The organism is Alistipes montrealensis, assembly GCF_018362775.1.
GTDB classification, from domain to species: domain Bacteria; phylum Bacteroidota; class Bacteroidia; order Bacteroidales; family Rikenellaceae; genus Alistipes; species Alistipes montrealensis.
The window spans coordinates 403,699-446,966 of the sequence record NZ_JAGYXY010000004.1 but is presented as its reverse complement, the minus strand read 5'-3'; the positions used below and the strand labels follow the sequence as shown (position 1 = coordinate 446,966).

At 58.1% G+C, this 43,268-nt stretch carries 32 protein-coding genes and 1 tRNA gene (1 of these 33 running past the window's edge); 14 read left to right on the top strand and 19 right to left on the bottom strand.

The annotated features are described in order from the left end of the window. The first annotated feature begins 35 nt into the window (after nt 1-35). From KG007_RS10770 to KG007_RS10740, 7 genes are all read left to right on the top strand, one after another. Nucleotides 36-3,305 (top strand): SusC/RagA family TonB-linked outer membrane protein, encoded by a 3,270-nt coding sequence (locus KG007_RS10770; RefSeq protein ID WP_213348762.1) that lies wholly within the window; start codon nt 36-38, stop codon nt 3,303-3,305. 21 nt (nt 3,306-3,326) lie between these two features. Then, nucleotides 3,327-4,979, top strand: coding sequence for a RagB/SusD family nutrient uptake outer membrane protein (locus KG007_RS10765; protein WP_249413312.1), 1,653 nt, complete (start codon nt 3,327-3,329; stop codon nt 4,977-4,979). Between the two features lie 15 nt (nt 4,980-4,994). Next, entirely contained in the window at nt 4,995-7,367 is a 2,373-nt protein-coding gene (locus KG007_RS10760) for a hypothetical protein (protein ID WP_213348761.1), read from the top strand. 109 nt (nt 7,368-7,476) lie between these two features. Beyond that, nucleotides 7,477-9,486, top strand: coding sequence for a S8 family peptidase (locus KG007_RS10755; RefSeq protein WP_213348759.1), 2,010 nt, complete (start codon nt 7,477-7,479; stop codon nt 9,484-9,486). 14 nt (nt 9,487-9,500) lie between these two features. Continuing rightward, nucleotides 9,501-9,983 carry an LptM family lipoprotein gene (locus KG007_RS10750; RefSeq protein ID WP_195461310.1) on the top strand — a complete coding sequence of 161 codons (483 nt, stop codon included), beginning with the start codon at nt 9,501-9,503 and terminating at the stop codon, nt 9,981-9,983. A gap of 183 nt (nt 9,984-10,166) precedes the next feature. Next, nucleotides 10,167-11,357 (top strand): FprA family A-type flavoprotein, encoded by a 1,191-nt coding sequence (locus KG007_RS10745; RefSeq protein ID WP_213348757.1) that lies wholly within the window; start codon nt 10,167-10,169, stop codon nt 11,355-11,357. 102 nt (nt 11,358-11,459) lie between these two features. Continuing rightward, a complete protein-coding gene (locus KG007_RS10740) occupies nt 11,460-12,773 on the top strand; it encodes a UDP-glucose dehydrogenase family protein (protein WP_213348793.1) in 1,314 nt (437 codons plus the stop codon). 51 nt (nt 12,774-12,824) lie between these two features. On the opposite strand, the gene KG007_RS10735 is transcribed toward KG007_RS10740, so the two are convergent. From KG007_RS10735 to KG007_RS10725, 3 genes are all read right to left on the bottom strand, one after another. Continuing rightward, nucleotides 12,825-14,042 (bottom strand): sodium ion-translocating decarboxylase subunit beta, encoded by a 1,218-nt coding sequence (locus KG007_RS10735; RefSeq protein WP_195461308.1) that lies wholly within the window; start codon nt 14,040-14,042, stop codon nt 12,825-12,827. Next, nucleotides 14,029-14,400 (bottom strand): hypothetical protein, encoded by a 372-nt coding sequence (locus KG007_RS10730; protein WP_213348755.1) that lies wholly within the window; start codon nt 14,398-14,400, stop codon nt 14,029-14,031. The genes KG007_RS10735 and KG007_RS10730 overlap by 14 nt, the downstream gene beginning before the upstream one ends. Nucleotides 14,401-14,586: 186 nt before the next feature. Beyond that, nucleotides 14,587-14,970: a hypothetical protein gene (locus tag KG007_RS10725; protein ID WP_213348753.1), complete on the bottom strand. Its 384-nt coding sequence runs from the start codon at nt 14,968-14,970 to the stop codon at nt 14,587-14,589. Between the two features lie 240 nt (nt 14,971-15,210). On the opposite strand from KG007_RS10725, the gene KG007_RS10720 reads away from it, so the two are divergent. After that, complete coding sequence (locus KG007_RS10720) at nt 15,211-16,389, top strand: multidrug effflux MFS transporter (RefSeq protein ID WP_213348752.1); 1,179 nt, start codon at nt 15,211-15,213, stop codon at nt 16,387-16,389. A 42-nt stretch (nt 16,390-16,431) separates the two neighbouring features. Here KG007_RS10720 and KG007_RS10715 read toward each other — a convergent pair whose 3' ends face one another. From KG007_RS10715 to KG007_RS10655, 13 genes are all read right to left on the bottom strand, one after another. Next, nucleotides 16,432-16,986 carry a hypothetical protein gene (locus tag KG007_RS10715; protein WP_213348750.1) on the bottom strand — a complete coding sequence of 185 codons (555 nt, stop codon included), beginning with the start codon at nt 16,984-16,986 and terminating at the stop codon, nt 16,432-16,434. A gap of 112 nt (nt 16,987-17,098) precedes the next feature. Then, a complete protein-coding gene (locus tag KG007_RS10710; protein ID WP_195461305.1) occupies nt 17,099-17,548 on the bottom strand; it encodes a YhcH/YjgK/YiaL family protein in 450 nt (149 codons plus the stop codon). Nucleotides 17,549-17,698: 150 nt separating this feature from the next. Continuing rightward, nucleotides 17,699-18,844: an endonuclease/exonuclease/phosphatase family protein gene (locus KG007_RS10705; RefSeq protein WP_195461304.1), complete on the bottom strand. Its 1,146-nt coding sequence runs from the start codon at nt 18,842-18,844 to the stop codon at nt 17,699-17,701. A 3-nt stretch (nt 18,845-18,847) separates the two neighbouring features. Continuing rightward, the gene (locus tag KG007_RS10700; protein WP_195461303.1) at nt 18,848-19,450 is read right to left on the bottom strand and encodes a rhomboid family intramembrane serine protease; all 603 of its coding nucleotides are present in this window, start codon (nt 19,448-19,450) and stop codon (nt 18,848-18,850) included. Nucleotides 19,451-19,489: 39 nt separating this feature from the next. Continuing rightward, nucleotides 19,490-21,484 (bottom strand): DNA mismatch repair endonuclease MutL, encoded by a 1,995-nt coding sequence (gene mutL / locus KG007_RS10695; RefSeq protein WP_213348748.1) that lies wholly within the window; start codon nt 21,482-21,484, stop codon nt 19,490-19,492. Further along, nucleotides 21,485-21,895, bottom strand: a complete 411-nt coding sequence (locus tag KG007_RS10690; protein WP_195461301.1) for a hypothetical protein — start codon at nt 21,893-21,895, stop codon at nt 21,485-21,487. Nucleotides 21,896-22,077: 182 nt separating this feature from the next. Beyond that, nucleotides 22,078-23,247 (bottom strand): molecular chaperone DnaJ, encoded by a 1,170-nt coding sequence (gene dnaJ / locus KG007_RS10685; RefSeq protein WP_195461300.1) that lies wholly within the window; start codon nt 23,245-23,247, stop codon nt 22,078-22,080. A gap of 4 nt (nt 23,248-23,251) precedes the next feature. Further along, nucleotides 23,252-23,860, bottom strand: a complete 609-nt coding sequence (locus KG007_RS10680) for a nucleotide exchange factor GrpE (RefSeq protein WP_195461299.1) — start codon at nt 23,858-23,860, stop codon at nt 23,252-23,254. A gap of 66 nt (nt 23,861-23,926) precedes the next feature. Continuing rightward, nucleotides 23,927-24,640 (bottom strand): SAM-dependent methyltransferase, encoded by a 714-nt coding sequence (locus KG007_RS10675; protein ID WP_195461298.1) that lies wholly within the window; start codon nt 24,638-24,640, stop codon nt 23,927-23,929. Beyond that, nucleotides 24,640-27,009 (bottom strand): alanine racemase, encoded by a 2,370-nt coding sequence (alr, locus tag KG007_RS10670; RefSeq protein ID WP_213348746.1) that lies wholly within the window; start codon nt 27,007-27,009, stop codon nt 24,640-24,642. Before alr ends, KG007_RS10675 begins: the two co-directional genes overlap by 1 nt. 313 nt (nt 27,010-27,322) lie before the next feature. Then, a complete protein-coding gene (locus KG007_RS10665; RefSeq protein WP_213348744.1) occupies nt 27,323-29,812 on the bottom strand; it encodes an endonuclease MutS2 in 2,490 nt (829 codons plus the stop codon). A 138-nt stretch (nt 29,813-29,950) separates the two neighbouring features. After that, nucleotides 29,951-30,958: an MlaD family protein gene (locus tag KG007_RS10660; protein ID WP_213348742.1), complete on the bottom strand. Its 1,008-nt coding sequence runs from the start codon at nt 30,956-30,958 to the stop codon at nt 29,951-29,953. A gap of 127 nt (nt 30,959-31,085) precedes the next feature. Further along, complete coding sequence (locus tag KG007_RS10655) at nt 31,086-32,360, bottom strand: N-acetylmuramoyl-L-alanine amidase (protein ID WP_213348740.1); 1,275 nt, start codon at nt 32,358-32,360, stop codon at nt 31,086-31,088. A gap of 200 nt (nt 32,361-32,560) precedes the next feature. Between KG007_RS10655 and KG007_RS10650 the strand changes: the two genes are divergently transcribed. The 4 genes from KG007_RS10650 to KG007_RS10635 all read left to right on the top strand — a co-directional run bounded on the left by KG007_RS10650 (nt 32,561) and on the right by KG007_RS10635 (nt 38,920). Continuing rightward, a complete protein-coding gene (locus tag KG007_RS10650; RefSeq protein ID WP_394369670.1) occupies nt 32,561-35,344 on the top strand; it encodes a putative LPS assembly protein LptD in 2,784 nt (927 codons plus the stop codon). 247 nt (nt 35,345-35,591) lie between these two features. Further along, nucleotides 35,592-35,765 carry a hypothetical protein gene (locus KG007_RS10645; protein ID WP_213348736.1) on the top strand — a complete coding sequence of 58 codons (174 nt, stop codon included), beginning with the start codon at nt 35,592-35,594 and terminating at the stop codon, nt 35,763-35,765. A gap of 11 nt (nt 35,766-35,776) precedes the next feature. Then, nucleotides 35,777-38,062, top strand: a complete 2,286-nt coding sequence (locus KG007_RS10640) for a BACON domain-containing protein (protein WP_213348734.1) — start codon at nt 35,777-35,779, stop codon at nt 38,060-38,062. Between the two features lie 60 nt (nt 38,063-38,122). Continuing rightward, nucleotides 38,123-38,920 carry a DNA/RNA non-specific endonuclease gene (locus KG007_RS10635; protein ID WP_195461338.1) on the top strand — a complete coding sequence of 266 codons (798 nt, stop codon included), beginning with the start codon at nt 38,123-38,125 and terminating at the stop codon, nt 38,918-38,920. A gap of 61 nt (nt 38,921-38,981) precedes the next feature. On the opposite strand, the gene KG007_RS10630 is transcribed toward KG007_RS10635, so the two are convergent. Next, nucleotides 38,982-39,845, bottom strand: a complete 864-nt coding sequence (locus tag KG007_RS10630) for a nitroreductase family protein (protein ID WP_213348732.1) — start codon at nt 39,843-39,845, stop codon at nt 38,982-38,984. Nucleotides 39,846-39,974: 129 nt separating this feature from the next. Between KG007_RS10630 and KG007_RS10625 the strand changes: the two genes are divergently transcribed. Continuing rightward, complete coding sequence (locus KG007_RS10625; RefSeq protein ID WP_195461290.1) at nt 39,975-40,421, top strand: GNAT family N-acetyltransferase; 447 nt, start codon at nt 39,975-39,977, stop codon at nt 40,419-40,421. Between the two features lie 42 nt (nt 40,422-40,463). Here KG007_RS10625 and KG007_RS10620 read toward each other — a convergent pair whose 3' ends face one another. Beyond that, complete coding sequence (locus tag KG007_RS10620) at nt 40,464-41,708, bottom strand: nucleoside permease (protein ID WP_213348730.1); 1,245 nt, start codon at nt 41,706-41,708, stop codon at nt 40,464-40,466. A gap of 138 nt (nt 41,709-41,846) precedes the next feature. Here KG007_RS10620 and KG007_RS10615 point away from each other — a divergent pair. Continuing rightward, nucleotides 41,847-41,917: transfer RNA gene (locus KG007_RS10615), tRNA-Gln, on the top strand. Between the two features lie 106 nt (nt 41,918-42,023). Here the strand turns inward: KG007_RS10615 and KG007_RS10610 are convergent. Then, a protein-coding gene (locus KG007_RS10610) for a DUF5689 domain-containing protein (protein ID WP_213348728.1) crosses the window boundary here: on the bottom strand, nt 42,024-43,268 show its 3' portion. The gene runs 975 nt beyond the window's last position; only the last 1,245 of its 2,220 coding nucleotides appear in the window; the start codon falls outside the window, past its right edge; its stop codon occupies nt 42,024-42,026.

The window sequence follows — 43,268 nt, the reverse complement described above, 5'->3', positions numbered from 1 at the left end:
TTTTTATTTTAAAAAACAAATTTAGATTAACGCTTATGGTAAGAAAAATTCTACTATCGTTAATTGCTTTATTGGGGGGGGGAATCTTACTCTCACTGGCCCAAAATAAGCAAGTTTCCGGTACAGTTTCCAGCGCGGACGGAAAGCCCGTGGCTGGTGCAACTGTCATGGTCGATGGCACCCAAGTCGGCACTACCTCGAATGCGGACGGTAGTTTCACCATTTCGGCTCCCGGAAACGGATCGTTGGTCGTGTCTTTCATCGGCTATGAGACCCAAAAGATCGCCATTGCCAATAAGACGCGTATCAACATCACGTTGAAAGAAGACACGCAGGCAATCGACGATGTGATCGTCGTCGCATTCGGTACGGCCAAAAAAGAGGCCTTCACCGGATCGGCGAAAGTGATCAAATCCGACGATCTGATCAAAACGCAGTCCTCGAACGTACAGGATGCGCTGGTCGGTAAAATCGCCGGCGTACAGTTTACGTCCGTATCGGGCCGTCCGGGTTCCGGACAGAAGATTTACGTGCGCGGCTACGGCTCGATGAACGCCAAGAACGACCCGCTCTGGGTTGTCGACGGAGTTCCCTACGAAGGCGACGTAAACAACATCAATGCCGCTGATATCGAATCGATCAGCGTCCTCAAAGACGCCGCATCGAATGCACTCTACGGCGCCCGCGGCGCCAACGGCGTAATCATGGTAACGACTAAGCGGGCAAAAGTCGGCGAAGCAGTCGTAACGTTCGACGGAAAATGGGGTATCAACACCCGCGCGCTGCAAACTTACGACATCGTAGAGGATGCCGGCGAGTACTACGAGATGCACTACAAATCGTTGTACAATTATTACACGCTCGAACAGAAATACGATGCACTCTCGGCAAACATGGCAGCCAACAAGCTGCTGACATCGAACGATGCCGGAGGTTTGGGCTACAACGTCTTCACCGTACCCGAAGGGCAGAATCTCATCGGTGAGAACGGTCGTCTCAATCCGCGGGCAACCCAGGGCCGCCTCGTAACCGACTCCAAAGGTAACCAGTTCTACCTGCAACCCGACAACTGGCTCGACGAAATCTACAAATCGGCGTCGTTCCGCCAGGAGTACAACGTAAACGTATCCGGGGCATCGGACCGCGCCAATTTCTACGCATCGCTCGGCTACCTGGACAACACGGGTATCGTCGACGGTTCGAGCAACGAGCGCTACACTGCCCGCCTGCGTGCGGATTACCAGGCGAAGAAGTGGCTGAAAGTGGGCGGCAACATGTCCTACACCCATTTCGTCTGGAACAACGGCAACAAGACCAACGTCGATGGAGAGGGCCAGGGCGAAGGTAATGCCGACGGCGGAAACGCATTCGCGACGGCCATCCGCATGGCTCCGATCTACCCTGTCTACATGCGCGACGCCAACGGCCGGATCATGATCGACGAGTACGGCTTCAAGATGTACGACACGGGCGACGGCCGCAACGGCGGCGCGCTGCGTACGAACGGCGGCAAGAGCAACGACCTGCAGGATATCCAGTTGAACAAATACATCAACGAAGGCAATGCCTTCACGGCCAACGGATTTGCTGATTTCTCGCTCTACAAGGGCCTAAAACTGACCCTCAACGGCAGCGTATCGCTCGATGAGACCCGTGAAACGCAGGTGTCGAACCCCTATTACGGACAGTTCGCCGAATCGGGCGGAGCCGTTTTCAAAGGACACGGCCGCGATATCACTTACAACCTGCAGCAGCTCCTGACCTACAACCACACATTCGCCGAGCGCCACAACCTGGATCTGCTTGTCGGACACGAGATGTACAACCGTAAATCGTACAGCCTGTACGCTTCGAAGACCATGATGTATTCGCCGGACAACAACGAACTCAGCGGTGCGGTCGTAGACTCTTCGAAATCGGGTTCGTCGGTATTGGAATACAACAACGAAGGTTATTTCTTCCGCGGACAGTACGATTACGACAACCGTATCTACGTTTCGGGATCGTATCGCCGCGACGCCTCGTCGCGCTTCCACCCCGACCACCGCTGGGGTAACTTCTGGTCGGCAGGCGCAGCCTGGATCATCAGCCACGAAAACTGGTTCGACGTTTCGTGGGTCGACATGCTGAAAGTCAAGGCTTCGTACGGCTCGCAGGGTAACGACAACCTCGGCTCGAAAGCGGAGACCTTTTACCGCTACGTCGACTACCGCGAGATCCTGAGCAGCGGCAGCGGCGTAACGAGCACCCTGTTCCGCAAAGGCAATCCCGACATCACCTGGGAGACCAATGCCAACCTCAACATCGGCGTCGAGTTCGGACTCTGGGACAACCGTCTGTCGGGCGGCATCGACTTCTTCAACCGCAAGACCTCCGACATGCTGTTCGAACTCGCTACCCCGCTGGAAGCCGGCTATACGTCCATCTTCACCAACATCGGCGACATGGTCAACCGCGGTATCGAAATCGAGCTGAACGCCGACCTGATCCGGACCAAAAACCTCGTATGGGACTTCTCGCTCAACATGACCCATTACAAGAATAAGCTGGTCAAACTGCCCGTACAGTATAAGAATAACACGACGGCCGACGGAAAACACGTAGGCCGCCAGCAGAGCACCAAATTCCTCACCGAAGGCGAATCGGTCTTCTCGTTCTACCTGCCGACCTATGCCGGCGTAGACCAAGAAACCGGTAAATCAATGTGGTACACCTATCAAACCGACGAGGCGACCGGCGAGAAGAAGCGTATAACGACCACCGACTATTCGGTAGCATCGCAGGAGGGACGCGAAATGCAGGGCGACGCACTTCCCGACCTCTACGGCGGTTTCAACACATCGCTGCGTTTCTACGGCGTCGATTTCTCGGTCGGATTCACTTACCAGATCGGCGGACAGGTGCTCGACGAAGGTTACAGGTTCTACATGGACTCGCCGCTGGGAACCTCGACCGGAAGCAACTACCACCACGACCTGCTCAATTCATGGACTCCCGAGAATTCCAGTTCGAATATTCCGCGTTTCGCCTACAACGATCAGGATCAGGCAGCCATCTCGAGCCGTTTCCTCACCGACGCATCGTATCTGAACATCCAGAACATCACGCTCGGCTATACGCTGCCCAAACGCATCACGCGTAAGTTCCTTGTCGAGAGCCTGCGGATTTATGTAGCCTGCGACAACGTGTGGTACTGGTCCAAGCGCCAGGGTCTCGACCCGCGCCAGGCCATCACCGGAATCACGAATCCCTACTACTACGCCCCGATCCGCACCTTCTCGGGCGGTGTAACCGTTACGTTCTAATTTCTCCAAACGATGATTATTATGAAAATGAATAAAATACTGAAATTCACGGCGGTACTTCTCGGTTCATCGGTACTTCTCCCGGGCTGTATCAAGGAGACCTTCCCCGAGAGCGGATATGCCACCAGCGACCAGACGGCCGAATCGCCGTTTGCCATGGAGGGCCTGGTTACGGCAATGCCTACTGTCCTCATCACCAGCTACCTGGACCTCGGCGACCATTTCGACTTCGGTTATCCGGGCATCTTCGGCGCTACCGACCGTCTCGTCGGCGAAGTATTCCCCGTCAGCGGCAACCTGCCGGGCGGCAACCAGTATTACGACCGCTGGCAGCCCTGGCTCTATGTAACCGGACTGGCCGCAAACAATTGGCCCACCGAGTTCTTCTATACCAACTATTACAAATTTATCTTCACGGCCAACGAGGCTATCGAGATCGCGAAGACCAACGATGCATACGGGGAGATGCTGGGCATAGGCAAAACGTTCCGCGCCCTGGGCTACCTCGATATGGCCCGTCAGTACGACCCGCTTCCGGCCAAAGCCCCTGAGCGTCCCGCTTACGAGACCGAACTGGAAGCCGTCAAGGGGCTGACCGTCCCCATCGTCCGGGAGGGCATGACGCTGGAAGAGCTGGAGAACAACCCGCGCGCATCGCGTGAAGAGATGTTCAAATTCATCTTCGAGGACCTCAACGACGCCGAGAGATTGCTGGCCAACTACACTCCGCCGACGAAGAACCTGCCCTCGCTGGCCGTAGTCTACGGTCTCAAGGCGCGCGCCTACCTCTGGCTGGGCGGATTCACCGAATCGTATGCCGACGTTCCGACCGGCGACGCAGCCTACCGGCTCGCGGCCGAATATGCCCGCAAGGCCATCGACGCTTCGGGTTGTTCGATCATGAACGAAAGCCAGTGGCTCGACCCGAAGACCGGGTTCAACACGGTCAATTCGGCGTGGATGTGGGCGATGATCCAGACTTCCGACACCGTACTCAACAACCTGCTCTCGTGGTCGGCGCACATGTGCCCCGAAGCGATCTGGGGATACGGCTACGGTGCACAGCCGGGTATCTCGGTATTCAACTACAACCGCATTTCGACGGGCGACTTCCGCAAAAAGGTCTTCGTCGGCCCGGATCGCTCCTACGAGGCGATGAAGCCTTACACGAGCCTTACCGAGGAGGAGTTCGAAACGATCGCTCCCTATACGTCGTTCAAGTTCCACACGGCAAACGGCGAAAAGACCAACTATACGACGGGTAACGTTACGAGCATCCCGATGATGCGCGTCGAAGAGATGTACCTCACCGAAGCCGAAGCTACGGCGCACTACGACGCGGCTACCGGCAAAACGCTGCTGCAATCGTTCATGGTCAACCGCAACCCGTCCTATACGGTCCCCGCGGCAAACGACCTGGTCGACGAAATCATTTTCCAGAAGCAGATCGAGTTTTGGGGCGAAGGCATCATCTTCTACGACCTGAAGCGTCTGAACAAGAGCATGCACAACGGCGACAACGGCACGAACGCACCGTCGAGCGCCCAGTTCACCACGGATGGCCGCGCTCCCTGGTGGAACTGCGTGATTCCGCTGACCGCCGTACAGCAGAATACGGGGCTCAGCGGCAAGAACAACCCCAATCCGAACCAAACGGTCAAGTCTGTCAAATAAAAAACGCAGCCATTTATGAAAAGCTTAAAAATATTCTTTTTGGCGACCGTCGCCATCGCCGCAGGACTTTTCACGGCCTGCAACGACGATGACTTCACAGCAGGTCCCGATGTCGACGGTGCACAGGTTTACTTTCCCGAGAACGTAACCACGCAGCACAGTATCAGCGACGATGTCACCTCGATCGCCATTCCCGTAAAACGCATCGTCAAGGACGAGGCCCTGACCGTAGCGATCCTCGCAAGCGACGAATCGGAGTTGTTCACCATTCCTTCGTCGGTAACGTTCGCCGCCGGCAAGGAAACGTCCGAACTGCTGATCACGTTCGACCGCACCAAACTCGAAGACGGCAAGGAGTACCCCCTGTCGTTTCTGATCAACGACGAGGACAACTCGACGCCCTACGGCAACCGCATGCTCAGCATCACGGTCGCACCCTGGCCCTGGGAAGAACTGGGGACCGGAAAGTTCCGCGACGACTGGCTCTGTGCCATGTTTAAAGGCGGAAACCCCGAAATCGAGGTTACCGTCCACAAACACAAATCGAAAGCGGGTATCTATATGATCGAAGAGATGTACGGCTGGCCTTTCCTGACCGAATTCTTCGGAGCCGATCAGGAGACAGTAGAAGCACAGGCCGTTACATATACTCCGGCCAATATCACGATCGACTGCAGCGACCCGAACAAGGTATTCTTCCCCCGCCAGTTCACCGGAGTAACCGATATTGATTCGAGTTACGGAGATTATGAGATAGCAACGCTTTCAGGCGGCGAAGGCACGCTGGTAAACGGCGTGATCACGTTCCCGAAAGAGGCTCTCGGACTCCTTTGCAAAGCCGGCAACAGCAAAGCCAACAAGAACGGGTTGTTCCGCATCATCCTGCCCGGCTACGAAGCTGTCGACTACTCGCTGGCCGCTGTTTACGGCGGCATGAAGGTAGGTTCGGACAATGAAACCGCAACCGCCGTGGTCGATTTCACCTACGGAGCCGACGTTACGGGTATCAGCTATGTGTTCGTATCGGACGACGCAACCGACAAGGCCGACGAAATTGCAGCGGAAATCGTTGCAGGCACGGCCGAAAACATCTACGAAGTCAAGAATTTCGAAGTCGGCGCAGAGAAGGTTTCCATCGAAGCGGAACTCACCGCTCCGGCCGCCTACACCGTAGTCGCCCTGCCGAAAGACAAGAGCGGCAAACTGCTTGCCGGCGAGGTTTCCGCCTCAACGTTCTACTTCCCGGGCATGGCCGGGGCTGTTCCCGACAACGACATCGCCGCAACGCTCATTAAAGTCAGCGCATATCCCGATGCTGCCGACTATGTATCCCAGTGCCCCGACTATTCGTCGTTCGTCTATGAGGTTTCCGGCACGGACATGAAGTCGGTCAAGATCTATATCAACACGACCTACGTGATCGAAAACATCGAGATCCAGAGCGGCGGCCTGACTTTGCAGGAAGCGGTAAGACAATACGGCAAGGAGTTCGGCGCTTCCGAGATGACAGAACTTGCAGAGACCGGAAAGTATTGGAACCTCTCCACCGACCTGGCTTCCGGCACGTCCTACACGCTGGTCGTCGAAGCTACGAACAACTACGGAAAAACGAAGCTGATCCAATCCGAGCCGTTCAGAGTAGGCGTACCGCCCTATACCGGCGAACTGGCCATCGGCAAATACGACATGTCCTACGTGGCCGATGCGGAAAACACCTTTGAGAACGTATTCGAGGTTGTGCCTACGGTCGGCAGCGGGACCGAATTCTTCGTGAAGGATTTCGCAATGGAAGACGATACGCAGTGGTATGCAACCTACGATTCGGGTAAGTCGACGCTGACGCTGAGCGGTGTACAGCTCGGCCGTGAGAAGGACGGCAACCTGCTCGGCGCATTTACGGAGGCGCTCACGGCAGACCAGTCCCTCGGTTACGGTATCTATTCGTTTGCAGGCGAAGAGAGCAAAGGCAGCGATCCGGTCGTACTGACGGTGGATCCGGCATCGAAACAGGTCTCGAAACTGGTGACCGACATCGAGGTTCCCGTTGCGGACTTCACGGCCGGTAAGATCGTCGGAGCCATGGCGGCATACTATGCCGACGGCACGGTCATCACGAAAAACAGCGGAACGTCGTCTGCATCAGCGATTAAGACCCAGAGTGTCCGCACGAAGATTCCGTTCAGCAGCGTCCGGGTTCCGGCATCTGTCAAAAAGTCGCTCGACAGCCGCGCTCTGCTGACCAATACCGGATTTGTCAAGAAAAGCTACGACACGAACAACGGCGTACGCACGCTTTCCGTGAAAACGGCGCAGTGCGAACCCCTGCCGAAGCAAATCGGCCGGCGCGCCGATTTCAAAATCCGTGAGAATCGTCCGATTTTGAAATAATTTCCGTACCTTGTTCCACACGACCCGACACAGTCCGAGCGACCGTGTCGGGTCTGTGGTCAATGGAACGCAACACCGGACACTACATAATAACACGATTACCTGAATTATGAAAAGGACAAAAACTTTATGGAGCCTGCTGCTGCTGTCTCTGGCGCTCGCACTGGGTTCGTGCGCCAAGGATGCGACCGAGCAGGCAACGGGAGCGGGGCCGGAAGCGGAAATCGCCTCCAAGCTCATATTCTCTCCGAAAAACGCAATCAAGGGCGAACTGCTGGTCTATTTCGGCGAAGAGGCTGTTCCGAGTGTCGAAAAATCGGTCATGCAGGTTACACGGGCGGGCGGCGTCGCCACCCGTTCGGGCATCGTCGACTTCGATGCCGTGCTCGGCAATATCGGCGTAAAAGCATTGCAACGCCTGTTCCCCGTAGACGAACGGAACGAAGAACGGACGCGCGCCGCAGGCCTGCACCGCTGGTATATCGTCGATTTCGATGACAATGTCGACCTCGACCAGGCGGCCCGCAGCATGGCCCGGATCGCCGAAGTGAGCAAAGTGCAGTTCAACAAGCAGCTCATGCATGTCCGCGACGGCAAGGTTACGCCGCTTATCGAAACCGCAGCCACACCGCAGACCCGCGCGGCCGTCGGGTTCAACGACCCGCAACTGGGCAAACAGTGGCACTACATCAACACCGGGGACAAGTCGATCTATTCGAAGATCAAAGCCGGCGCCGATGTCAACTGCGACGAAGCGTGGCAATATTGCACGGGCGACCCGCGCGTCGTCGTCGCCGTAGTGGACGGCGCCGTGCAGTGGGACCATCCCGACCTCGAAGCCAACATGTGGATCAATACGCGCGAACAGAACGGCACGGAAGGCCGCGACGACGATTCGAACGGCTATGCCGACGACATCCACGGATACAATTTCGTCGACAACGAAAAACTCACCAAAGCAGACGACCACGGCACACACGTAGCCGGAACGGTTGCGGCCGTGAACAACAACGCAACCGGCGTCTGCGGCGTCGCAGGCGGTTCGGGCAAGAACGACGGCGTGAAGATCATGTCGTGCCAGATTTTCCGCGGCGAGGAAGGCGGTTCGGCCGCCATCACGGCAAAGGCCATCAAATACGCAGCCGACAACGGAGCGGCGATTATCCAGTGCAGTTTCGGCTACGAAGCGGGCGACGTAACCTCCGACTCGGCATACGCAAGCGGCGCCAGCGCCGAGAAACAGGCCATCGACTATTTCACTTCCACGCAGAACTGCGCGGCCGTAAACGGCGGAATCGCCATATTCGCCGCAGGCAACGACCTGGCCGGCATATCGGGTTATCCCGGGGCTTACCGCGACTACATCTCCGTAACCTCCATGTCGTGCGACTACACCCCGGCCTACTATACCAACTACGGACCCGGCTGTAACGTTGCGGCTCCCGGAGGCGACGCCTACCAGTCGTATCTGGAAAACAGAACGGAGGCAGCGCAGGTCCTCTCGACCATTCCCGGCGGCCGGTATGGGTACATGCAGGGAACATCGATGGCCTGTCCCCATGTTTCGGGCGTTGCGGCGCTGGGGCTCTCCTATGCGCTGCAACTCGGCAAGACCTTTTCGCAAAGCGAGTTCAGGACACTGCTGCTGACATCGGTAAACGACATCAACCAATACTGCACCGGAACCAAACAATATATTACCGATCAGGGTTCCATGGCCACACTCGACCTATCGAAACACAAGAAGGGAATGGGTACGGGCTACATCGACGCATACCAGGTGCTGATGAACGTACGTGGTATCACCTGCATACCGATTCCTGCCGGCAGCCAGTATACGCTGAACATGCAGCCCTATCTCGGTGACGGTAACCTGAACATGACGATCAGGGGGATCGACATCTCCACCGGGGATATGGAGCGGCTCGGCATGACTTCGAAACCGACGCTGTTCGCCAACCAGATCATCCTCAAATGCACCAAGCCCGGTTCGGCGATCGTCCGGATCAGCTTGATGGCAGGCAACGGCAACGACAGCGGAATGAACGGTATGCAGATCACGAAGGAGTTCGCCTTAATCGTACGCGAGATTCATTCCCAGAACGGAGGTTGGTTATAAAACAAGGACAGACTATGAAAAACATCAGATTGATATTGATCGGACTCGCCGCGGTATTCGCCCTGACCGGGTGCGGCGATTCATCCAAGGATACCCCCGAACCCGGACCCGGACCCGAAAACGGCAATGGTTCCGTTATCGGCGAGTGGCACATGATTTCGTGGAGCACGCTCAAGGCGGCAGACATTTACCTCTCTTTCGACGAGGCGGGTTCGTTCCATATCTACCAGCGGTTGTATAAGCCCGAGTACGTCCACCTGGACGGGCACTATACCTACGACAAACCCACGCTCAGCGGCAAATACAGCGACAACACCCCATGGGGAAGCCCCTCGTACCGGGTTTCGTTCAACGCGGACGGAACACAAATGACGCTGACCAGCACGACAAGCGACGATGTCTCCGTCTTCGTAAAGGCGAAAATTCCATCGGAGATTATTTCCGGAGCAATGGAAGCAAGCCCCCAGAGCCGGGCATCGGAACCTCGGTTCCTGTAACTGTCTTTTTCTTGGCATGCGCCGCAATCCGATAAGGGATTGCGGCGTTTTGCTTTCAAGGCGATAGATACGACACCCCTTTTTCACACCCCGGCATGCGACTTGCCGAAGTAATAAAAAAACGGTAACAGTACGGAACGGATTTTTTCGTAAATTTGTGCCGGAACAAAATAAAAAACGTTTATGGCAATTACAGAAATACTACCCGGCATCCACTACGTCGGGGTCAACGACCGCACCACCACGCGCTTCGAAGCCCTCTGGTCGCTTCCGATGGGCGTATCGTACAACGCCTACTTGGTCGTCGGCGAGAAGATCGCACTGATCGATACCGTCGAGGAGGCTTTCGGCAGCCGTCTCGAAGCCAACATCCGCGAGGCCATCGGCGACCGCAAGGTCGACTACCTGGTCGTCAACCACATGGAACCCGACCACTCGTCGTCGATCACGGCCCTGCGCCGCATCTACCCCGGGTTGCAGATCGTGGGCAACGTCAAGACCCTCCAGATGATCGGCGGGTTCTACGGCATCGACGCGGGCACGATCGAGGTCAAGGAGGGCGACACGCTCGACCTGGGCGGCAAAACGCTGTCGTTCCACATGATCCCGATGGTGCACTGGCCCGAGACGATGGTTACGTGGTGCGCCGACGATAAGACCCTCTTCACCGGCGACGCCTTCGGCACGTTCGGCGCGCTCGACGGCGGCATTACCGATTCGCAGGTCGAGGTCGACCGCTACTGGGACGAGATGCGCCGGTACTACGCCTGCATCGTAGGCAAATACGGCGGCCCCGTGCAGAAAGCGCTCCAGAAGGTCCGCACGCTGCCCGTCGAAACCATCTGCTCGACGCACGGTCCCGTATGGCAGCAGCAGATCGCGAAGGTCATGGACATTTACGACCGCCTGAGCCGCTACGAAGGAGAACCGGGCGTCGTCGTGGCTTACGCCTCGATGTACGGCAACACGGAACAGATGGCCGAGCGCATCGCACGCGAACTGGCCGCCAAAGGCGTCGGCACGATCCGGGTCTATAACCTCACCTACGCCGATCCTTCCATCGTCCTGCGCGACGTGTTCCGCTTCGACACGCTGATCGTCGGCGGCCCGACCTACAACGGCAACCTGTTCCCGCCCGTGGCCGAACTGCTCGACCGCATTGCAGCCCGGGGCATCCCCCACCGCAAATTCGGTTGGTTCGGCTCGTTCTGCTGGGCCGGAGCTTCGGTCCGCCTGCTTTCGGAGTTCGCCCAGAAGATGAAGTGGGAACCCCTGTGCGAGCCCGTGGAGATGAAGCAGGGCTTCTCCCCCGACATGCACAGCCACTGCCGGACGCTGGCAGAGGGCATCGCCAAATGCAGATGCGACAAATAACAGACAGGGGCGGTCTTCGGGCCGCCTTTTTTGCGCCCCTGCAATGATATTCCGAAAAAAGCGTTATATTTACATTTCAAAAAAATAAACGCTTAGTTTATGATGAAAATAGCAATCGTGGGGACAGGTTACGTCGGACTCGTGTCGGGCGCCTGTTTCGCTGAAATGGGTCTCGACATCACATGCGTGGACATCGACACCAAAAAGATCGACGGCCTGAATGCGGGCATCATCCCGATTTACGAACCGGGACTCGAAGAACTCGTCCGGCGCAATGTGGAGGCGGGACGCCTGCACTTCACCACCGACCTCACGAAATGCCTGCCCCATGTCGAAGTGGTCTTCTCGGCCGTCGGAACCCCGCCCGACGAGGACGGTTCGGCCGACCTGAAATATGTCCTGGACGTGGCCCGTACATTCGGCCGCAACATCAAAAAATACACCGTGCTCGTCACCAAGAGTACCGTACCCGTAGGCACAGCGCAGAAAGTGCGCGCCGTGATCGAGGAGGAACTCGAAAAGCGCGGCTGTAAAATCCCGTTCGACGTAGCTTCGAACCCCGAATTCCTGAAGGAAGGCGCGGCGATCAAGGATTTCATGTCACCCGACCGCGTGGTAGTGGGCGTCGACAGCGAACGGGCCCGCAAGCTGATGGCCAAACTCTACCGCCCGTTCCTGATCAGCAATTTCCGCGTGCTGTTCATGGATATCCCTTCGGCCGAAATGACCAAATACGCCGCCAATGCCATGCTCGCGACGCGCATTTCGTTCATGAACGAAATCGCCAACCTCTGCGACCGCGTGGGCGCTGACGTGGAGATGGTCCGCAAAGGCATCGGCTCCGACGCCCGCATCGGCAACAAGTTCCTCTACCCCGGCTGCGGCTACGGCGGTTCGTGCTTCCCGAAGGACGTGAAGGCACTGGCCCATACGGCCCGCGAACACGGCTACACGATGCAGGTCATCGAGGCTGTCGAACGCGTCAACGAAGCGCAGAAAGAGGTTGTTTTCGAGAAATTGCAGGCAGCACTGGGCGACCTGCGGGGCAAGATCGTCACGATCTGGGGACTGGCCTTCAAACCCGAGACCGACGACATGCGCGAAGCCCCGGCAACGGTGGTGATCAGCCGCCTGCTCGACGCCGGAGCCGAGGTGCGCGCCTACGACCCCGTAGCGATGCCCGAGTGCCGCCGCCGGATGGAAGGCTGGCCCGTCTACTATGCCCAGACGATGTACGAAGCCGCGGAAGGCGCCGACGCAATCGCCCTGCTGACCGAATGGAAGGAACTGCGTATGCCCGACTGGCCGCAGTTGCGCACGATGATGCGCGGCGACGTGATTGTCGACGGCCGCAATATCTTCGACAAACAGGAGGTCGCAGCAGCCGGATTCCGCTACTCCGGCATCGGAAAATAACGAAAACAAAACGGCCCGCAAATATGCGGGCCGTTTTGTTTTCAGCATCGTTTACAACATCGGAATAACCGTCACGTAGATTGCGGCGATAATGGCCGACGTGATGACGCCCATGATATTGGCGCCCAGTGCGTCGGGCAGGATCATCGACGACGGATTGTCGTGCGAAACAATCTTCTGGGCCACCTTGGCTGTCGTGGGCACGCAGCTTACAGCGGCGATCCCGATCACGGGATTGAAGTTGCCCCGCTTGAAGAAATACATGATATATCCGCCCAGGATGCCCCCGATGCCCGAGATCAGCAGGGCAAGGATTCCCAGTACGAGCAGTTTGAGCACCGTGGGATCGAGCAGCGTATGCGCATCGCACAGCACGCCCAGCAGGATTCCCAAAAAGAACGTCGAGCCGTAGAGCATCGGCCCGCTGATGAAATCATTCACGTGCTTCAACCCGGATTCCTTGATAACCACGCCGATGAAGAGCGAGAAGAACAGCGGGGCAGCCACCGGGAAGAGCAGGCACAGGATGACGCACATCACCACGGCGAACGAAATCTTGGTCGCAGGACTGTATTGCCTGGACGGCTTCTTCGCCGGCTTCATCTTGATGGCCCGCAGGCGCTTGGGAACCATCGCCCGCACCAGGTAGGGATAGCCGCCGTAGGTCAGGCCAAGGTAGAGGTAGGCAACGACCGTGATCGGCACGAAAATCTCCTTCGAAAGGTTCAACGAGGTGAAAAGCACCATCGGGCCGTCGGCCCCGCCCACCATCGCGATCGAAGCGCTGTCGCTGGGGCTGAGTCCCATCGAATAGGCGATCGGCAGCACGGCGAACGTTCCCAACTCGGCGCACAAAGCGAGGAACATGCTTTGCAGGGGTTTCGCCAGCACGAAGTTGATGTCGAGCATCGTCCCGATGCCCATAAAGATCAGGCAGGCGATCAGGCCGTTGCTGAACGTGAAGGTATAGATCGGCTGGAGAAAGTCGATCTGGAGGATATTCATCAACTGGTCGGTATCCGTAACCATCGGGTCCAGAAACAGGTTGCCGTGGATTCCGCCGGGGAAAATCAACACACCGGCATTCACGGCGGCCATGCCCAGTCCCATCGGAATCATGACCAGCGGTTCGAGGACGCCTTTGCGGCCCAGGTAAACCAGCAGGATACCCAGCAATATCAACCCGATGCGTGAATACATGATCGCAGGGTCGGATTGCAGCATTGTCGAAATACCCTGGAAAATATTACTCAGATCAAATTTTTCCATGGTGGAGTTCGTATAAACAAGTCATTTCCTTATCCTGTTTCGCTGCTTCTTCGAGGTTTCCGAGGTGATATTCGGCCAGGCCGTCCATCGCATGATCCGCTTCGGATTTGGCATCCCCGGCCGCCGATCCCCCGTCGAGGCGGGTAACCGTACGGATGTAACGATAAGTACGGGCAATATCCATCCGGTAGGCGCGGCCCCATATCCGGCTTTTTTTCAGCACCTCGGACAGGCCCTTTTCACTGAGGCCGGAAAATAAAAACGTCATTGCCTTGAGCACATACGCAAAGGCTATTCCTACAAGGAACGTGAAGCCCATCATCAGCGATGTCTCCTTAATTATATAGATCAGATCCATTTTTTTGTATTCGTCAAAGTTTTGCCATTGGGTGTGCGGGAAAATACGTCGACATGCGGCAAAGCATGCCGGAGGCAGTTCGCTGCGCCGCATCAGGCAGATGCAGTCGCCGGAACCGGTTCGCACACGGAAATCCGAAGTACGATACACGAGGCATCGTACGATAAGAACAAAAGGATTTGACGGCTAAATGACCAGGATACCGAATTTGAGGTAGTCGGCGTGATGGAACGGAACGGCGATAAGACCGCCCGACAACAGGGAAACGAGGTATTTCGCACAGCAGTCCTGTACCAGCGAGAAATGCCGCCCGGAGCAAACGTCACGGCCTCCGCCGTAGACCCGCTGCTGGCCCTCCAACTGCTTGCGCAGGGCACGCATGGGAGCGGGAATAGCTGTCCGGACACTCTCCGCAGCCAGGAAATCGGCATACCTGGAACCGGCGGAAAAGCCGGCCGTCGTCTGGAAAGTTCCGGGATAAGCCCGCGAGCCGGACCTCACCCCCGAATCCATCGCGGACGACAGGGAGGAGACCAGTAAAAAAAGAAATATGAATGCCGATGTTTTCATACTATCCGGGAATACCCGTACGACAAATTTAGTACAAAATACGGAACTTAGCAAGCTTGCCGCAAAATTCTTTTTGTTCCGCCCGGGACAGCCCGGCCTGCCCCGGCTCCGCGCATCCGGAAATCGGCAGACTGCGTTTTTTCACCGCGCCCATATGCCGGAAATGAACTACACCCGGCAACAAAAGACCAGCCCGAAAGCGATAATTCGGTGTAATTTTACAGCATCAAACATCGTATTATGAATAACGGTAATTCCAAGACATTCGTACTCATCCTGCTGGGTATGCTGACGGCCTTCGGTCCCTTCGTGACCGACATGTACCTGCCGGCGCTGCCCGCCATGGCGGAGTACTTCCATACCTCTTCGCCGATGGTGCAGATGGGTCTCACGACCAGCATGGTCGGACTGGCCGCGGGCCAACTGCTCTTCGGGCCCCTGAGCGACAAATACGGCCGCCGGACACCGCTCCTGGCGGCTATGTGGCTCTTCATCGGCTCGACGCTGCTCTGCGTCTTCTCCACGAGTATCGGTCAGTTCGTCACGATGCGCTTCGTACAGGGCATCGCCGGCTCGGGCGGCATCGTCATTTCGCGTTCGGTCGCCACCGACAAATTCTCCGGCCGCGACCTGGCCCGGATGCTCGCCCTGATCGGCGCCATCAACGGCATAGCGCCCGTCGTCGCGCCGATTATCGGCGGAACCTTCACCGACGTAATCGGCTGGCAGGGCATCTTCTGCATCCTGCTCGCACTGGGATGCGTGCTGCTGGCCGGCAGTTTCCGGCTCCGGGAATCGCTGCCCGCAGAGCGCCGCAGCGCCGTTGCGTGGAGCGACATCTTCCGCAGTTTCGCAAAGGTGCTCCGCAACCGCCGCTACCTGGGCTACATCCTGCAACTCGGATTTGCGCAGGGCGTACTGTTCGCCTACATCGCCTCTTCGCCCTTCATCATGCAGGAACACTATGGATTCACGGCGTTTCAGTTCAGCATCTGTTTTGCGATCAATGCCCTCGCCATCGGCGGGGCCGCGGCCTTCTCGATCCGCTTCCGCCACCCCGAACGGAGCACGCTCACCGGCTGCATGGGGATGATCTTCTTCGCCGCAGCAGAAGCCGCGGCACTTGCAATGGACTGCAATTTCTGGATTTACGAGCTGCTGCTGTTCGCCCTGCTCTTCGCCATGGGACTCACGTTCACCTCCTCCACGACGCTGGCGATGGAGTGCGCCCGCGAACATGCCGGAACCGCTTCGGCATTGCTCGGCGCCGTCTGCTTCGCCTTCGGCGGCATCGTCTCGCCGCTGGTCGGCATCGGCAACACATTGGTCTCCACAGGCGCGGTCTTCGTCGTCTGCGCCCTCTGTTCGTGGCTCTGCATCCGGCTGACCCTGCGTTCCCGCCGCGTGGCCCTCGCCTGAAAACAACGCCGGGCTCCGAGTATTCGGATGCCCGGCGCATTTTTATTCGACCACCCGTTCCTGCCGCCCGGCCGGATGCTCCGGCCGTTGTTCGGCACACAAGCGTTGCCACGCGGCATATTGCTCCGGCGTAAACAGCTTGCGGAACTTCTTCGCCAGCACTTTCTGCCGGGCTGCGTCATCGCCGCGCGCCGCAGCTCCTTCGCGGGGCATCCGCCGCCGGTCGGATTGCATACCCTCAGGCCCTGAACCGCCCGGCATTCCCCGACCGGGAGCGCCTCCATGCATTCCACCGCCGGGTCCCATGCCTCCGCGAAAACCGCCCACGCCGCCAAAACCGGACTGCTGCGACATATCGCTTTTCAGTTGGTTATAAACCGTCTTATAGACCTGCTTGGTCTGCTTGGCATCCAACCCCAGCGCTTTCTGCAACCGCTGCGATTCGCGCATGGCCATTGCTGACGGATCGGGCTGCACCCGCTGCACGGACTGGGGTTCCGTAGCTCCGCTGACCGCGTCATAACCGTTCCGGTCCTGCGCCCCGGCTGCCTGGCAGGCCAACACGGCCGCAAGAATTAAAATAGGTAACTGTTTCATCCGTTTGTCTGTTAAACACCTAATCAAACCGGAAAACGAGCGGATTATTGTCTCCCGGGCACAAAAAAAGACCGGGAAAAATCCCGGCCTGAAACGGTATCGCCGACGGCGGTTATTTGCGCACCTTGACGATGATCTTGCGGACGCTGCCCTCGCCCACCATCGGAGCGTGCCCGTCTTCGGGGAAAAGCACCGTAAACTGGCCCGGACGCATCGTGTAGTAGGTCTGCGGCACGTCGTCGAAGAGTTGGATGTCCTTCTCGACGCTGAATTCGCCGAGCGGCAGTTTGAGGTCCTTGCGTTCGCTCCAGCCGAACGACTCCTCCACGCCCCGGATGAGGACCTGAATGTCGATGTATTCGTTGTGGATTTCGAGTTTGGCGTCGGGTTTCTGCTTCAATTCGCGCTCCATCACGTTGACGTAGATGTCCTTGCCGTCGAGTTCGTGGATGCCCGGCTCCATCGCCGCCCAGTCGGTCGAAGCGATCAGTTCGAAAGCCTGTTTCATGCGCGGGCTTACTCCGTAGTAGAGCGCGCTGTTTTTCAGAGAGTCTAAAATCATAGTTTTACGTATTTATCGTTTTCGCATTTCCGGATTCCGTATTCGCCGCCCGGATCGGCATATCCGTACGGCCCGGTTACAAAGTTAGCCATTTTTTCGGTTCTATCCAAACCGGGAAACCGCCTGCCGCATTATGCCGGACGCAGATTATCAGGAACTTTTCTTGAGCCGAACGACAACGGGATGATGGTCCGAATAGTCGACCGGAAGCATCTCGTAGGAGAGTGGCTCGAATCCGTCGCTCAGCACATAGTCGATGCGCAGCGTATTGTAGAATCCGCGGAACGTATGCGCATACCCCGACCCGCACTCCCGGAAGGCGTCGCGCAGCCCCCGCGCCATCGTGCGGTAAACGTACGACATGGGCGTATCGTTGAAGTCGCCGCAGACGATGCGTCTTATCCGCGTCGCACCCACGACCTGCGCAATGCTGTCGACCTGCGCGGCCCGGAGTGCGCTGTTTTCGCGCAGGCGGGTCACGATGCTGCGGATTTTGGTCTCGCGCGCCGTATCCGAAAGGAACTGGTGGCTGGTGATGAACTGGTTGTCCGAAGCATTGATGGCCGTCGAGCGCAGGTGGTTGTTGAAAATGCGCACCGTATCTTCGCCCATCAGCACATCGGCCCAGACCGAGGACGAAGGCGTCAGCACCGTATTCGAACGCAGGATGCGGTATTTGCTCAGGATGGCCAGCGTCGATCCGTAGACCGAATCCGGGGCCTGCGTGCGTCCGAAATGCGCGATCTCATACGTTTCGCCCAGCAGGGCGAACTCTTCGGACTGTTCCGCGAGGCGGGCGTTGAACTCCTGCAGGCAGATGATGTCGGGCGCCTGCTCCTCGACCAGGCGGAGGATGTCGTCGACACTGCTGCCGCCGTCCTCGCCGTAGAAACTTCGCACGTTGTAGGTCATGACCTTGAACGCGTTGCGGTCGTAAGTGACCTCCTCGGCATAGTTGCGCCGGATTTCGGGACGCCAGAAAAGAGAGACCTTGAAAAGCCCCGCCACAACGATCACCAGCATCACCCCGGCGCGTACCCAGCGCCAGCGGATGATCCAATAGAGCATCAGGACGACCGATGCGACGTAAACCGCAGGAGCTGCCAGCCCCAGCACAGGCAGGAACCACACGCTGCCGGGATTGACATACGGGACGAAATAGGTGAGGACCATCGTAACGGCCACCGCCAGGGTCACGAGCGTCAACACCAGGTCGACGAGCCACATGACCGGACTGCGGCGGCGCTTCTCCGAAGGACGCCCCCCGTAACCACTGTAATAATCCGAAGATGCCATCGCTTAGAAACGGATCGTTCCCCGGCGCTTCCACCAGTGCAGCAGCAAAAATCCCCACAGCATACCACCCACGTGGGCGAAATGGGCGACGTTGCCCACGCCCCTCCATCCGAGGAACAGCTCGATGACGGCATAGATGATGACAAACCATTTGGCCTTCATCGGAATAGGCGGGATCAGCAGCATAATGACCGCATTGGGATGCATCACGCCGAACGCCAGCAGCAGACCCATCACTGCGCCCGAAGCGCCGACCAGCAACAACGGCAGTTCACCGAAAACCAGCGCCGTGAGGTATTGGATCAGCGCCGCACCCACGCCGCAGACCATGTAAAAAGTCAGAAACCGCTGCGAGCCGAGTTCATATTCGAGCGTACGCCCGAACATCCACAGGGCGAACATATTGAAGAAAATATGCTCGAAATTGGCGTGCAGGAACATGTAGGTAATGAACTGGTAGGTATGAAAAAAGGGCGTTCCCAGCGACAGGGCGCAATACTGCATGATCGTGTCGCCCACGGGCAGCAGCGCCGTAGCCATAAATACCAGGACATTGATGATTATCAGATTTTTGACAACCGGAGGCGTCTGAAAATATCGGTTCATGTTGTTTTTATTTTTGCAAATGTAATTCTTTCCGCGGGATTATCCCAACTTGGCTCGCAAATCTTCCGGCGTGATCTCGGCGGTGATCGCCTTGCCCGAAGGCGAAAAACTGAAACTGCCCGTATCGGCCAACTGCGCGAGCAGCGCCGCGGCCTCTTCGCGCGACAGGGTCCGCCCTGCACGCTTGGAACCGGAACGGGCCATCACACCGGCGATCTTCTCACGCCGCACGTCGGCCAGCGACACCGGGGTCGAGAACGCCTGCAACAGGTCGAACAACAACCGGTCCACCGAATCGGCAGGCATGTCGGCGGGCGTACCCTTCACTTCGATGGCCCCTTCGCCGCAGAAGTCGATGTCGAAGCCCAGCGCCGCAAACTCCACGGCATTCTCTTCGAGCAAAGCGTACTCGTCGCCCGAGAGGACCAGCCGTTCGGGGAAAAGCAGTTGCTGGCTTACCGACGACCCGTTGCCCAGCATCCGGAGGTAATCTTCGTAGAGGATTCGTTCCCGGGCGCGCCGGGCGTCGACGACAACGAACCGCCCGTTGAGCAGCGCCGCAACATAACCGCCGGGCAGCGGCAGCGCATCGGAAAACTCGGCATGCTGCGCCATGTCGAACCGCTGCTGTTCGGGCGCGGCGGCCGAAGGAATGAAATCGAGGCTGCTGTCGTCGAAACCGCTCCCCGAAGGAGTGATCTCGAAACCGCCGCCCGACTCGAACTCCTCGAACTCCCCGGCATCCGTACCGGACAGGGCGAATCCGCCCGCCGCGCCGCGCGGGAACGACGGTGCGGCACTCCGGCCTCCGCCCGCGCGGAATCCCGCAGCGGGATGATCAGCCACGGCTCCGCCATCGCGGAAAGGCACGTCGAAACCCGTAAAGTCGACATTGGGATCGGGAGCCGAAGGGTCGATATACTCTTCGCGGAAAGGATTGTAATCGCTGTTCGACATGGCCAGCGGTTCACTGTAAACGGCTCCCTTCTGCAAAACGGGAATCTCCACAGCGCCTTCGCGGTCGAAATCCATCAGCGGCACGGCGCCCGTCTTGGCCAGCGTCTCGCGCACGGCGGCATTGACGATCTGCCACACGGCCTCCTCGTCGGCGAACTTGACCTCGGTTTTCTGCGGATGGACGTTCACGTCGATGCGCCCGGGGTCGAGCGTCAGGTAAAGAAAATAGGAGGGCTGGGAACTCTCGGGAATCAGTTTCTCGTAAGCCTTCAAAATGGCGCTCGTCAGGTAGGTGCTCTTGAAAAAGCGGCCGTTGACGAACAGGTATTGCTCGGTATTGCGTTTTTTGGCGGCCGCCGGACGGCCGATGTATCCTTCGATGCGGGCGATCGAGGTATCGGCCTCGACTTCCAGCAGGTTCTGCTTGATATGGCGTCCCACGACATCGACGATGCGGCCCGCCAGCGGCGCAGAGGGCAGCGTGTAGAGCGGGGCATCGTTGGCGTAAAGTTCGAACGCGATCTGCGGATTGCAGAGCGCTATACGCTGGAACTCCGACTTGATCTGCGAAGCCGACGTAGTGCTCTTGTCGAGGAAACGGCGGCGCGCAGGAACGTTGTAAAAAAGGTTGCGCACGAAAAACTGCGACCCCACGGGGCACATCACGGGGGTTTGCGAGGCGAACTGCCCGCCGTTGATCTCGGTCTGCGTCCCCACTTCGTCGCCCGCCTGCCGCGTGCGCAGTTCCACCTGCGACACGGCCGCGATCGAAGCCAGGGCCTCGCCGCGGAACCCGAAGGTATACAGGGCATAAATATCTTCCACGGCCCCGATCTTGCTCGTGGCGTGGCGGTCGAAGGCCATGCGCGCGTCGATGGGCGACATGCCGCAGCCGTCGTCGACGATCTGGATCAGGTCTTTGCCGCCGTCGCGGAAATTGACCTTCACAGATGTCGCTCCGGCGTCGATGGCATTTTCCATCATCTCCTTGACCACCGAAGCGGGCCGGTTGACGACCTCGCCCGCGGCGATCTGGTTGGCGACGACCTCGGGTAATAATCGGATTTTATCTGCCATTTATTCCTGGTAATCGTTGGGGACGACCTCGATGGGCGCATAGGGATTGAACTCCCCTTCCTCGACCTGCGCCGCAGGCACGGGCTTAGCCGCGCCTTTCTGCGCCCGCAGGAATACGTCCGCCAGTTTGGGATACAAGAGGTAGATGAACATCATCACCAGCACGGCGGCTCCGGCCATTTTCCAGATCCGCATGCGTCCCGACTCGTCGCGCTGGGCGCATCGTACCGCACGCGCATCGCGCTGGGTGCGGATATACTGCCCGGGCTTGTACTCACGGTCGGCATCTTCGGCACGCTCGCCGCGCAATTCGGCGCGACGCTGCTCCCGGGCTTCCTTCTCGGGATCGTAATAACGCGGAATGTAGTTGAATTTGTTCGCGCGCTTCTTAAACGGGGTAAAGCCTAACATAACAGTAAGTTCTAAAATTATCGCGACCGTGTCGCACTCCGGACGGACGGCATCGCGGCCAGAGGCCGCATTTACAAGCCCCAACCCGCCTTTGCGGACAAGGGAACCCGGACGCCTTCAAACGAAAAATTCGTCGCCTCTACTTGGTAAAGGTACGAATTTTCCGCGGGTTTTATTATCCGTTACCGGAAGAAACTCTTCATCCGTTCGAAAATATTCTGGTTTTTGACCGACTCGGCTTTCTGGAAAGAGGGCTGCGCCGCCAACTGCTCGACGAGTTTCTTCTCGTCGGCCGAGAGTTTCGCCGGAATGGTGATGTCGACCACCACCAGTTCGTCGCCGCGGCCATAGCCGTTTACGTCGGGCAGGCCCTTGCCGCCCAGGCGCAGCACCTTGCCGGCATGCGTGCCCGGGGCGATCTTGATCTTGGCGTGTCCGTCGACCGTCGGCACTTCGACCGTACCGCCCAACAGGGCCGTCGTTACGGTGATGTTCAGGTTGTGGATCAGGTCGTTGCCGTCGCGCATCAACTCGGGATGCGGCTCCTCTTCGATCATCACCTGCAGGTCGCCGTTCACACCGCCGTGACGCGCGGCATTGCCCTTGCCCGAAACCGAGAGAACCATGCCCTCGCCCACGCCTGCGGGGATTTTGATCTCCACGACCTCCGAGCCGCGCAGCGTGCCTTCGCCCTTGCACTTGTCGCACGGAGAGCTGATCACCTTGCCCGAACCGCCGCACGTGGGACACACGCCCTGCGTCTGCATACGGCCGAAGAAGGTATTTTCCACCCGCGTGACGTAGCCCGTACCGTTACAGGTCGAGCAGGTCGAATAGGAATTGGCATCCTTGGCGCCCGTACCGCCGCACTTGTCGCAGGCGATGGTCTTGTTGATCTTGAGCTTTTTCGTCACGCCGTTGGCAATCTCGGCAAGCGTCAGGCGTACCCGCACCCGGATGTCCGAGCCGCGGTTCACATGCCGTCCGCCACCGCCGTTCGACGAGCGGAACCCGCCCCCGAAATGGCCGCCGAAGATGTCGCCGAACTGCGAGAAGATGTCCTCCATCGAGAACCCTCCGCCGCTGAATCCGCCGAATCCGCCGGCTCCGCCGCCCGCCGCGCCGCTCATTCCGGCGTGGCCGAACTGGTCGTAACGGGCACGCTTGTCGGGATTCGACAGCACGTCGTAGGCTTCCGCGGCCTCTTTGAATTTCTCCTCAGCCTCCTTGTCCCCGGGGTTTTTGTCGGGGTGAAACTGGATAGCCGCTTTGCGGTAGGCCTTCTTTATTTCGTCAGCGTTAGCGTTTTTCTGGACGCCCAGCACTTCGTAGTAGTCCCTTTTTTCTGCCATGGTCTTATTCTCCTACAACGACTTTAGCGAAGCGCAGCACCTTTTCACCCAGCATGTAACCCGTCTGAACAACGTCGATAACCTTGCCCTTCTTCTCTTCGCCTGCGGCGAACCGGGCAACAGCCTCCGAAAGGTCGGCATCGAACTCCTTGTCCTTGACCTCGATTTCGGTCACGCCCTTCTGGCGCAGCGCCTCGGTGAATTTCTGCGAAATGAGCAGCACGCCGGCGCGCAGCGCCTCCAGATCGTCGCTCTTCTCCATGGCGTCCACGGCCCGCTGCACATCGTCGCGCACGGGCAGCATCGCCAGCAGCACGTCGCGGCCCCCGGTCTGCACCAGGTCCATCTTCTCCTTGAGCGTACGCTTGCGGTAGTTGTCGAACTCGGCCTGCAGGCGAACATATTTATCCTGCCATTGGGCTACGGCCGATTCGAGCGCCTTTGCGGCATCGCCTTCGGCAGCGGATTCATCGTCTGCCATTGTGTCAGTCGCGTCGTCGGTTTCATCTGCCACATTGGCACAAGGCTCCCCGTCGCACGACGGATACCCCTCGCCGGGAACGAATCCTTCATCGCCGCTAACGGCTTCATTATAAACTTTTTCCTTTTTCATATCTTTTATTTTTCGGTTTTTCCTCCCCTTATTCGAACAAATTGCATACCAACCGCCGGACAGCGGCTATCCGATGATGAAAATCGCCGGGCGTTTGTTCAGTTCGGGCAGCGGGCAGCGGCGCCACTCCCCTGCCGTATGGGTTTCGATCCGTTCGCCCGGGGCCGTAAGGTCCACGGCCACCGTCAGCCGCGTTTCAGCGGCGAGCGTCTGCAGGAGTTGCTCCATCAGCTTCACGTTGCGGTACGGGGCTTCGATAAAGAGTTGCGACTGCCCCTCCGTCAGCGCCCGGCGTTCGAAGAAACGAATGGCCCTGGCCCGCTCGGGCGGTTTCACGGGCAGGTAGCCGTTGAAGGCGAACGACTGCCCGTTCAGCCCCGAAGCCATCACCGCCAGGATAATCGACGAAGGCCCCACGAGCGGCACGACGCGAATCCCGCGGCGGTGACACGCCGCAACGACCAGGGCCCCGGGATCGGCGACGCCCGGCACGCCAGCCTCGGAGATCACCCCGGCCGAACGGCCTTCGACAAGCGGCGCAACCAGCTCTTCGACCTCGCGGCCGGCCGCGGTATGCTCGTTCAGTTCGCGGAACTCCAACGAGTCGATCGGCCGGGCAATACCGGCTTTCGACAGAAAGCGCCGCGCCGAACGGGTATTCTCGACGATGAAATAATCCAGCGAGTCCATCACGGCCCGGTTGGACGCAGGCAGCACATCCCACGGCGCCGTTTCGTCCGAAATCGGACAGGGAATCAGATAAAGGGTTCCGTAAGCCATTACTCCTTGAGGTAGATTCGTTTCACACGCCCCGACACCGAGGTCATGATTTCATAGGGGATCGTGTCGAGCACCCGGGCCATCGTTTCGAGGTCGTTGCCCGGCTCGGCGGAGAAAATCAGCACTTCATCCCCCTCCGCAACGCCCGCAATGTCCGTGATGTCGATCATGCAACTGTCCATGCAAACCCGTCCCACGATCGGCGCAGGCTGCCCGGCCACGCGCATCGACCAGCGGCCGCAGCCCAGGTGGCGGTCCAGTCCGTCGGCATAACCCACGGGGACGGTCGCCGTCACGGTCGGCCGCGTCAGCTTCCCGGCGCGTCCGTATCCCACGGCGTCACCCGCCTCAAGGTGCTTGATCTGCACGATTCGGGTCTTCAGCGTCGAAACCGGGCGCAGGGCCGCGTTGTGCTCCCATCCGAAGCCATAAAGCCCCAGCCCGAGGCGGCACATGTCGAACTGCGCCTCGGGAAAGCGTTCGATAGCCGCCGAGTTGGCCGTGTGGCGGATGACGGAATACGGCAGCGACGCGGCTATGGCAGCACTCATGCGGTCGTAGCGCGCGATCTGTGCACGCGTATAGGCGTCCTCTTCGGGCATGTCGGCACAGTTCAGGTGCGAGAAAACCGACGCTACCTTCACGGCGGGCAATGCCGGCAGTTCGGCACACAGGCGTTCGATCTCATCCTCCATGAATCCCAGCCGGTGCATGCCCGTATCGAGTTTCAGGTGGATCGGGTAGCGGATTTCCCCGGCGTGCGACACCGCGTCGGCAAAGTCGGCGAGCGAGCGGAAACTGTATATCTCGGGTTCGAGGCGGTTGGCGATCATCACATCGAAGCTGTCGGCATCGGCGTTCAGCACCACGACAGGCATCGTAATCCCCCGTTCGCGCAGCAGCACGCCCTCGTCGGCAAACGCCACGGCGAGGTAGTCGACACCCTGGTGCTGGAGCATCTGCGCCACCTCGAAATCGCCCGCACCGTAAGACCCGGCCTTGACCATCGCTACGAGCTTCGCAGAGAAATCGAGTTTCGAGCGGAAATAATTGAGATTGTGGATCATGGCATCGAGATCGACCTCCAGCACCGTCGTATGACTCTTACGCGCCAGCGCGTGGGCCAACTTCTCGAAACGGTACTCCCGGGCGCCTTTCAGCAGTACGGCACGCCCCGCCACGGCCCGGCGGCCGATGCGGGCGATGCACTCGTCGGTCGAAGCGTAAAACTCCTTGTCACAGTCGAACAGCGAGGCGTAACGTTTCAGTTTCGGCCCGATACCGATCAGCGTGTCGATGCCCGCCCGCGAGACCATCCCCGCCACGCGGCTGTAAAGTTCGTCGTCCGTCAGGCCGCTCTGCGCGATGTCCGACAACACCAACGTCCGGCGGCGCGAAAGCGCCACGTTGTGCAGATAATCCAGCGCCAGCGCCAACGAATTGAGGTCGAGGCTGTAAGCGTCGTTGATCAGCACCGAGTCGTTGATGCCGTCCTTGACTTCGAGACGCATGGCCACCTCGGGAGCCTCCGTAAACGACGGTGCGGGATACCCCATCGCCGCACAGAACGCCTCGACGATCTGGGCGTTGCGGCGCGACGCCGCATTGCCGATCACCGCCTCCGGAACCTCGCGGCAGGCCGCCGCGTCACAGAGTTTCCGCCCCGCGAAATGCGATGCGATCATGCGGCCCAACGGTTCGTAATAACTATGATAGACGATCGTTTTGGCGCTGTGGGCCAGCACCATTTTTTCGATACATTTTTGTTCCAGATTGAGGAAATTTTCCTGATGCGCATCGCCAATCGAGGTGAAAACCACCACGTCGGGACGGATGATGCGCTCCAGGCGCGCCATCTCACCGGGCTTCGAAATTCCGGCTTCGATCAGCGCCAGTTGTTCATCGCCCTCGATCATCAGCACCGACAGCGGCACGCCCAACTGCGAATTGTAGCTCTTGGGCGAGCGGTAGCACTTCATCCCCGCAGGCAGTTCCTCGGCGATCCACTCCTTGATGACCGTCTTGCCGTTCGACCCGGTGATGCCCACCACCGTACCCTTGAACTGCGCCCGGTGGTAGGCCGCCAGGCACTGCAAAGCGGCAATGGCATTCTCCACGAGCACGTAACCGCAGCCCGGGAGCGTTTCGACGGGCCGTTCGACCAGGAAAGCCCGCACTCCTCGCGCGTACATCTGTGCGATAAACGCGTGCGAATCGTGGTTCGCGCCGCACATGGCGACGAACATCGGTCCCGAGCCCAGTTCGCACGTCAGCGAACGGCTGTCGGTCACCACCGACTGCACGTCACAGTCCGTTCCCGAGAACTTACCGCCCACGACGGCGGCGATTTGCGAAAGAAGATATTTCATAAAATATCCAATAGTTTATCTTTTGTACTTTCATTTTCAAAAGTACGAAACCATTTTGCAGTCTGCAACTGGTGTCCGTTGCCGCTTTTTGATCGGCAAAAAGCAGCGCAGGATTCCGACCCGATGCCGGAGCCGTGAAACAACGATCCGGCTAAAAGTGGCAAGAAACGGGGCCGGGCGCGTGCGCCCCCGCGAATAGGCGCCCGTTTCGAACGTTAGCCGGGACGTTGTAGGCAAGGCCTCCGCCGGAGAGTTTTTGGTACTTTTTGCGGTCAAAAAGTACAAAGAAGCCCCGCGGACGCAGACTGCGAAATCACGACAAATCAAACGTCACGATCGTAATCCCCGCCCCGCCTCGGTCCGCATGTTCATCGGCCGCCGAGGCGATCTCGGGAACCGTCCGCAGATAACGGCGAATCTCCTCCTTCAGAGCGCCCGTACCCTTGCCGTGGAGAATCGACACCGTGCCGACTCCCACCATCAGGGCATCGTCGATAAAGTTCCGCACCTCGTCCAGGGCCTCCGAAGCGCGCATACCACGCACGTCGATGTGGTCCTTGAAGTTGAGCTTGCGCGACGAAATGTCCACCGACACGACCGTGCGGGCCGCAACGGGACGCGTCGCCTCGCGGTATTCGTTGTTCGACACCACCGTCAGCAGGCTTTTATCCACCGTCGTAAGTATCTGTCCGAACGCCACCTGAGCCCGTTTACCCTTCACCGATTGCACCACGCCGACCATATCCTGCCCGGTCATGCGGACCTTCGATCCGGCAACCACCTCGCACGGCTTCTCGGGTTCCGGCGCGGCATCCGGAGCCTTCGCGTCCGGCTGCGCCTTGCGCTCGGCGCGGCGCTGGCGGCGGCGTTCGATGCGCTCGATCTCACGCGCCACGGAGGCCTCCTTCTCGGCCGAATCGGCCTTCTCGACCACTTCGCGGAAGTCGTCCAGCTCGCGCCGCGCCAGCCGCGTCAGCTCCTTCTCGGCCTGCGCCTCGCGGATGGTTTTGATGGTATTCTCGATCTGCCTGTTGGCGTCGGCAATCAGCTGCTGTGCCTCCTGCTTGGCTTTTTTCAGAATTTCCTGCCGTTCGGCGCGGATCTTCGCCAACTGCTCGGCATAATTCTGTTCCAGTTCCTCGACCTTGCGGTCCGTCAGGCGGATGCGGTCGCGCTTCTGTTCCCAGTAGTGTTTGTCGCGGGCGATCTCGCGCAGTTGTTTTTCGATATTGACATGGTCCGACCCGGCCTTCTCGCTCGCAGCACGGATAATATCCTCCGGAAGCCCGATCTTACGGGCGATCTCCACCGCGAACGAACTGCCCGGCTTTCCCGTTTCGAGGCGGAACAACGGCCGGATATTCTGCACGTCGAACATCATCGCACCGTTGGCGATGCCCTCTACCGACGAAGCGTAATACTTGATATTGGCATAGTGGGTCGTAATCACGCCGTAACACCCTTTGTCGAGCAGCCGTTCGAGAATCGCCTCGGCGATGGCCCCGCCGATGATCGGCTCGGTTCCCGACCCGAATTCATCGATCAGCACCAATGTGCGGCCGGAAGCCCCGGCCAACATGTGCTTCATATTGAGCAGGTGCGACGAATAGGTCGACAGGTCGTTGTCGATCGACTGTTCGTCGCCGATGTCGATGAAAATACTCGTGAAGACGGGCAGTTCCGAAACCTCCGAGGCCGGAACCGGAAATCCGCACTGGAACATATACTGCACGATACCGGTGGTTTTCAGGCACACCGACTTACCGCCGGCATTAGGACCCGAAATGACGAGGATATGCTTGCGGCGGTCGAGCTGCAAATCCAGCGGCACGATCTCGCGCCCGGCAGCGCGCAGCGTCTGCTGCAACAGCGGATGGCGGGCATTCTTCAGCACCAGCCGGTCGTCGGTCGAAAGGATCGGCTTCACACACCCGTTCTCCGAAGCCCAGCGGCCCTTGGCACGCAGCATGTCGATCTCGGCGAGGTAGTCGCCCGAATCGGCGATCAGCCCCGCATCGGGACGGATCGCTTCGGTAAACTCCGTAAGGATGCGCACGATCTCGCGCCGCTCGGCATATTCCAGTTCGCGCAGTTCGTTGTTGATCTCCACCACCTCGACCGGCTCGACGTAAAAAGTCTTTCCCGTCGCCGATTCGTCGTGGATAAAGCCGCTCAGTTTGCGTTTGTTGGCCGCCGACACCGGAATCACGGCCTTGCCTTCGCGGATCGAAATCTGGGCGTCGGCGTCGACGATACCCGCCCCCTTGGCCGAGGCCAGCACGGCCTGCAGCCGCTTGGCGGCCTGCCCTTCGCGTTCGCGAATGGAGCGGCGAATCTCCTGCAGGGCGGGCGACGCATTGTCCTTGACGTTGCCGAAGCGGTCGAGGATGCCGTCGATGCGCTGTACGATCTCGGGAAACGCCGCGACACCGCGCGTACGGGCATAAAGGGCCGGATAACGCTCTTCACGGTTGAGGATGAACGAAACGATGCCGCCGATCGCGGCCAGCGCGCGGCGCAGGGTCACGACCTCCTCCACGTCGAGGAACGAGCCTTCGACACGCAGTTTGGCGACGATGTAATCGACATCGGGGTATTCGCCCCCGGGAAAATCGTGCTCCATGTCCAGGAGCAGGCGCATTTCGTCGGCCAGAGACAACCGGAGTTCGATCTCGCGCGCAGAGGTCGAGAAACCCTCCGCGGCCAGCCGTTCACGGGCGGCGCGCATGGTACAACGCCCTGCGACCTGCTCACGGAGCCGGTCGAAACCTATTTTCTGCTCGAATGTGGCAGGGTAAATCATGGGGAATTAAAAATTAAAAATGAAAAATGAAAAATCGAAAGGACGCCGGCCGGGAAATTTCGCACCACGCCCTATACGACCACATCATCCTACCGAAAGGGCTGAATAAACCTCCTGTCAGCCGTCTATTTTTAATTCTCAATTTTTCATTTTCAATTTCACGGAGTCCCGCTCGGCCTTGGCAGCAGCTTTGGCGGCTTTCCGTTCGGCCTTCTCCTGCATTTTCTCGGGGCTGCGCCCGAAGAGCGAAAAATGCACATAGCGGCCGGGGTATTGCTGCAGGTTTGCCAACAGCGACGCGAGGTTGTCACTGGCTTCGGTCAGCGAATCGTAGAGGGCCGGATCGTTCATCAGCTTGCCAACGGTTCCCTCGCCCGTTTCGATCTTCGCCAGCAGGCCGTTCACCTCGCTCACCGCATCGGTGAGTTTGCGGGCGAACCCGGCATCGGCCAGTTCGGTGGTCATCCGGTTCAGGCTGCCGACGATGCTGTCGACACGCGGAGCATTGTCGCCCAGCGCATTGGCAAACTTCGAAAGATCCTCGATAGCAACTTTCAGGTTGTGCTTCTCGGCATCGAGGATTCCGGCCATATCGCCCGTAATGGCGTTCAGATGGCCCAGCGTCCCGGTGATATTCTGCGTGTTGGCCTCCATCAGGTTATTGAGGTTCGTCAGCGTGCGCGACAGATCGCCCGTCACCTGCGAAATCTTCTGCTTGAAGAAATCCAGTTCCGACCCGGCCACGTCCATCAGGTCGCGCTCGCGGAGCGAACGCAGCGTGTCGCCCGACTGGAGGTAGGTATGCGCCGTACCGTAGTTGATCTCGATGGCCTTGGCTCCCATCAGTCCGTTGCTGAATATCTTGGCCTCGGAGTCGGTCGGAATATGGTACTGGCGCTTGATGGTGAATTGCAGCACGACGTTGTCGCTGCGCCGGGGGTCGAACGAAATGCCCGTCACCGTACCGATCTTGACACCCTTCATCATGATGGGCGATGCCGACTGCACACCGTTAACCTGGTCATAAGCAGCGTAATAAACCGAATTCCGGCTGAAAATATCGAATCCTTTCAAAAACCGGACTCCGGCCCACGCGGCAATGATCATCGTCACACCGAAAATTCCGATTTTAACTTCCCTTTTCATATCCAAATAAATCTTAATTCATAAATCTTACCGTCTTCCGCTATTGCCCGAAACCACCGCGGCGCGTGTCTTTACACCGCATCCCCGTCCCGGCAGGGACTTAATCGCGAACGCCCGGAAAGGATTGCTATTTCACAATCCGCGTACCTCTGCAACTCACCACAAAGGCCCCCGGGAACACTTTGCGCACCTCGGACAGTTTCCGCTGTGCGGCTTCGCGCGTGTCGTATTCGCCCACGCCGTATTTATAGGGGAACCGCCCTTCCGCCGTAAACTGCGTCACTTTTCCGCTGTAAGAACGGAACTGCGGCGAGGTGACGGGCACGGACGACGCCGAAGCCATTACCTGGATCGTATAGCGCAAAGGCGGCTCGGCCGGTTTCTGCGCAGCAGGTTTATCTGCCGTCTTTTCCGGTGACTTGGCAGCCGGAGCAGGCGTCGCGGTTTTCCCCTGCGCGGGCTTCGCCGCCGGTTTTTCAGCGGGCTTCTCCGTGGGTTTGGCCGTCGGTTTCCCGGCGGGCTTTTCTTCGGATTTCTTCTCCGGAGCCGGTTTCCCGGCGGGAGCCTGTTCGGCAACCGCCGGAGCCGTCGTCACGGCCTGCTCTTCCTCGGCCATCCGGGCCCCGAGCACATAGGCCGAATAGTTGCGCACGGCCTGGTAGAGCGACCGGGCGATCTCGTTCTGCCCTTTCTCCGACTTCATGTAAGCCAGCTCCTGCTGGTTGGACATAAAACCGATCTCGGTCAGCACGCCCGGCATGTCCGTAGCATAGAGCACACGCAGCAACTGCGGCTTCACGCCGCGCGAATGGCGGCCCGCCTTGAGGTAGCTGTTCTGGACGCACCGGGCAAAAGCCATGCTGTATTCGCCGTAGGTGAACTGGAGATTCTGGATATAGGCCCGTACGATGGCCGCCGTCCGTTCGTCGGACATGTCGATCAGGTCTTCGCGGTTGTTCTCGAACAGGGCGTTCTCATTGTAACGCTGCTCCTTCGAACTTTCGCCCATGATCAGCGTCTCGACGCCCCGCACCCCCGTCGCCTTGGGCGCGGCATTGGCGTGGATCGAGATGAAGAGGTCGCCGCCGGCCTTGTTGGCAATGTCGGCCCGGGCCTGCAGGTCGGTCGCCAGGTCGCTTCCCAGCGTCTTGTCCGTCGTGCGGGTGTAGACCACCTTCACACCGGGCATCCCATCCTCGATGAGTTTTCCGAGTTTGAGCGCCACCTTCAGCGTGAGGTCCTTTTCATAGACCCCGCCGTAGTGTGCACCGGGAAATTTTCCTCCGTGCCCGGCATCGATTACCACGACTTCGACACCGTGCGCAATATTCCCCGCAGACGCAACGTTCCTAAAAACAGTTACGGCAGCGAAGGCGAATAACAACAATAGTCGTGTGCGCATATTTAATAGTATCAAGTGTGAGCTTTCTATAAATTTTTACCTATCTTTGTCGGGCCGAAAACGCGGCGGGAAGGGTTCAGAGCCCCGATCCGGGCGTTTTTGCCGACACGTCGGCAAAGGTACTGAAATTTTTTGGGATTTTGGATAAAATTAGGGTAAAATATCTCTTGTCGGCGACGGTAATCCTGCTGTTTGCCCAGATGGTTCTGGGCGGCGGAACGTCCCGCACGGCCTATTTTCCCGCCGCCGGAGACAGCATCCAAACTCCTTCCCGGGCCGACTCGATCCGCCCCGATACGAGCGTCCGTCCCTCCTTCATCACTCCTTCGCGCCGCGAAGCCCGCCGGCAGAACCGCCGCAATGCGGCCTTCAACGCTCTGTCGCAGCAGGAGAAGGATTCGCTCTTCTCGGCACAGGTCGATTCGCTCGTGGCACAGAAAGCCGACTCGCTGAAAGCCGACTCGCTCGCAACGGACACGCTCCACCGCGACTCGGTAAAAAAGCCCCGGCCCGCAGGAGCATTCCTCGACGATCCGATTTCGGGTAAAAACACCGACTCGCTGGTCTACGATGTCCGCAACAAACTCGTCTACATCTACAACCAGGGCGACGTGACCTACCAGAACAGCAACCTGAAGGCCGACTACATGCGTATCAACATGGATTCGAAAATGGTCTACGCCTACGGCAAGCCCGATTCGCTCGAGGGCAAGGCGATCGTCACCAAGCCCGAATTCACCGAAGGGTCGGCCACTTACCAGATGGACACGATCACCTACAACCTCAACTCGAAGAAAGCGAAAATCAAGGGCGTGGCCACGCAGCAGGGCGATGGCTGGCTGGTAGGCGGCAGCGTGAAGAAGATGCCCGACAACACGATCAACATCGAGCACGGCAAATACACCACCTGCGACGAGACGGACCACCCCCACTTCTACCTGGCGATGACCAAAGCCAAGGTCATTCCCGGCAAAAAGGTGATCACCGGCCCGGCCTACCTCGTGATGGAGGACGTACCGATCTACTTCCTCGGCATCCCCGAGGGTTTCTTCCCGATCAACATGGGCCCCAAATCGGGACTGCTGATGCCCACCTACGGCGAAGAGTACTCCAAGGGCTTCTTCCTGCGCGATCTGGGTTACTACTTCACCCTGGGCGAATACGCCGACCTGGCCGTGCGCGGCGGTATCTACACACTCGGCTCGTGGGAGGCTTCGGCCGCCTCGCGCTACATCAAGCGCTACAAGTACAGCGGCAGTTTCAACATGCAGTACTCGAACGTCAAGACCGGTGAAAAGGGCGAGGACGACTACATCAAGCAGAGCAACTTCCGCATCCAGTGGACCCACTCGCAGGACGCCAAGGCCAACCCGGGATCGACCTTCTCGGCCTCGGTGAACTTCGCCACCAGCGGTTACAGTCGCTACTCGGCCACCAACCTCAACGACATCCTCTCGACGCAGACCAACTCGACGGTCTCCTATTCGAAAAACTGGGCCGGAACGCCTTTCTCGCTGTCGGCGAACATGGCCATCTCGCAGAACTCGCAGAACAAGACGATCTCCATCACGCTGCCTACGATGGTCTTCAACGTCTCGCGCTTCTATCCGTTCAAGCGCAAGGAGAAAACCGGCAAGGACCGCTGGTACGAAAAGATTTCGATGCAGTATACGGGTAAGATGACCAACTCGGTGACCACCACCGAATCGGAGGTCTTCTCCAAGGAGACGCTCGAAAACATGAAGAACGGTATCGAGCACTCGATTCCCGTCTCGGCGTCGTTCAACCTGTTCAACTACATCAACCTCTCACCGTCGGTCAACTACAACGAGAAGTGGTATTTCAAAAAGGTGGAGTTCGAGTGGAACCCCGTCACCAACCAGACCGACACGCTTCCCACGAACTACGGTTTCTACCGCCTCTACAATTACAATTTCAGCGTTTCTGCCTCCACGACGGTTTACGGCATGTACGACTTCACCAAAAAGAGCCGCAACCGCAAAATCCAGGCGATCCGCCACACGCTGACCCCCTCGTTCGGATTCTCCTACGCCCCGGACTTCAGCGACCAGAAATACGGCTATTACAAGACCCGCCAGACCGACTCGACGGGCCGCTTCACGACCTATTCGCCCTATGCGGTCAACGCCTACGGCGTCCCCTCGTCGGGCCGTTCGATGTCGATGAACTTTTCGCTGTCGCAAAACCTCGAAATGAAAATACTCTCGAAACGCGACACCTCGGGCGTGAAAAAGATCAAGCTGATCGACGAACTGCGCATCAGCGGTTCGTACAACTTCCTGGCCGACTCGATGGGGCTTTCGAACATCCCGGTTTCGTTCCGGACGACACTGTTCAACAACTTCGGCATCAACCTCTCGCTGACGCTCGACCCTTACCGTGTTTCGCCCGAAGGCAAACGCTACAACAAACTCTTCTTCCCGGGCCGTGTCGTCTCGACAGGCTGGTCGTTCGGCTACACGTTCAAATCGCGCAACGACCGGACCGAGACGGCCATCAACGACATTACGTCGATTCCCCCGGAGTACCAGAATCCATTCTACGACCCCTACGGGCAGCTCGACCCCGTGATGCGAAGGCAATACATGGCCCAAAGTTATTACGACTTCTCCCTGCCATGGAACTTCGGATTCAACTACGCGGTCAATTACTCGATCTCGTACACCAACAACGGCACGACGGGCTATCGGAAAAACGTCACCCAGACCGTCGGGTTCAACGGCTCGCTGAACGTCACGCCCAAAACCGGTATCACCTTCCAGGGCGGTTACGACATCAAGCAACGCAAACTCACCACGTCGTCGGTCTCCATCACGCGCGACCTCCACTGCTGGCAGATGTCCTTCTCGTGGATTCCGTTCGGTTACCACCGCTCATGGAGTTTCAACATCGGCGTCAAGGCCGCATCGCTTTCCGACCTGAAATACGACAAGTCGCAGTCGATGTACGACAACATGTACTAATCCTCGGTCAACACACCGCGGTATAAACCCACAACGCTCCTCGGGAGCGTTTTTTTATGCTCCCCGGCCCCGAAAGGACGGATGTCGATTTCGGCGAAACCATACTGCATCCGGGCGGATTCGCTATTCCCAAAAGCAATATTGGTCTATGATACGGATAAATTATAAATTTTCACGTCTGCGTAACGTAGTTTTCCTTTATTATGCGTATATTTAAACCACAACACCTTAAAACACATACGTACCTATGAACAGAACTCGCCTCAGCACAAGGGGGGGGGAATTTGAGTACTCCGCCCCGGCCATCGACATCGTAGATGTCCGCATTGAAAAAGGATTCGCCGAAAGCGACGTTGTAAACTACGGTCCCGAAGGAGACGCCGGCAGCGATCCGGGGCTCAACGACGGCGGCAGCTATTAAAACCGACTGCAATGAAGACATTCTTCCAATCGATGATGTCCTTTGCAGTAGCTGCAATGGCATTCACCGGGTGTTCTTCCGATCCGGAAGTAGCTCCCGAAGTACAACCTATTCAGTTGGAACTCATTGCCGGAAACACAACGCGGACCGAGATCGGTCCGGATAACAAAATCTCCTGGAGCGAATCCGGCGAAACCCTCAAAATCCTCGAAAAAGTAGACGCGGCGACTCTGAGCGCACTGGACAACAACGGTTACACGAAAGATGCGGCCTCGGGCAAAGCCTCTTTCACGGTTGCGCTGCCGGCCAAAACGGGGACCTCGTTCCATTACGCGACCCTCCATCCCAAAGGAGCTTACGCATCCAGCAGCAACACCGACTTCGCCGCAATCAAATTCGTCGTTCCCGAAATTCAGCTTCCGACAACAACGAGTTTCGACCCCGATGCCGACATTCTGGCATCGAAGACGATTGTGACCGACGCCCAGCCGACATCTCTGTCGCTTCAATTCGCCCGAATCGTCGCGCTCGGTAAAATGCAGCTGACCGACCTGGCCGTGGAAACGGACGAAACCGTTTCCGACATCACGTTCACCGCCCCCGGCAAAGTGGTTACCGGCCGCGGCAAATTCAATTTCGATACCGGCAATATCCTGACGGATCAATGGGGTTACTCCGGACAAAGCAAGGAATATGTTTCCATGCTGTACGACGATGTATCCGCGACTGCAACCTTCGACGCCTGGTTTTCCTGCGCCCCGTTCTCGGTCGGAGCCAACGAAACCTTTACCGTCGAGGTCGTTACCTCGCGAGGGACTTACACCCGCACCGTAACCATTCCTGCCGACGGCAGCCTGAATTTCACATTGGGCGACCTGACGACCTTCAGCGTCAATATGTCTTCGGCCGACTTTACCCCGGCCGTTACCGACCCCTCGGTCTTCACGGTTACCTTCGGCTCACATCCGGTCTCAAAAGTTAATTATACCCCCGAACTCAACCTCGGCGTGACGGGCAGTTCGGCATCGAAGCTCACATTCGCATTTTCGACTACCAGCGAAGCGATCCGAAGCACAAATCCATTAAGCGGTTACGACGGAGCATCAGGCGGCCACGGCTGGTGGTCGGCAAAAAATACGACCCTGACGCTCGGCAGTATCGACCTAAACGGTAAAAGCAACTTCGCCCTAACATTTGCCGCCGGAGCCGGAGCCACCACCATACAAGCTTCGATCTCCAAAGACGGGACCAATTTCTTCCCGCTCTCCCTAAACGACGCTGCCATAACGGCCGACAAGACCGGAACCGGTCTGCTGAAAACCGTGAACTTCAATCTGAATGCCGCCGTCACCGAAACCGTATTCATCAAATTCGAAAACACGGGTGCTAACAGTTGCCAACTCGACGACATCAAACTGATGCCGCTGGATGCTCCCGCAGAGGATTCTTTCCTGATCGACTGGAAAATAGCCCCCGGATTGACTACGACGCCCGACGACGGCGGAACGTTGAGTTTCGCCGCCGATAACGGTTCGGAGGCAGCTCCCGAAAGCCAGATGATCGAATATACGTGGGAAGGCGACGACTGCACGCTTACGTTCAAAAAAGCTGATGCGGACACGTGGTACACCGTTACGCAAAACGACAACGGCAACGGAACCGGCACGCTGACCATCCAGACCGATCAATACACAGCTACCGACGCAGATCGCACGGGTAAAGTAACGATAGCTTTAATAAAAAATAGTACCCCAGCAATAACACATGTCATTACCATCACACAAAAAGCTGCCGGGGCGACAACCATAACTTACGTGGAAGCAACGACAACGGATGATATTACCAATGGGGAATACATTTTCATAGGTGAATTTTCAGGAACATCCTATTATTTACCGACAACTCCAACCTCAACCCGCCCTGTTTCTTCAGCCATTCCGTCGAGTGTTATCTTTTCGGGAAATACCATATCATCACCCACCAGCGATATGACATGGACATTTACAACCTCCGGAGATGGTTTTATCATCACCTCAACAGCCGATCCAACCCAAGCACTCGGATGCATCAACAATAATAATGGCTTGAGTATCGGCAATTCCTATTCGAACCATATATGGACGCTCTCAAAAGTGAGTGCAAACTATGGTTGGAGTATCTGCGACACAAAAGCTCCGGGTAGTGGAAGTTCTATCTCGCCAAGGTACATGGCCACTTACAATGCAACCAATTGGCGAACATACGGAGGTGCAGGAACTAACCAGAACGGAACATTCCGCATTTTTAAAAAACAATGAACTTCGGGCGGGGGAGGTGACAATCCTCCCCCAGGCCCTACCCCGGGATTAAAACCCGCTATCCCCGAATATACCGGCTGGGCAGAGCTGCCCGCGGCAAAAGAGGATAACGACTACATCTGTTTTACGCACAAGGCGCTGCCGTCCGACGCATCGAAACGCAACTACTCGTTCTGTTTCGACAAGACAGTCAACTGCTCGCAATGGGTGGCTTATCCGTTGCATGCGTGCTATTTCGTCGACAGCGGCGTCAGGACGGACAACTTCGGCTACGACAAGGAATTCGAGTCGGCATGGGAAAGCTATGCCGGACAGTATCAGGCGAACATCGGCACGGGGGCTTACTACTCCGCGGCCGGCGTGCAGACCCACTCGCGGGGACACCAGTTACCCTCGGCCGACCGCAACCGTAACACCGCCGACAACAACACGACGTTCTATGCGACGAACATGACCCCGCAGTTGCAAACGCTCAACGGCGGCATGTGGCAGCAACTGGAAGGCAAAGTGCGCCAATGGGCTTCGAGCGATACGCTCTATGTGGTTACGGGAGCGTATTTTGCGAATAAAAACAACCTGGTTTACGACAACAAGGGCAGCGGAAAAGCCTGCCCCGTGCCGACGAGCTACTACAAAGTGGTATTGAAGTCGCGGGTAAGCGGCAAATGGGTTGTCGACTGCGCCGCCTCCGAGTTGCAATGCATCGGATTCTGGGTCGACCATGCTGCCGGAAGCTGGAGCATAACGGGAAGCGTCCGCAGCGTAGAAGAGATCGAAAACCTGACAGGCTTCTCCTTCTTCGCCAATGTACCCTACGCACCGAAAAGCAGTTACACGCTTTCCGACTGGAACCTGTAAACGAGAGGAGTCTATGGAAAAAGGCGGGGATGCTCGATCGCATCCCCGCCTTTTCATGTTTTTATTTACGCGTCACCTCCGCCGGCGTGCGGTCGATGTAGTTGGGATAGCGGAACTGCGGCATTCCGAGCGCCATCACGGCGCAGATGCGGCGGTCGTCCAGCCCCAGCATCCCGGCCAGTTTCTCCTGCTTGTCCTGCCGCAGGGCCGTCAGCACGAATCCCATGTAAATCTGACTCACGCCCAGCGCTTCGGCCATCAGCGAGGCATTCTGGTAAGCCAGGTTGGCATCCTCCGCCCCGAAACGGTTCGCCTTCGGGGCATGGATGAACAGCACCGCCGTAGCGCCCCGCAGGATACGGTCGCGCCCTTCGGCATATTCGCGCCGCAGGCGTTTGAAAACCGGAACGTAGCGGTAAACCCCCGGCACGATACGGCTCAGCCACGGTTTCACGAGGGGATGCAGCAGACGTTTTTCGAGTTTGCCGAAAACCCCGAGCGTATATTCCGCAATGGCGCGCAACTGCGCCGGGTCGGTCACCAGCGTATAGCCCAACTGGCGGGCGTTGCTCGCCGTCGGAGCACGGTCGGCCGCTGCGATAATGCGGTCCAGCATCTCCTGCGGCACGGGACGCGTCAGAAGGGCGCGGTTCGAACGCCGCACGGCCAACAGCAGTTCCACCTGTTCGGGCGTAGGCATCGCGGCGTAATCGGCCGCATGCACCCGCCCCGCCGGGAACTCCGCATGCTCCACCGATCCCGTGGGACAGGCTGCCACGCAATGCCCGCAGACGATGCAGTTTTCGGGTTTGTGCAGCGTCACGTCGCCGCCCGCCTTCTCCTGCACGAAAATCTGCGAAGGGCATACCTTCACACAACGGCCGCAGCGGATGCAGCTCGAATCATTCACACGAATCATATCCATATCATTCGATTTTTTACGTATCTTTGGTTTCCTAACGGCACTTCTATTTGCCGGAACCCCGGCACAAATCCGTTTTTTGGCCCTACCCGGCTTTTTCGTACCTTTGTACCGATTTCAATTCCCAGAACCATGTACCCCGTCATCATCCGTCCTTTCAGCCGCCTCTCCGCCGACGAATACCACCGCATCGTCCGGGCGCGGGAAGCCGTCTTTTTCCTCGAACAGCACATCACCGCCCCCGATGCGGATGCAGTCGATCCGCAGAGCGTGTTCCTGTGGATGGAGGACGGGGAACGCGTCGTGGCTTTCCTGCGCATCATCCCCGCCGGGATCGTCTACGCCGAAGCCTCCATCGGGCGGGTGCTGGTCGACGCCTCCTACCGCCGCCGCGGGTTGTGCCGTCTGGCAATGCACCAGGCCTTGCGCTACATCGCCGAACACTGGGGCCCGCAGCCCGTCCGTATCTCAGCCCAGAAGCACCTCGCGGAATTCTACGCGTCACTGGGTTTCGAAACCGTCTCCGGCGAATACTTCGAAGCGGGCATCCCCCATGTCAAAATGCTCCTGCGCAAATAAAAGAACCCCGGCGGCAAGGTCTGCCCCGCCGCCGGATTCCGATCAGTGTTTCACACCCTCCATTTCGGCCGGGTCGTGCTTGTATTTGAAGACGAAGGCGAAGACCACCGCCACCACGAGCGCATACCCTGCGAAGATGAACCACGAATCGGGCCAATGGAAGGCATCCACGACGGCGCCCGCGGCATACGAACCGAAGAAAGCGCCGAAACCGTTGGTCATGATCATGAAAACGCCCTGCGCCGAAGAGCGGATTTCGCGGCTGGTCTCCTTCTCGACGAAGAGCGACCCCGAAATGTTGAAGAAGTCGAACGCTACGCCGTAGACGATCATCGAAAGTACGAGGAACGCCGCACCCGACCCGGGGTTGCCGATTCCGAAGAATCCGAAGCGCAGTACCCACGCCAGCATCGAGATCAGCATGACCTTCTTGATGCCGAAGCGTTTCAGGAAGAAGGGAATCAACAGGATACAGAAGGTCTCGGACATCTGTGACAGCGACAGCAGAATTACCGAGTGCTTCACGATCGCCGAATCGGCATACTCGGCCATCGTGCCGAAATTCTGGATATAGCTGTCGCCGAAAGCGTTGGTAATCTGCAACGCAGCGCCCAGCAGCATCGAGAAAATAAAGAAGATGGCCATGCGCTTCTCCTTGAAGAGCGCGAAAGCCCGCAGGCCCAGCGTATCGACCCACGACTGCTTCTGCACGCTGCGCTGGACGGGACACCCGGGCAGCGAAAACGAATAGACCGCCAATACGAACGACAGCAGGGCCGAAACGTACAACTGCCACTCGGTGAGTTTGATCTGCACGCCCCCGATGTGCGTCAGGTCGACGAACCACATTGCGGCGATGAATCCCACGGTTCCCCATACGCGGATGGGCGGGAAGTGTTTCACGGTATCGAGCTTCGCCAGATCGAGGGCGTTGTAGGCCACCGAGTTCGACAGGGCAATGGTCGGCATGTAGAACATCACGCTCAGCAGCATGCAGCTATACAGCGGAGCATAGGCCGTCTGCGAGGCTGCGGCAATCAGAAACGCACCGCTGACAAGGTGGCAGATGCCCAGCAGTTTCTGCGCCGGAATCCATCTGTCGGCGATGATTCCCATCACGGCCGGCATGAACAGCGAGGCGATCCCCATCGTCGCGAAAAAACTGCCGATCTGCAATCCCGAGAAGTCGAGGCCGCCGCCCAGATAAGCGCCCAGCGAAATAAGCCACGAGCCCCAGATCGCATACTGGAGAAAGTTCATGACGATAAGCCGAAATTTAATTCCCATAATTTTCTGATTTTGTGTAAATTTTAAGTTTCAAGCGGTTTTTCCCTTCCGGGATTAAAGCAAATGTACGAAAAATAATTCGGAATTTTCTTTGCATTTGCAAAATAAAGTTCTACTTTTGCATCACCAAAATATCATTGAGCTATGGTGTAATGGTAACACAACAGATTCTGGTCCTGTTATTCTAGGTTCGAATCCTGGTAGCTCAACACAAGAAAGGATGTTCATCGCGAACATCCTTTTTTATGTTTTATAGCCGTAAAAAAGGAGTCCCGGACCCAACGGCCGGAACTCCCTCAAAAATCGGACAATACCCTACTTCGTCACGCAAATATCGTCGATAAACCAGCGCGAGAACTGACCCGAAGCCGGTTCGCTCGTGAAACGCACTGCCGTGGAAGCCGTCGCACCCTCGATCGTCAGCGTGAAATTCTTAAATTCCGTGTAGGTCAAACCGCTCACGACCTTTTTCGCTGCGCCGTCAATCGTACCGCCGCCGATCACCTCGACGACTACCGACTTCAGGTCGCCGTTCATGTCCTTGGCGCCGCTGTTCGAATGCACCGAAGTGTTCTTGTAAGCCATCGCGTCGAACGAGAGTTTCAGCGTTCCCGAAACCCCGAAAGCCGGGGTCAGCAATGCGCCCGTATTGTTCGTGTACGAACCCTGGGCCACGGTCTGCGTCTCGACAAAACCGATCTGGGCATATCCCGGACGCTGGCGGACATTGCTGCCCGAAAGACCGTTCTTCGTCGCTGCATCCCACGTCGCGATGTCGCTGCCGCAGAAGTTGAGCATGCCGGCCAGTTTGTCGCCGTGACGGTAGTCGAGTCCCGTCGTCAGGCGGTCGAACGGCTCGAAGTAGACCGCACCCGCCGGTTTCTGGGTATTGAAGGTGGGAATCTTCTCGACGACCACGCACGAATGGAGACGTATCTCACCGCCGTTACCCACCGTTCCGGCGTTCACCGTGACCTGATTGAACGGCGTAACCCGGATATAAAGCGTTCCGCGGCGTTCGAGCGGTATCTGCGGGGTAATGTCGATCGTCCAGTAGAAGAAGTTCTTACCGCTGCCGACCGTCTTGCCCTGCGGAATCACGAAATGCGGTTCATCGGTTGGGGCCGGCGTATACCAGACGGTATTGTCATTCGAATAAGAGAGCGTCCAGTTGGCCGGAGCCGTTCCCGATCCGCTCCATCCGAACGAGAAGCGGAACGCGCCGTCGATCGCCTCGTTGAGCGGGAAGGTGAAGAGCGCATAGTCCTTGTCCTTGCCGCTGGTCCACGACTTCATCGGCAGGTTGTGGTGGCCGCTGCCCTCGTTCCAGTAGCGGAAACCCAGATTGCCGCCCGAGGAGCTCAGTTTGGCGGTGATATTGGCCCCCGTGCCGTCCATGGCCGTCACGGCCACGCCGTCGATCGAACCCGTACCGTTCGAACCGGAATAATAGATATACTTGCCGTCGCCGTTGGTCGCCGTCTTGGTCATGATCGAAAGCACGTAAGGCAGCCCGATACCGCCGTCGAAACGGGGCGACGACATCGTAATGTCCTTCTC

Bases quoted from the DNA above. Each gene is read 5' to 3' on its own strand.
- KG007_RS10700 (WP_195461303.1), bottom strand. From the start codon at position 19,450: ATGAACCGATATTTTCAGACGCCTCCGGTTGTCAAAAATCTGATAATC.
- KG007_RS10680 (WP_195461299.1), bottom strand. From the start codon at position 23,860: ATGAAAAAGGAAAAAGTTTATAATGAAGCCGTTAGCGGCGATGAAGGA.
- KG007_RS10675 (WP_195461298.1), bottom strand. From the start codon at position 24,640: ATGGCTTACGGAACCCTTTATCTGATTCCCTGTCCGATTTCGGACGAA.
- KG007_RS10750 (WP_195461310.1), top strand. From the start codon at position 9,501: ATGAAAAACATCAGATTGATATTGATCGGACTCGCCGCGGTATTCGCC.
- KG007_RS10625 (WP_195461290.1), top strand. From the start codon at position 39,975: ATGTACCCCGTCATCATCCGTCCTTTCAGCCGCCTCTCCGCCGACGAA.
- dnaJ (WP_195461300.1), bottom strand. From the start codon at position 23,247: ATGGCAGAAAAAAGGGACTACTACGAAGTGCTGGGCGTCCAGAAAAAC.
- KG007_RS10760 (WP_213348761.1), top strand. From the start codon at position 4,995: ATGAAAAGCTTAAAAATATTCTTTTTGGCGACCGTCGCCATCGCCGCA.
- KG007_RS10740 (WP_213348793.1), top strand. From the start codon at position 11,460: ATGAAAATAGCAATCGTGGGGACAGGTTACGTCGGACTCGTGTCGGGC.
- KG007_RS10720 (WP_213348752.1), top strand. From the start codon at position 15,211: ATGAATAACGGTAATTCCAAGACATTCGTACTCATCCTGCTGGGTATG.
- KG007_RS10730 (WP_213348755.1), bottom strand. From the start codon at position 14,400: ATGGATCTGATCTATATAATTAAGGAGACATCGCTGATGATGGGCTTC.
- KG007_RS10630 (WP_213348732.1), bottom strand. From the start codon at position 39,845: ATGGATATGATTCGTGTGAATGATTCGAGCTGCATCCGCTGCGGCCGT.
- KG007_RS10725 (WP_213348753.1), bottom strand. From the start codon at position 14,970: ATGAAAACATCGGCATTCATATTTCTTTTTTTACTGGTCTCCTCCCTG.
- alr (WP_213348746.1), bottom strand. From the start codon at position 27,009: ATGAAATATCTTCTTTCGCAAATCGCCGCCGTCGTGGGCGGTAAGTTC.
- KG007_RS10715 (WP_213348750.1), bottom strand. From the start codon at position 16,986: ATGAAACAGTTACCTATTTTAATTCTTGCGGCCGTGTTGGCCTGCCAG.
- KG007_RS10765 (WP_249413312.1), top strand. From the start codon at position 3,327: ATGAAAATGAATAAAATACTGAAATTCACGGCGGTACTTCTCGGTTCA.
- KG007_RS10755 (WP_213348759.1), top strand. From the start codon at position 7,477: ATGAAAAGGACAAAAACTTTATGGAGCCTGCTGCTGCTGTCTCTGGCG.
- KG007_RS10650 (WP_394369670.1), top strand. From the start codon at position 32,561: ATGGTTCTGGGCGGCGGAACGTCCCGCACGGCCTATTTTCCCGCCGCC.
- KG007_RS10770 (WP_213348762.1), top strand. From the start codon at position 36: ATGGTAAGAAAAATTCTACTATCGTTAATTGCTTTATTGGGGGGGGGA.
- KG007_RS10660 (WP_213348742.1), bottom strand. From the start codon at position 30,958: ATGAAAAGGGAAGTTAAAATCGGAATTTTCGGTGTGACGATGATCATT.
- KG007_RS10665 (WP_213348744.1), bottom strand. From the start codon at position 29,812: ATGATTTACCCTGCCACATTCGAGCAGAAAATAGGTTTCGACCGGCTC.
- mutL (WP_213348748.1), bottom strand. From the start codon at position 21,484: ATGGCAGATAAAATCCGATTATTACCCGAGGTCGTCGCCAACCAGATC.
- KG007_RS10705 (WP_195461304.1), bottom strand. From the start codon at position 18,844: ATGGCATCTTCGGATTATTACAGTGGTTACGGGGGGCGTCCTTCGGAG.
- KG007_RS10735 (WP_195461308.1), bottom strand. From the start codon at position 14,042: ATGGAAAAATTTGATCTGAGTAATATTTTCCAGGGTATTTCGACAATG.
- KG007_RS10710 (WP_195461305.1), bottom strand. From the start codon at position 17,548: ATGATTTTAGACTCTCTGAAAAACAGCGCGCTCTACTACGGAGTAAGC.
- KG007_RS10640 (WP_213348734.1), top strand. From the start codon at position 35,777: ATGAAGACATTCTTCCAATCGATGATGTCCTTTGCAGTAGCTGCAATG.
- KG007_RS10690 (WP_195461301.1), bottom strand. From the start codon at position 21,895: ATGTTAGGCTTTACCCCGTTTAAGAAGCGCGCGAACAAATTCAACTAC.
- KG007_RS10620 (WP_213348730.1), bottom strand. From the start codon at position 41,708: ATGGGAATTAAATTTCGGCTTATCGTCATGAACTTTCTCCAGTATGCG.
- KG007_RS10745 (WP_213348757.1), top strand. From the start codon at position 10,167: ATGGCAATTACAGAAATACTACCCGGCATCCACTACGTCGGGGTCAAC.
- KG007_RS10645 (WP_213348736.1), top strand. From the start codon at position 35,592: ATGAACAGAACTCGCCTCAGCACAAGGGGGGGGGAATTTGAGTACTCC.
- KG007_RS10655 (WP_213348740.1), bottom strand. From the start codon at position 32,360: ATGCGCACACGACTATTGTTGTTATTCGCCTTCGCTGCCGTAACTGTT.